Origin of the sequence: Streptomyces sp. NPDC058231, from assembly GCF_042882275.1 — a bacterium.
Lineage (GTDB): Bacteria > Actinomycetota > Actinomycetes > Streptomycetales > Streptomycetaceae > Streptomyces.
Genome location: NZ_JBHVWN010000052.1, coordinates 1 through 57493, shown reverse-complemented (window position 1 = coordinate 57493; position 57493 = coordinate 1). Strand labels below are relative to the sequence as shown.

Sequence of the window (57493 nt, the reverse complement as noted above, 5' to 3'; positions counted from 1 at the left end):
GGCACCACCACCACACCCGCACGCGACCCCACACCCACCGACCCGACCCACTCCGCCAACCCCGCCACCGTCGGGAACTCGAACACCGCCCGCACACCGAGGTCAACGCCGAGTTCCGTGCGCACGGCGTTGACCAGCCGCATCGCCAGCAGGGAGTGGCCACCCAGGTCGAAGAAGCTGTCGTCGATACCGACTTCCGGCAGCTCCAGGAGCCCCGCGAACAGTCCGCACAGAGTCCGTTCCGCAGCCGTCCGCGGTGCCCTCGAGCCCGCCGTGGTGCCGTAGTCGGGCACCGGCAGCGCGTTGCGGTCCAGCTTGCCGTTGGCTGTCATGGGCAGCGCGTCCAGGGAGACGAACGCCGAGGGCACCATGTACTCCGGCAACTGGTCGGACAGGTGGGCCCGCAGCTGCGCGGCCTCGACCTCCACGTCGGCGACCACATAGGCCACCAGCCGCCGGTCTCCCGGCCGGTCGGCGCGCGCCACGACCGCCACATGGCGGACTCCGGGCGCGGTGACCAGGGCGGCCTCGATCTCGCCGAGCTCGATCCGGAAGCCCCGTACCTTCACCTGGTCGTCGGCGCGGCCGGCGAACATCAGCCGCCCGTCCGCCGTCCAGCGCACCACATCGCCCGTCCGGTACATCCGCTCACCCACCGCAAACGGACTCGCGACAAACCGCGAAGCCGTCAGACCACCACGCCCCGCATACCCCCGCGCCAGCCCCGGACCCGCGACATACAACTCCCCGGCCACCCCGGGTACCACCGGCCGCAACGCATCGTCCAGCACATACACCCGGGTCGCTGCGACCGGTCCGCCGATACTCACCGGCTCGCCCGGCCGCAGGAAGGCGCCCGTGGCACACACCGTCGTCTCGGTCGGCCCGTAGGAGTTGACGAGGGTGTGCCGGGCGGTCCAGGTCTCGACCAGTGCGTCCGGGCACGCCTCGCTCGCGGTGATGATCACGGCGCCGGCGGGCAGGGTGTCCACCGGCAGTGCGCTGAGCAGCGACGGGGTCACCGTGACGTGGGTGACTCCCTCGGTGAGGGGGGAGCCGGGGCGGGCGGCGAGCAGACGCTCCGCATCGGCGACGACCAGTGTGCCGCCGGTGAGGAGGGCCATCGCGATCTCCCAGACCGAGCCGTCGAACCCGATCGAGGCCTGCTGGAGTACGCGGTGTCCCGGGCCCGTCACGTAGTCGTGGTGCCGGCGCACCATCCGGGTGATGCCGGTGTGGGCGACGGAGACGCCCTTGGGACGGCCGGTCGAGCCGGAGGTGTAGATCACGTAGCAGGTGTTCTCGGTGCGCAGGGGCGCTGTCCGCTCGGCGTCCGTGACGGGTTCGGACGAGAGACCGTCCAGATCCAGCGCGCCGAGCACGGTGGGGCGGTGGCTGAGGCCCTCCGTCCGTGCGGGGTCGTCCACCAGTACCGCCACGGGCTGGGTGTCGTCGAGCATGAACTCCCGGCGGGCCAAGGGATAGCCGGGGTCGACCGGCACGTAGGCGCCGCCCGCCTTCGCGATCGCCAGCTGGGACACCACCAGGTCGATACCGCGGTCCATGCAGACCGCGACCGGGACCTCCGGGCCGACTCCGAGGGCGATCAGGGATCGTGCCAGCCTGTTGGCCCGCTGGTCCAGTTCGCGGTAGGTCAGTTCGTCGTGGCCGTGCACCAGGGCGGGAGTGTCGGGCGCCGATGCGACCCGGCGATCGAAGATCTCGGACCAGGTCAGCGGCGGCACTTCGGCGGTGTCGTTCCACTCGTGGAGAACGCGGCCGCGTTCGGCGGCCGACATCAGCTCAAGGGCGCTGAGCCGGGTCTGCGGCACGGCGGCGACCTGGTCCAGCAGGCGTGCCAGGCGGTCGGCGAGCGCCCGGGCGGTCTCCTGGTCGAAGAGGTCGTCGGCGTAGGTGAGCCTGAGGTCGATGGTCCCGCCGCGTTCCTTGAAGACCACCAGAAGGTCGAATTCCGACGCCGCGACGGGGGCCGGCAGCAGCTCGGTGTGGAGCCCCTCCAGCCGGACCGGCGTGAACTCCTCCTCCACGCCGAACGCAACCTGGTAGAGCGGGTTACGGGCGAGCGAGCGGGCCGGTTGCAGGTCCTCGATCAGCAGATCGAAGGGGAGGGACTGGTGTTCCATCGCGCTCAGGTCGATGTCGCGGACCCGGTCCAGCAGCTCGGCGAACGTGGGATCGCCGCTGGAATCGGTCCGCAGGACCAGGGCGTTGACGAAGAAGCCCACGAGGTCGGTGAGGGATTCGTCGTCGCGGCCCGACACCACCGTGCCGAGGGGGATGTCGTGGCCGGCGCCGTGGCAGGTCAGCAGCGCGGCGATCGCGGCCTGCGCCACCATGAACATGGTGGCGTTGTGCCGGACAGCCAGCTGTTGGAGCCCCTGGACGGTCTCCGCGGAAAGGGGGCAGGTGACGCCGGAGCCGCGGTACGAGGCACGTGCGGGCCGGGGGCGGTCGGTGGGCAGCACCAGTTCCTCGGGCAGCCCGGCCAGGGCGCCCCGCCAGTACTCAAGCTGGGCGGTGATCGCGCTGCCGGGTTCGTCGGCCGCGTCCAGCACACCGCGTTGCCACAGCGCGTAGTCCGCGTACTGCACGGGCAGGGGTGCGAATTCGGGGGCCCGGCCACGTACCCGGGCCGTGTACGCGGCGGAGAGGTCCGCCGTCAGGGGGGCCATGGACCAGCCGTCCGTGGCGATGTGATGGACGACCAGTACGAGCACGTACTCCTCGTCGCCGACCTGGATGAGCTCCGCGTGCAGGGGCAGGTCCCGCGCCAGGTCGAAGGGGTGGGCGCAGGCGGTCGCTATCGCCGCGTCCAGCTCCTCGGTGGTACGGGGGCCGGCCACGAGCTCCACCCGTATCCGGCCGTCGGCGAGGATCCGCTGCACCGGCTCACCGTCCACCTCGGCGAACCGGGTGCGCAGCGGCTCATGGCGTACGACGACGTCGTCGAGTGCATCGGTGAGCGCACCGGGGTCGAGCGGGCCGCTGATGCGCGTCACCACCGGGACGTTGTAGGTGGCACCGGGACCGTGCAGTCGGTGCAGGAACCACAGGCGCCGCTGGGCGGCGGACAGCGGAAGCGCGGCGGGGCGGGGCAGCACCGCCACCACGCCGTCGGCCGCCCGTACGCCTTCGCCGGCCGCGGCCTGGATCCTGGCCGTCAGCAGGGTGGGGGTGGGTGCCTCGAATACGTCGCGCGGGTGGAGTTCGGCGCCGAGCTCGGTGCGTACGCGGTTCACCAGCCGGGTGGCGAGCAGTGAATGCCCGCCGAAGTCCAGGAAATTGTCGTCGCCCTCGATCCCGTCGACTCCCAGGATCTCCCCGAACAGCTCGCACAGCACGGCTTCGATTTTCTGCGGCTCGGTGGAATCGATTCCGGGCATAGCGGTACACCTACCAGTCTTCTTCGGGGGTGATCGGAATTCGGGTCAGAGCGACGGAGCTGCTGCACGATTCACGCGGGAAATGGCTCGGGCGATCATGGGCCCGATCCTGGACATCGACTCCGGCTTGACGATGTTCAGATGGTCGAATTCCACCTGACTGCAGGTGGTGGTGCCGACGAGAAACGGCTGCCAGGCCCGGGAGAGCGGCTGGGCCTGCGGGTCGGGTGCGGCCGCGTCGAAGAGCAGCGCCGTACAGCCGGAGGGCTCGGGCACGTGGCGGGACTGGGCGCGCAGATTCTCCCGGGCGATGCGCAGCAGCCGCTCGACCGTCGGCCCGGGCAGGGTCGCCAGCGGGCTCCGGGCCGCGGCCAGTGCCCGGCCGAGCACCTCGTGTCCGGGGAACCCGGTGCCCTGCCAGGGCGGCAGTTCGAGGCCGTCCAGTGCGACCTGGGTGACCTCGAGCGGGCTCGGCTCACCACCACGGCCGTCGACGGCTCCGGGCGAGGCGTCCAGCATGACCAGCAGGGCGACCTGCTCCCCGGTGCGCTCCAGCAGCAGCGCCAGCTGCTGTCCGACGGTGCCGCCGAACGACCAGCCGACCAGCAGGTAGGGCCCGGTGGGCTGGATCTCCCGGATCTGCCGGGCATATCTCTCGGCCAGCTCACTCACGTCGAGCGGGTGCACGGCCGTGTCCTCGGTGAGCCGGGGGTCCTGGAGGGCGTAGACCGGGTGGCCGTCCGGGACATGGCGCAGCAGAGCGGAGTACCCCCAGCCCAGCCCGTTGGCAGGAGGGAGCAGGAAGACGGGGGTCCGGTCGCCCTGGGCGCGGTAGCGCAGCACCGCACCCACGCCGTCGCTCCGGGAGCCCTCCCGCAGCCGGCGGTCCAGCTGGGCCACGGTGGGCGCCTCGAACAGGGTCCGCAGCTGAAGGTCCACCCCCATGACCGACCGGATCCGGCTGGCGAGGCGGGTGGCCAGCAGCGAATGGCCGCCGAGGTCGAAGAAGCTGTCGTCGACGCCGACCCCCGGCAGGGCCAGTACTTCGGCGAACAGTCCGCAGAGGACTTCTTCGCGTGGGCTGCTCGGCGCACGCCGGGCGGCATCGGGGACTTGTGGTGCGGGGAGGGCGGCCCGGTCGAGTTTCCCGTTCACCGTGAGCGGGAGGGCATCGAGCAGCACCAGGGCGGAGGGCACCATGTAGTCGGGGAGCCGGGCGGCCAGGTGGTCGCGCAGGTCGGCCTGGCCGACGGGCGCCCCCGGGTGGACGACGGCGTATCCGACCAGAGTCTGCCCCGCTCCGGGCGTCTCCCGGGCCAGCACCACCGCCTGGCGTACGGAAGGGTGGGCGGTCAGCGCCGACTCGATCTCGCCGGGCTCGATCCGGAAGCCCCGGAGCTTCACCTGGTGGTCGGTCCGGCCCAGGTAGCGCAGCGTCCCGTCCGAGGACCAGCGCGCCAGATCCCCTGTCCGGTACATCCGCTCACCGGGGCCGCCGAAGGGGTCAGGAAGGAATCTCGTCGCGCTGAGGCCCGGCCGCTGCCAGTAGCCGCGGGCCACCCCGGCCCCGGCGATGTAGAGCTCCCCCACCGCGCCGGCCGGTACCGGACGCAGCCCGTCGTCCAGCAGGTACACCCTGGTGTTGGCCACCGGCCTTCCGATCGCGGGGACCGGTTCGGCCGGGGAGAGCACCGCACACGTCGAGTAGACCGTGGTCTCGGTGGGCCCGTAGAGGTTGACCACCTCGCTGCCCAGCGCGGTCATCGCCTCGGCCAGTGGCCCGGGCAGGGCTTCGCCGCCGGCCAGGAGACGGCGTCCGCGCACCGCATCCGGGCTGGTGCCGATCAGCATCTCCCACAGGCTCGGAGTGCCCTGCATCACGGTGATGTCCTCGCGTACCAGCAGCCCTGCCAGCTCGCCCGGCTCGCGAACCGTTTCCCTCGGCACCAGCACCAGTGTGGCTCCGGCGAGCAGCGGCGGGTACAGCTCCAGCACAGAGGCGTCGAACGCCACCGTGGTGACCGCTGCGAAGCGGTCCTGCGGACCGAGCCGCAGCCGGTCCCGCATGGCGAGCTGGAAGTTCAGCAGATTGTCCTGGGAGATCAGCACGCCCTTGGGCCGCCCGGTGGAGCCGGAGGTGTAGATGAGGTAGGCGGAACTGTCGCCGGGTACCGGCACCTCGTCGAGGTTGCCGTCGGGCCGGCCGGCGAGTTCGGTGCGCAGTCCGGGATCGTCCAGCCGGAGCCTCGGGCAGGAGCCGGGCTCCGGTTCGGGCACCAGCCGGTCGGTGGCGCCGTCGACCAGCAGCAGCACCGGGCGGGCGTCGGCAAGCGTGAACGCCAGCCGCTCGGCCGGGTAGTTCGGGTCCAGCGGCAGGTAGGCGGCCCCGGTCTTGAGAACCGCGAGAATCGCGACCATGAGTTCGGGGCCGCGCCCGAGCGCCAGGGCGACGAAGCGCTCCGGACCGGCGCCGCGCTCGCGCAGGCAGTGCGCCAGCCGGTTGGCGCGCGCGTTCAGTTCGGCGTAGCTGAGCTCGTGGTCGCCGCCGGTGACCGCGGGGTGCTCGGGGCTGCGCTCGGCCTGCTCCTCGATGAGCCGGGCCACGGTGGTGCGCGGGAGTTCCCGAGCGGTGTCGTTCGACTCGGCCAGCAGCAGCCGCCGTTCCCGCGGCTCCAGCAGGTCGATGCTGTCGATTCCGCGTTCCGGGTCCGCCGCCACCTGCTCCAGGACCCGCAGCAGCCGCTCGGCGAGCTGGCGGGCGGTGCCGGGGTCGAAGAGGTCGGAACGGTACTCCAGCAGCAGCTCGATTCCGGCGGGGGCGCCCTGTCGGTCCAGTGATTCACCGAAATGGAAGGACAGGTCGAATTTGGCGATATCGGCCGACTTGAGTGTGACTGGCTCTCCCAGCTCCGCCTGGTCGGCGTCGGGCCCCTGGCCGGCTCCGGTGAACGCGAAGTAGACCTCGAAGAAGGGGTTCCGGGCCGGCGAGCGGGTGGGCCGGAGGGCCTCCACCATCAGGTCGAACGGGAACTCCTGATGGTCGTAGGCGGCCATGTCCAGCTGCCAGACGCGGCGGAGCAATTCGGCGAAACCCGGGTTCCCCGAGGTGTCGTTGCGCAGCACCAGGGTGTTGACGAAGCAGCCGACCAGCTTGTCCAGGGCTTCGTCGTCACGGCCGCTCACGGCGGTACCGAGCGGTATGTCGGCGCCGCAGCCCATGCGGGTGAGCAGGGTGGCCAGCGCCGCCTGGAACACCATGAAGAGCGTGACGCGGTTGCTCTGGGCGAGGGTGCGCAGCTCGGCGCAGAGGGGCGCCGGAATGTCCAGCCGGACCGTGGCCCCCCGGGAGGACGCGTGCGGTGGGCGGGGCCGGTCGGTGGGCAGGGTCAGCTCGTCCGGCAGGTCGAGCAGGCTGTCCCGCCAGAAGGCCAGTTGACGGGCGGCCTCGCTGTCGGCGTCGTCGATCTCGCCGAGCACGTCGCGCTGCCACAGGGTGTAGTCCGCGTACTGGACGGGCAGCGGCTCCCACTGCGGGGTCCGGCCGTCGCGCCGGGCGATGTATGCGGCGGACAGGTCGGCCCAGAGCGGGGCCATGGACCAGCCGTCACAGGCTATGTGGTGGAGGACCAGGACCAGAAGGTGTTCCCGCGGGCCGGTCCGGATGACCTGGGCCCGGATCGGGGGCTCCGCGGCGAGATCGAAGTGATGGTCGCAGGCTGATGCGAGCAGCGTGTCGAGCCCGGCGCGGTCGATGCCGTCGTGCACGCCGTACGGAACTGCGGGTCGTGCGCTCTCCTCGGGCAAGATGAACTGGGCGGCCTCGCCGTCCCGTTCCTGCACGGTTGTACGCAGCGCCTCATGACGTACGACGACGTCTCCGACGGCCCGGGAGAAGGCGTCGTAGTCGAATTCTCCACGGACCACACGGACCGTCGGAACATTGTAGGTGGAGCTCGGTCCTTCCAGGCAGAATTGGAACCACATCCGGCGCTGAGCAAACGAAAGCGGAATCAACGGGGTAATCCTCTCCCGGTCAGTCCGGAGCATCACTTCTGATCGCAGACTAGGAAAGCTCTTCAATCCGGGACAAGGTCCCGCCGTGAGGCTGGCACCAAGATGACATCACCCCGGCAGGGATTTCCCGTTCCGCATTTCTGGCTTTCCGTTCCCGACGGTGGCCGTGGTTCGCCCGGATACCGCCGTTTCCTGCCGCAGGCAGTCGTCACACGTGCATGTCCTCGGGCCAGACGGCCTTCCTGAGCGAACGTGCGCCCAGTCCGATCCCGACGGCCACGGCCTCGCACGCCGCCAGCACCAGGACCGCCGTCGCCGGGGACAGGTGCTGCAGGAGCTGCCCGCCGACGAGCACGCCCAGCGAGGAGCCCGCTCCGAACACCGTCATGCAGGCTGCGACGGCACGGCCGCGTTGCTCGTCGGGCACCTGACGGAATATCAGGATGTCCACCAGTACACGCACCGAGGGCCCGTTCAGCCCCATCAGGAAGAGCAGACCCGCCACCCACCAGGGCCCTCGTCCCAGCGCCAGGAGGGCGATGAGCACGGCCTCCACGGCGCCGACGGAGAGCAGCAGCACCCCTGGGGCCAGCATCCGGTGCAACGGCTTGACGAGGAGGGCTCCGGCCAGTCCGCCGACCCCCATCCCGATGGTGGCCAGCCCGAGCGTGCCGGAACCCACGCCCTGGTCACGCAGTTGCACCACCACCACGAGGATGATCGGCGCCCCCACGGTGTTCATGGCCGCACCGAAGAGCATGCCCGAGCGCAGCAACGGTCTCCTCCACAACACGTGCAGCCCGACCAGCATCCGCCGCAGGAGCGGGAGTTCGTCCTGCTGGGGCCGCCGAGCTCCGCCTGCCGCCTCGGCACCGGCCGTCCGTGCGGGCGGGCGGACGAAGAAGGTGCAGCCGGCCGCGACGGCGAAGCCTCCGGCAGCGACCAGGAAGGGCAGGCCGCTGGCGACCGCGTACAGGAAGCCGCCCAGGGGCGGTCCGGCCATGGCGGCAGCCTCGCTGCGCACCTCCTCCTGGGTGAGCGCGGCGGTGAGCTGGCGTCCGGGTACCAGGGACCTGACGAGCAACATCCGGGTGGAGCCGCCGACCGGCTGGACCGCACCCAACACCACTGCTACCAAAAGAAGATGAATGAGCGTCAACTCATGGAGGAAGTAGGCGGCCGCCACACTGCTGGTGGCCAGTGAGCGGGCCGTCTCGACCAGCAGCAGCAGACGGCGCTGGTCGTAGCGGTCGGCGAGCGCGCCCGCCGGCATCCCGCAGACCAGCGAGGCGAAGATCTGTACGCCTCCGAAGGCACCGGCCCAGCCCGGGGAGCCGGTGATCGCCAGCACCACCAGGGGGTAGACCAGGCCGACGATCTCCCGGCCGAGGAAGGCAGGCACCGAACCCGCCCAGAGCAGCTGGAAGTTGACGTTCTTCCGCAGCGGCGGATCGGCCGGTGCCTGTGGCTTGTCCAACCGGCTCACGGCGCCACCGGAGTCGCTCATCGCTCACCTTCTCTGGGTGGGGGTGGGGAGCCACGATCGGCTCGGGCGAGGGTTGCCCGCAGCGCGCCGGGGCCGTCCGCGCCACCGGGTTCCGGCTTCGGCCGACGCCGGCGAGCCGGCATCGAGCGCCCTCCCGCGCCGGGGACTCGGCGCCGGGCTTCCATGGCCCTCGGTGCTCCGACGCGGCCGGGCACGGACCCGGTTCGCCGGGTGTCCGGCACACTGATGACGGGGTTACGGATGGTGGGGTCAAGGATCGGCGCACGGTCACGGACAGCGACGGTCAGCATGGCACAGCGGTACCGGGCAGAGCCGCGGGTCCGAGAAGGTTGACAGCTTGTGGACAGGACCGGCAACCGGGTCACCGCCCGGCCCACTTGGGCCGGCGGCGGTCCGCGAAGGCCCGGGGGCCCTCGACGGCGTCCTCGCTGCCCATCCGCCGCTCCTCCCAGACGTAGCGGGTCGCGAACGCCTGCTCCAGCGGCAGGTCGACGGAGCGCATGACGGATTCCTTGATCGCCCGCAACGACAGCGGTGCGCAGGACAACAGATCGTCGACCCACCGCTCGACACAGGCGTCCAGATCGGCCGCCGGGACCACCTCGTTGACCAGACCCAGTTCCAGTGCCCGGGCGGCGGTGATCCGGCGGCCGGTCAGCAGGTATCCGAGCGCCGTCTTCAACGGCAGCTGCCTGGCCAGCCGGAAGGCCCCGCCGGCGCCGGGAACCAGGCCGAGCCGCGCTTCCGGGAGCGCGAACACCGCGTCCTCGGCCGCGACGATCAGGTCGCAGGCCAGTGCCAGCTCGAACCCGCCGCCCAGCGCGTGACCGCGCACCCGGGCCAGCACCGGCTTGGAGAGCGTGAAGCGCTCGGTCAGCCGGGGCCACCCGGGGAGGCCGCGGCTGCCGAAGGTGGTGGGGTGCGCGCCCGCCGCGTCGAGGGCGGCACGCTCCTTGAGGTCCTGCCCCACGGAGAAGGCCCCGTCGCCCGCACCGGTGAGGACAGCCAGCCGGACGTCGTCGTCGGCTTCCACGTCATCCCATATCCCGGCCAGTTCCTCGTGCATGGCGAGGTCCATGGCATTGAGCACCTCCGGCCTGTTCAGGGTCACATGAGCCACATGTCCGGCCTTGCGGTAGTCGACGCGCTTCACCGGGCCCGTCCGGCTCGGGCGAAGCGGCCGACCTTGCCGATGACGTCCTCGCTGTACAGACGGAGCGACTGCTGCAGCGCGAATTCGGCCATGTAGGCACGGAAGGCGTCCGGTGGTTCCTCGGCGAGGTTGAGCATCCGCCGGTTGGTGAGCACCGCGGGACTGTCCAGTCGCTCCAGGGCCACCTCCACCGCCGCATCCAGTTCGGAGGGCTCCACCACCTCGTCCAGCAGCAGCCGGGCGTCCGGTTCCGTCGCCCGGATCTGCCGGCCCCACAGCACCACCTGGCGGGAGCGCCGGCCGCCGGTCAGCCGTCCGAGTCGGAAGTTCCCCGCGCCGGGGACGATGCCTTCCTGCGCGGCGGGCAGACTGACGTACGAGTCGGCCGCGGCCAGCACCCGGTCGAAGACCATCAGCAGCTGGGCGCCGCCGCCGATGGCGAAGGTGTCGACCGCCGCGACCCAGGGCTTCTCGATGGTGGGCGACTGCCAGGACACCTCATGGTCCACCATCACTCCGCGGACCAGTTTGTGGATGTATCCGAGCTCCCGGCGGAGCAGGAAGTCCACCAGAGAGATCTTCCCCGCGTGCAGGCTCTTCAGGTTGATCCCCGCGCTGAACACCCGGCGCCCCTGGTAGCGGGGATGGGTCATCACCCCGCCGCGGAGCACACCCACATGGGTCCGGGGGTCGAGCAGCGCCAGGTCGACGGCCGTCTCCATGTCCTCGACCTGCTGGTTGTCCTCCGCGTTGAGGCAGTCGTCCCGGCACATGGTCAGATGTGCGGCGCTGCCCCGCCGTTCCAGGTGGACCGAGCTCAGCTCGACCACCCCCGTGCGACGGAATTCCGGAAGCAGCCGCAACGCCCGCTCGGTGGGCTGCAGCATGCTCTCCATCAGATGGGTTCCGGCTCGCGGTGCCCTCAGCAGTCCGCCGAGCAGGATGCCCTGGTCGATCTCGAGGCCCTCCTTCGCCCGCTGCGGCCGGGCCTGCTCGGCCTTCATCTGCTCGTCCGTGGCGACGAGGCCGGGGAAGGTCTCGGCTGCCGCGGCGACCAGGTCGGGCAGCCGGAGCCGGAGCGCACGCCCTTCGGTCAGCCGGTCGTACACCGCCTCGGCATGGTCCCGCAGCAGCGCGTGGCGAGCCGTCCTGACCGCGTTCTTGGACGCCGCGGCCCTTTCCCGCTGTTCCGGGACGCGGGCGGTGGGTCCGGGCAGTGAGGCCAGCAACTGCTCCGTACGGGCGGCGGCCTCCGCAACCGCCCGCACGGCGGACTCGGGAACGTCCCTGGTCATGAGGCGGACCCGACCGGGACGCGGCGCAGCACGCGGTCGCAGGCGGCGAGGTGGCTGCCCAGCGCGTCCTCGAAGGAGGTGGTGGATGCGTCCAACATCAGTTGGCGCCGCATCGCGATGCCTCCGCCGGACGCCGCTCCGACCAGCTCGGCCGCCTCCGCCAGGCCGGTCTCCGGGTCGTCGACGACCTCGTCGACCAGTTGCAGCTCCAGCGCCTGCCGGGCCGGGACGGGCAGGCCGCGCAGCACTGTTCTGCGGGCGGCGCCCACGCCGATCTGGTTGGCCATCCGGTACAGCGCCATCCCCGGCCAGACGCCGCCGGCATCGCCGGGAAGGAGGAGCCGCACGGTGCCGGTGGCGATCCGGTAGTCGGTGGCCAGCAGCGCTTCCAGAGCCGTACCGCCGCAGTCGCCGTCGGCTACACCGATCGTGGCGACGTCCAGCCGCTCCAGGCGGCGCAGCGCCCGCTCCCACTTGTTGACCAGGGGGACGGCCAGATCGTGGATCCACAGCGCGTCGGGGGCCCCGCTCAGCCGGAGGACGGCGACGCCGCTCGCGTCACCGTCCTCGACCCTGGCACAGAGGGCGTTCGTCTCCGCCACGAGAGCGGCGGTCAGGGGCCGGGAGCCGTCGATCCGGAGCACCAGCTCCGGGTCCACTCGCTCCGGAATGCCGGATGAGGTGGTCATGGTGGGTTCTGCCTCTCTGTCCCGATACCTGGAGTGGGGTGCCGACGGATGCGCGGTCACCAGCGGACGAGGGCGGTCTCGATGGTCGAGCCCGGTCCCATGGTCATCAGCACGCAGTACTCCCCCGGGTCGGCCACGCCCTCGTCGAGCAGCCGCTCGTAGGAGAACAGGAAGGATCCGCTGGAGAGATTTCCGTAGTCCCGCAGTACCCCGGTGGTGTGCCGGACGTCGTGGCGGGTGAGGCCGAGGTTCACCATGACCGAGTCGATGACCTTCTTGCCGCCCGAGTGCACCAGCCAGTGGGCGATGTCGCTGCGCCGCAACCCGGTTCCGGCCAGCAGGCGGTCGATCACCGTCTCGGCGTTCGCGCCGACCACATAGGGGACCTGGGGGTCCAGGTAGAAGCTGAACCGGTCCTGCGCCGAGTCCCACTCGTAGCGCATCGCGTCGACGGCGTCGGTGATGATGTGGCTGGCGAACTTCAGGATGCGGGGGCCGGGCTCGCCGTCGTCACCCGCCATGACGGCGACAGCTGCCGCACCGTCGCCGAAGAGACTGTTGACCACCGAGGTGCGCATGGTCCCGTCGAAGACGTAGGCGGCGGAGCAGGACTCGTCGCAGACCATGACTGCCAGCCTGCCGGGATGCGCCCTGGCCCATCCGGCCACCGCGTTGAGCGCATTCAGGCCGGCGTTGCAGCCCATGCCCACCACGTCCAGGCGGCTGCAGCTGGGATCCATGCCCAGCTCCTTGATGAGGAGCGCGCTCAAGCCGGGAGTGAGGAACCCGGTGGAGGTGACGCAGCACAGATAGCCGATGTCGTCGAGGTCGGCGCCTGCCCGCTTCAGGCATTCCTGCACCGCACGGATGCCCATGTCGATGCCCTGGGCCTTGTGCTTGGCAAGGAGCTCGCCCTGGACCTCCATGATCCGGCCGCCGTCGGAGTCCTCCGGAGGGAGTGTCAGGTAACGCCGGTCGATCGCACTGTTGAGGAAGACCGAGCGGATCCTGGGATCTTCGATCCCGAAGATGTCCAGCAGTTCGCGCTGGGTGTACGACGTCGGGGGTACGGCCGTGCCGATCGCCATGATCCTGGCAACATCGGGGGCGTCGAGGCCGGACGGAGGGGCGGTCGCGAAAGTGGCCGGGTGCAGCAGGTTCTGCGGTGGGGTCATCGGAAGGTCCAACCCCACATTCTGGGCTTGCTCCGGTGGCGCGGAGTGAAGGTTTCCATGTCTGGGTACGGTCGCCTTTCCTGTGTCGTCGGGTCACGCCTCTGCCGACAGGGCGTCAGCGCACGGCCTGTTCCCGGATGAAGTCCCCGAGCCTGTCCAGTCCCTCGTCGATCTCGTCGGGGAGCAGATGGCTGAAGGAGAGCCGGATCTCCCGGCGGGGCTCGGTCTCGGCGTAGAAGTGGTGGATCGGCGTCCACAACACCTGGTGTTTCCGGGCGCTGAGTTCCAGCAGTTCGTCACCCGCCACGAACGGCAGGGTGAGCAGGCTGAAGAATCCGCCGGTGGGGCTGTTCCAGCTGACCTCGGGGCTGCTGCCGGCCGGAAAGCGCTCGGACAGTCCCTGCTGAAGTCGGCGCAGATTCCCTTGGTAGACCTGGATCTCCCGGAGGTTGGCGGCACGCAGGCTGCAGCCGTGCGTCAGCAGCTTGCCGCCGATCACGGCCTGGGCGATCGGTGAGGTGTTGACCGTCAGCATGCTCTTGAGCTTGGCCAGCTGATCGGCCAGCGACTGGACGCCCCCACCGGGCCCGATCACCCGCTGGTCGGCCACAACGAATCCGACCCGGGCACCCGGCACCCCGGTCTTGGCGAAAGTTCCCAGGTAGACGACGCGTTCGCCGCCGTCCATCGCCTTGAGGACGGGCGGGCCGGAGCCGTCGCCGAAGATGCCGTACGGATTGTCCTCCAGCACCAGGATGTCCAACTCCGCGGCCAACCGCAGCAGTTCTCTGCGCGCCCCCTCGGTGAGGCTCGCCCCGGTGGGGTTGGCGAAGTCGGGGACCACATAACAGGCTCGTGGACGCAGGCCGGCCGATCTGGCCCGGCGCACCACGGCGGCCAGGTCCGCCAGATCGATGCCGTCCACCGAGTCACGCACGGGGAGCACACGCATGTCGGCCAGTTGGGCCGCACCGTGCACACCGACGTAACTGGGCACCACTGCCAGCAGCACGTCGCGGTCGTCGCGGCGGAGTGCCCGCAGTGTCAGATAGAGGGCCTCCTGGCAGCCGACCGTGACCACCACGTCGTCGGGGTCGACGGTGAATCCCTCGTCCACCCGCAGATTCTCCGCGACCAGCTCCGGGATGATGCCCTTGGTCCGCCCGTACTGGAGGATCTGGCGGCGGACAGCGGTCTCGTCACCGCCGAGCCGCTCCGTCGCATACGCACGGTACGTCTCGATGTAACTGTGCACCAGATCGAGGTCGAAGAATCCCTCGAAAGGCCGGCCGGCCGCAAAAGAAATGGCGTCGGGAAAGCGTATGGCCACCTCGTTGAGGAAATTCATGGACTCGCTGACCGGGGAACTCAGCGAATCGTGCAGCGCCGCGAGTTCCAACCGCGGATCAGCAGGCCGGTGTGGATCGCTCATCGGATTCCATCGCTGCGATCAAGCTGGCCGGGCGCATGTCGGTCCAGTGCTCATCGACATACGTCAGAGCCTCGTCATGGCCGGCGTCCCGCAGACGCACCTCCCACCCGTCCGGAACATCGATGAAGACCGGCCAGAGCGAGTGCTGCTCCTCGGAATTGGCAAGAACGTGGAACCGGCCGTTCACGTCGTCGAAGGGATTAGCCATTCGAAAACCTCCCCGTACGGGATTCCGGGAATAGGGATATGAGTCCTGCGCGAGCGGGGAAGCTTTCGTTCGCACCGCCGCCCGATAATCTATTCAGCCGACCCGGGGGGGGACAAGACCCGCCCCGGCCAAAATATGGCAGGCACCTGCCAACAGGGTGCAGCCGGCCTGCCGCCCGCTCGGGGCGCACTCCAGGTCGTACCGTCCCCGACGACATGGAGGACCGCAGTCCTGAGCGAGCGCCGAAGGCTCCGCCCCGACGAGGCTCGCACCCGGCCGGGGCAATCGGGCAAGGGCACGTGGTGAGCAGCGGGAATTTTCCGTCCGGTACAGCCGATGAGCTGTCCGTAAAAGGCCGGTCATGCTGTCGGCAGGAAGACGGCATGACCGGATGAACCGTCGCTGTCCCTACTGCGGATTGGTGTAGAGACGCCCCTCGGACCACACATAACGCGTGCCACCCCAGCGTGCGGCGGAGGAGACGTCAGGGAAGAAGCCACTGCCGTTGAGGTTGGCGCTGGTATTGCACAGCACCGGGATTCCACTGATGCGGTCGTATTCCGTCAGGATCCGAGCCGCCGCCGAATCCGTGGACGCGTCGATGGTCTGCAGGCGCGCGGATCCGTCCAGGTGCACGATTGCGGGGATGCGTTCGGCCCAGCCGGGCCGCATCTGGTGGTCGAACAGCATGTAGCGGTCCGGAGTACCGGGATCGAAGATGTCCGCGGCCCGGTCGGTGAGACACAGCGGCGCTACGGGACGGTAGTCCGCGCGGTTCTTGATCTCGTTGAGCCGCTTCTTCATTCCGGGGTCCACGGCAGGCGCGAGGATGCTGCGGTTGCCCAGGGCCCGGGGGCCGAGCTCCGCACGCCCCGACAGCACCACGACAGGCTCACCCTCGGCGTGCAGCAGTTCGGCCAGTTCGCGTTCGTCGCACGGCCGGACGGTCCAGCCCTCCGGCAACGGGCCCTCGGCGACCATCGGGCCGCTGTAGACGTTCCACTCCAGTGCCAGGTGCTCGGTCTGCCGGTACATCTCACAGGTGGCGGTGCCGATCGCGGCCCCGGCGTCATTGGGGAACGGCGGGACCCAGACGTCCCGGAAGAGCCCGCTGTTGCGGATGATGCTGTTCCACTTGATGTTCAGAGCACAGCCGCCGCCGAGGCAGAGGTTGAGCCGCTGCCCCATGAAACGCTTCTTGACCACATCGGCGAGCCGGTCCAGCAGAAGCTTGCCCAGGTACTCCTGGAACGTGGCGATGATGTCCGCATTGGTCATTCCCGGGAAGAGCGTGTCGCGCTCGGCGACCACTCGCTCTCCCAGCTCCGCCGCGTTGAAGGTCGAAATGTCCGAGAGGCTCTCGAGAAGCATGTCGAAGGTGGCGAAGGCCGACGTCTCGGCAGTGCCGAGTGCTGCATAGGCCATCGCTTTCCCTGCTACCGACAGATGGTGGAGCTCCCGCGCCTCGGGCGCGACATCTTCGTGGCGGAAGGGGTCGAAGAAGGCGCAGAAGTCCGCGAAGATATTGCCGGTCGTCGGGAACAGCGGTGCCACTGCCTTGACGGTCCTGGTCCTGGCGCTGACCTGATAGAGGCGGGGTGAGATGCCGCCGTCCCAGACCAGTACCAGTGAGTCCTCGCCGCGCTGCGCGAACGGGCTGGTGCAATAGGAGCCGAGCGCGTGATTGCTCACGTGGTGGTAACTGACATAGCCCAGCTGCTTTGAGTTGAAGTGGTGCTCGGTGAACTCGTACCGCTGCAGCGGGTCGAGGGACTGGATGCCGTCCACATAGGGCGCCACCGGCATGACGAAGTGTTCTCCGTCTCTGGTGGTGGCCACGCTGGGCACGTCCGCGTTCTTCTCCGGCCACCAGCCGTCGACGACGAACCGATCGACGTCTTCCGGATCCACTCCCTGTGAACGCAGGATCTCAGCGACCTGGTTCAGATCTCGCAGTTGCGAGTAGCGCAGTCCGTTGTCGAGCTTTTCCACCTCGACGCTGAAGACAAGACGGTTCCCGTCTATGAGTGCGACACCGCCGTCGTGCGAGGCCTTCACGCCCACAATCAGCACTTCTGCTACCTCTCTCCGCCGCTGAAGTCCGCAACCGGTACAGGAGCAGACTGCGGGGGTCCGGTCCCACGGCACCAGACGCAGTGCGAATGATGGCAAGTTCCGGTCAGCACGGGGCCGGTCGTCCTCAACTGCCGCGAGCCGGCGCTGGATGAAGAGGACGGCCCACTGCTCGTGCGAGCTCTCTCGAGGTATCCCCGGAATTGCCCGCTGCCGGTTCCACCTTGCATGCCGGTAGTCACAGTTCGATGCGGTACCAGGTGCGTTCGTCGTGGAACTGCAGCCAGGCCTGATTGCCGCGGCAGACCTTGCGGCGAGCCCATGTGTCGGGCCGTGTTCCGTCCGCGAGGAGGAGCGGGGCTGAGGCCACGGTTTCGAGGGGGCCGTTCTGGCTCCGGGTGAGAGTTACGGTGTAGTGGCCGGGGAGCTTGCGGGGGCCGGTGTCGGCTGCGAGGAAGGCGACGTTGTCGCCGTCGACCAGGACGGCCGGGGCGAAGTGGATCGGTGTGCGCCGGGTCCAACGGATGCCGGCGGCATCGATCTCCACCAGAGGGAACCCGGTGTAGGGGTAGGCCAAGGTCTGGTCGGCGCCGACGTTGAGGGCGTAGCAGTCGACCCAACTGCCGGGACCCATGGGGTCGGACGTCGCGTACCAGGCGGGTTCGCCGGCGCCGGTCCAGCGGATGAGACCGGGCATCGACATGGTCATCCGTGGGGCGGGCTGGGGCGTGGTCCCGGAGCTACTGGTATGTCGGCGATTCGCGGGAGGTTGCGCACAGACGGCTGCCTCGTCGCCGTAGCCGATCCAGATGTTGCCGTTCGTGTCGGTGAGCAGGTGTTGGATGTCGTCGCCCGCATGGAACGTCGTCAGCCGCGTGCCGTCGTGACCCACGACGAGTGCGTTGTGGGGGATTTCTCCTTCGAGGGCTTCGAAGGTTGCTGCTGGTGGCCCAGAGGGCATGGGGCAGCGTGCGGCAGCCAGGACGAAGCCGCTGCCCAGCGAGTCGATCCCGGGAAAGTGAGCCGAGTTCCGCCAGGTCCACTTCGTGGACGTCTGTGCCATCCATGATCACTGCCAGCGCGTCGTAGCGGAGGCGCTGGTCCGGGGGCACACGACGGGTGCAGGTGGCCTCCGGCGGGACAAGCAGGGTGACGACGCGTCCGAGTGCGTCGACGGTCGATGCCGCGACCTGCCGGTCGCTGTAGCGGTGGGGCAGTTGGGCGTAGGGCTCAAGGCGACGGGGAGTCGCGGTCACGGAGTTGCCTCCTGAGGGTGTTCCGGCTGAGATGTCCGGACGGTGCGCAGGTAGTCGGCAGCCTCCTGAGTGAGGGTGTCGACGGGCCATCCGGCGAGGGTGGTCAACGCGGTGCGGCGTACTTCGGGCGTGCCGCTGGTGAGTGCGGACCGCAGCAGGGGCCATCCGTGTTCGGGATGGCGTCGCAGGAAATGTGCGAACAGCAGTAGGGCGTGGTCGCGTTCGGAGCGGGGGGTGGTGGCAAGACGTCGTTCGGCCAGGTCGATTATGTGTGCGGCGTGTCGGCGGTCGCTGTGGCGCAGTGCGTGGACCCAGGTCGGGTCGAGCAGGGACGGTCCGGTTTCCAGACGGGCCAAGAGTTGGGCCGTCGGGCTCAGGTGCAGGACTTCGGCGGGTCTCAGAGCAAGGTGGAAGTCAGGGCGCCGGGGGTCGGCGAGGTGGTCCAGGACAAGCGCAGACCATCGGGGTTCGTGGAGCAGGCCCTCGTAGCGTGCTGTCAGGTACTCGATGTCGGCTGGCGCCCAGGGCAGTTCCTGGGGCGGGTGGCGGAAGAACATTGCGATACTGATCAGGTCGAGCAGCATGGCGACGGTGGGTGTCCATGTCTGGACCAAGTCGGCGTAGCGGCGCAGCACGGGGACGGCGTCCGAGTAGTCGGCCAGGCCGGGTGCGGGACCTCCCTGGCCGTCGGCCATTGCGGCCAGGATGCCCCCGGCGCCATTCAGGAGCATGACGTCGATGTGCGGGTGGCTCAGTGCGCTGTGCAGGTCGCCGGTGGTCGCGGCGAGGTGGGCCAGGTACTCGTCCATGATGGTGTTGCGGAAGCCCTCGCACAGCAGCCACGACCTGATAGCCGGGTCGGTGGTGTCGCGCAGCGTCCGCACCGCCTGGATGCGTCCCCAGCCCACGACCCGTTGAGCAAGGGCGTGGACTGCCAGGTCTCCGTCGGGCTGGGAGCGCTGGAGTGCGACAGCTGCGTGGAGGGTGAGCTCATCCAGGGTGCCGAGCAGGAGCAGCAGTTCGCGGTCGCGGATGTCCCCGCCCAGGCCCAGGAGCACCAAGCCGATCTTGACCGGGGCTCGATGGGTACCGTGTTCCGACAACTGTCGGCCCAATCGGCGCAGGCCGTCGGACGGCAGACCGCGGCGGCGGACCTCGACGCCGAGCTCGTCGGCGATCTCGATCGGCGAGCAAGTGGCGAGGAGGTCGTGGAGGCCCCTGAGCCTCTCGTCGCTGATGCTGGACACCGGTGCCAGCATCAGGAGTTCGAGGCGGTCGGCGAGTTCGACGCCGGTGGGAGGAACAACACCGTCGCCGTCCGGGGTACGTCGCACCAGAGCGTCATCACCGCCGCCTACGAAGACGAGGCGAGCGCTGTCCGGGCGTGCATCGGGAAGAGGATCGCCGAACCCGGGCCACGGACCGGGACCGTAGCGACCACGGAGGGTCCGCGCGTGGTCGAAGAGGGTGGGACTCTCGCCGGCGACACCGCCGTTGCGCGCCCACCACGAGCCGGTCAACAACCTGAGGGCTGGCTGCCCTTTCGCTTAGTCATGACGTGGATAGTGCCCAATCCGGCTCGTCTTGGCAACCGGGCCCTTCGCCGGCGGACCTCGCTGTGCGAGGCATCGCGCTCATTCGGCTGCGGCTGTCGAACTCGTCAGGGGCCTTGACCCCGCACGACCTGGCTGCCCGAAGACGGCCGCCGTGGCGCCCCGGACACCGCCGAGTGGACAGCACGCCTCTTCCGGTCCGCCGTGCAGGTGGACGTGGGCTTGCACCGACATCCCGGTCGGCTTGTGAAAGACCACCTTCGTGGTCCGACCGGGGCTACTCTCCGGTCGTGAAGCGGGCCCGCCACAGGTCGCGGAGCAACGAGATCTCAGCCATGTGGTGGATGAATTCGAGGTTGGCTCCCGCCAGCACGGTGATGAACGGGTCGTCGGGGTCGGAGCCGTACGGGTACTGGGAGAAGCCGACCGTGTCGAGCTGCTCGTCGGTGACGGCGCCGACGCTGTCGCGCCAACGGTCGATCAGCGCCCAGAACCGCTTGAGCCCCAGGTCGGCGGAGGGGGTGAAGTCGACCAACAGCTTCGGCTCCTGCCGCCGTTCCCCGAAGGTCCACTCCCATTGGCCCGCAAAACAGGAGTGCAGGTGTCCCAGCCGCCACGCGATGGTGGTGACCGGCACGTGGTCCGGCTCCGGCGCACCGTTGTGGGCGAGGATCTCCTCGACCCGCGCCACGCTCACACTCCAGTCATCGGCGATCTTGGCGATCGTCATGCCGCCGGCGGCCTGCCGGGCGACCTCCGCGTACTCGCTCGCCGGGATGTCCGGTGCACCCTTGTCGATCACCCACTCGCCCGGCCCGTACGCCCTGGGCGTCACCGCCTCGCCCCGGCGCCGGATCGACCAGCAATCGGCCACCGGCTCCCACAGATACTCCGCGTCACCGAGACCCGTCAACCGTACCTTGGCCATCTCCCGGGCCTGGTCGAACTGGTCGAGCAGCAAGCCCGGACGGTCGGTCCGCGCACCCTCGGTCCCCATGTCCCGATCCCTCCGTCATCGCGCCTCGCACCTCACCGCGCTCCGACGGAAGTTAACGGCTCTCCCCATCGGGTGCGACCGATTTACCCGGCCACGAAACACCGCGCAATGCCGGAACGGAATGCGGGGCCGGTCGATGATCAGTGGGTCCGTGCTCTCGACTTCCCTGCGGCGTGGCGTGGAACGCCGGACGGCTGAACCGTTCGGGACGTGGTGTCGCCGATGGCGTTGCCCGCAGACAGCCATGTGCACAGCGAGTGGTCTTCGCATCTCAGCGGCCTGGAGCTGGGAGAACCTCACCGGCACGCCGCGGCCGTTGCCCACGAAACCTCGGCCGTCGCCCGCAGCTTCCGAGAGGCGGCGGACAGGGCGCAGGCCATCGGTGAGTCCTGCCTCTCGGCGGGGCCGGCCTCCTCCGCAGACGTCCGGGGTTCGCCTGCGGGGCTGGTCCGAGCCGAGCGCTTCCCCGTACTGTCGACTCGCACAGCAATCACTGATCACGCCCGGCCGCCAGGAGCACATTGGTGAGCAATCCCCAGCCCCTTCCACCCGAAACGCCCGCTCCTCGGCGCTCCGGTCGCGGAGACACCCCTCCGACGCGATGAAGCCTTCGCCTCAACGACCCGGTTCGCAGAGCGTCTTGTCCCAAGGCACACTCCGAATCGGGAACCGGGACACACGGTCCGGGCGTGGAGCGGGGCTCCACGACGCGCTGCCCGATCCAACGACCGCCCGACTCGCCACCGAGGTGTCACATGGCCGATGACCATCCCGTCTCCCCCGCCCAGAAGAGACTGTGGACCCTCGACCGCCTCCATCCGGGGAGCCCTGTCTACGTGGTGCCCCTGATCTACCGGGTGGACGGCGACTTGAACGTCCCGGTCCTGGAACGGTCGCTGAGCGAGGTCGTCCGCAGACACAACGTACTCCGTACTGTCTTCCGGGTACGGTCGCGCGCCCCCAGGCAGGTCGTCCTGCCGCCTGAGCCGGTACGGATCCCGGTCGTGGACGTCGCCGGTCACCTGGATCCGCAGGCCGAGGCGGAGCGGCTGGCGGTCGCCGAGGCGCGCCGGCCGTTCGACCTGAACGCCCATCCGATGATCCGGCCGCTGCTCGTGCGGCTGGCACCCGACAGACACCAGCTGTTCCTCACTCTCCATCACATCGCGTGTGACGGCTGGTCGCTCCACATTCTGGAGAGCGAACTGTCGACCTGCTACCGGTCCTGGCTCGCGGGCAAGGAACCCGAACTGCCCCCGATGGCGGAGCAGTACACGGATTTCACCGAATGGCAGGCGGCCCGGCTCGAAAGCCCCACTCTGCACAGGGCATCGGAGTACTGGCGTAAGCGGCTGGCCGACGCTCCCGCATCCGCGACCATCCCGGCCGACCACCCGCGACCGGCCGTCCAGAGTTTCGACGGCAGCCATGTCCGGTTCGACATCGAGCCCTCCGTCGCCGAGCGGGTCGGTCTGCTGGCCAGAGCTTGCGGTGCGACTCCCTTCGCCGTACTGCTGGCGGCGTTCGCCACCCTGATCCGCGCGCGGAGCGGCGCCGCGGAGGCCGTCATCGGCACCCCGGTGACGTACCGTCAGCGCGAGAGTCACCATCGAATGATCGGCATGTTCGTGAACACGGTCGTCCAGCGGCTGGCCGTACCGGAGACAGCGACCTTCCGGGAGCTGGTGCACCGGGCGCGCGACGAGAGCAGGAGCGCGATGACCCATCAGGCCCTGCCGTTCGAGATGCTCGTCGAAGAGCTGAACCCCGTGCGGGACCCGGCCTTCAACCCGGTGTTCCAGCTGATGCTCAGCTACCAGGAGGGGGAGCTTGCCGGACTCGCGCTGCCGGGATGCAAGGTCGGCATGGTGCACGGCGACACCTCCACGGCCAAGGTCGACCTGTCCCTGAGTGTCACGCGGGCCGGCGGGCGCTACCGTGGCCGGCTGGAGTACAGCAGCGATCTCTTCGATCCGGCGACCGCCCACTGCATCGAAGAGCAGTTCCGAACGCTTCTCGCCTCCGCCACCAGCGACCCGCTGCGCAGCATCGGCAGTCTCCTGCCACCGGACTGACCGGTGGACCCGGTTTGCGGGCGCGAGGCCGTATCGATCGTCTACCGTCTGGATGGCAGGCTCGCGACGGCGCGGGCCTCCACGTCGCATGGCAGCAACCGACCACCGACCCCTGCCGGAAAGTACACCGCCCAACTCCCCGCCCCCATCTCCCTGAGCCGGTCGAACACCTCGAACACACCGGTCACTCACCCGTTGTGGAAGGGAGATGTGCTGTCGCTCGACGTCGTCCGTCTCGCCATACCTGCCTGGAGGGCACGTGCTCAGTGATTTCGGCTACGAAGTAGGCCGCTGGGACATCTCCCGATTCAAGGAGCGCGACCCGCAGGATACGTTCACGGCACTGGGCCTGGAATGGAGCCTGCTTCCCGACGTCTGGCCAGGAAGCGCTGTCGCCACCGGGCTGTTCACTTCGTGGCTGCCGTTCGAGGAGGCCGACACCTTCCTCGAGGTCGGCTGCGGGTCCGGGGTGACGGCGATCACCGCGGCCATGCATGGCTGCTCTCGGGTATGCGCCCTGGACATCAGCCCAGCGGCGGTGGAGAACTCCCGATTGAACGCGGTCCGTCATGGCGTCAGCGAACGGATCACCGTGCTGAACAGCGACCTCTTCTCCGAGCTCGACCCGTCCGACACATTCGATCTGATCTATTGGAATTCTCCCTTCGTGGAGGCTCCGACCAGCCACCGGTACGAGAGCCAGCTCGACTACGCCGTCTTCGACTCCGACTATGCGATGCACCGGAAGTTCTTCGCCGATGCGAGCAGGCACATGACGGAGGGGGCGCGCGTGTTCCTGGGCTTCAGCGACACGATGGGCAACAGCGCCCGCATGGGAGAGTTGGCCGAACGCGCAGGATTCACAGGTTCCGCGTACCGGCGAGAGGTACTCAACCTTCCCATCGACGTACCCGGCGTACCGGTGCCTGGCGGCACGATGGATGTGGACTACGTGCTGTACGAGTTCCAGCGAGCATGACTCGGGGTCCGAGGAACATCCATGTCAGATCGTGCGCCAAGCCCTCGCTTCCCCTGGTGGGCGGCTGACGGAACGTCGGACGGAAGACCGGTCTGAAGTCTTCCCCCGCGATGTGTTCTCGGACACCGGGCCTGCCCGCCTCGCGTACGGGCAGGCCCGTGCTCTGCTCGATGCGCACACTGCCGCCGCAGGACCGGGCACCGCTTGGGACCTGTGCGAGCACCGTCACTCCTCGCCGACCCACCTCGGCGAGGCCGGGGCGAGCCTGCTCATGCTGAGGGCTGAATCCCGGCACAGGATGCCGGAGAATGCGCGAAAGTACTTCAAGCCGCCCCCGGAGGCAATCGCCGACGTGACCAGCCTGCTGCCCCGGACGATGGGCGGCGCTGACTGAAGTGCAGTCAGGTCACGGCCGGTGCCCCTGCCTCCGCCAGGTTCGACGAGGGGCGTCACCCCTCCTGGCGGGCGAGGCTGGAAAGTCCCCACAACTCCGCGATCCGTCCGTGGCGCACGCGGAAGATCTCCATCATGGTGGGCGCGGTGTCGGGCACGCCGCCCGAAATGCCGCACAGCACCGAGCGAACGGCGACCTTGTCGCGGTCCACGAGCATGTCCTCGACGGTGACCCGGGCCTCGGGACAGGCGGCAAAGAGTCCGGACGAGGCGCGGGAGACGGCAGCAACACCTGTCGTCCCCAGCGGATGACTTACGAAGTCCACCGCAAAGGTTGCCTCAAGAGCCGTGAGATCGCGGGCGTTGAATGCCTCGTACATGTCCTGGCCAGGAGTTCTGGCTTCATCTGTCATCAGGTCTTCTCCTGTCCCCGGAAGGGGGCGTGATGGCCGGTGCCCCTACGGACGCGTGTCATCGCCGCCGATCGAGTCGACATCGGTACCCAGGCGCCGCGCCCGAGCGGCGTCGCGGGCGGGCGCGGCTTCGCGATGCGGCCCGGACCGGAAATGCGCCGAATGGCGTCCGATATGCGGTACGTGTTTTCGGCTATGCGGTGACGGTTTTCGGTTCGACCCTCGACCGTGCCGTCCCACTTGCGCCGACAGGGCGGGGCGAGGGCCGCCACCATGCCGCCCGACCGGACGACGACGAAGCGGTCCGCTCCCTCTCCGGGCAGGGCCGTCCCGCGGTCCGTGCCGGTCGGCGCGCGATGTCGGATGCTGCGCCTGGCAACGCGCACGGGTGTCCCCGTGCCGGACGCATCCGGGCGATACGACGACACGGCGAGGTGCCGTAGCTGCCACCGCGCGTCCGTCGGCGATTGCGGGGCGGCCTGAGCGCGGTCCACACGTTCGCCTGTTGCCGTACCTTTCCGGACGAGGGCACGGCATCGAACTCCAAGTGCTCTGATACGCAACGTACTTGTAGAGTTCTTCGAATCGTCGGCGTGGCCGCCCGACGGGAAGATCCGTCAGTCAGCGCGGCACCAGAGTCGTGGCCAGCTGGAGTGCGCCCAGCAGTTCGGCACGGGTACCGAGCACGGCCGGGACGATGTCGAGGCAGGCAGCGATGGCCGGCTGGGCGTGCCGGTGAACCGCCGTGGTGATCCCTTCGATGAACGCGTCGCCGGAGGCGCCGAGTTCACCTCCGATGATCAACGCGGTCGGGTTGAGGAGATTGCAGAGTACGGCGAGCATGCCGCCGAGTGTCCGGCCCGCCTCGTCGAAGATGCGCTGGGTGATGTGGTCGTCCGCCTGCCCGAGGCGGAGCAGACCGGGTTCCACATTGGGATGGGTGTGGGCTATCTGCGCTTCGAGGGACGTGACGGAGACCACCGTCTCCAGGCAGCCACGATTGCCGCAGCGGCACATCTCGGTGTGTCCGGGCAGCGGGGTGTGCCCGATCTCCCCCGCGAGCCCCAGGGAGCCCCGGTAGGGCTGGCCGCCGACGACCAGTCCCGCGCCGATGCCGTGCGATGCCTTGATGTAGAGGAAATCGGTGTGACGTCGGCCGGCGCCGAGGTGCCGCTCGCCGTAGGCGCCGAGGACCGCGTCGTTCTCCGCGCGCACCGGGACGTCGAGCCGCCGCTCCAGCTCCTGCCGGGGGGCAAGACCCACCCAGCTGGACAGGATGGTGGGCGAGCGCACCAGACCGGTGTCGATGTCGAGCGGTCCGGGGACTCCGGCCACTACCGCGGCGAGGTCGTCGACCCCCTGGGAGCTGCGGAGTTCGTCGAGCAGCTGCACGGCCAGGTCGATCGCCTCGGTGGCCCGGAGATCGACGTCGAGTTCCATGTGCCGCTCGGCGAGGGGGTGGCCGAGGGAGTCGGCGAGGGCGACATTGATGTGGTTGTGGCCGAAGTCGATACCTGCCACGGGCGCCTCCCGCGTGACGGCGCGGAGCACGGCCGCGGGCCGGCCACTGCCGGAGCCAGGACCCTTGGTCTCGGCCTCGGCCTCGGTGACGCGCCCCTCGGCCAGAAGCCGGGTCACGGCGTGATTGACCGTACTGCGCGGAAGGCCGGTGAGTTTCACGAGCTGGGCGCGGGTCACGCTGCCGCCGGACCGGATGAGACGGAAGACGTCTTCGCGCGTCCGGTCCCGTGGTGAGGCGCTCGCTGACGCTGTCATAGGCGGATCTTAGGGCATCGCGCCTCCCATTCAAGCAATTATCGAACAATTAAATGATCCATGATTGGCCGAAAATTCTTGCAAGTGATGAGCTTTCTGCCATTGACGCACCTAAAACATGATCCATAAGGTCAAGCCGTTCGCCACCGAGGCGAACCCCCCACCTGGACACCGCCGTTCACAGAGGACTGACGCCTTGATGCATCTCTCCACCCATTCCCAGCCGAAGCCGCGACGGGGCCGCGCCACGGCCATAGCCGCCGCCACAGCCGTCGTCGCCGCTCTCGTACTCGCCGGAGCGCCCGCGGTGTCCGCGGCCACGACCGACCCGAACCCGGGCACCCTGGAGCTGCAGAACGCCGCGCTCTCCCGCGAGGCCGCCACGCAGGGCATGGTGCTCCTGGAGAACCACAACCGGGCGCTGCCGATCTCCAAGTCGGGCAACGTCGCGGTCTTCGGTGTCGGGGCCTACAAGACCGTCAAGGGCGGCACGGGCTCGGGCAACGTCAACAACCGGTACACGGTCTCCGCACGTCAGGGTCTGGAGAACGCGGGATACCGGGTCACGACCAGCGACGCGTACTGGTCGGCGATGACGCAGGCCTACGACGCCAAGTACAGCAACAGCTCCAGCAGCACCTACGGACAGAGCGTCGACTACGCCTCCGTCGAACAGCCCCTGTCGGCCGAGTCCGCCAAGCCCTCGGCCGACACGGACACCGCGGTCTTCGTCCTGGCCCGCAACTCCGGTGAGGGGGCGGACCGTTCGTCCGGGCCCGGCGACTACCTGCTCACCGCGACCGAGCGTGCCAACATCAAGCTTCTCGGCCAGACCTACAAGCGCGTCGTCATCGCGCTGAACACCGGCGGGATCGTGGACACCTCCTTCTTCAAGGAGATCAACGCCGAGACGAAGGGCCCCGACGGCGGCACCGCGCTCGACGCGATGCTGCTGATGAGCCAGGCCGGCCAGGAGAGCGGCAACGCCCTGGTCGAGGTGTTGAACGGCACCGTGGTCCCGTCGGGCAAGCTCACCGACACCTGGGCGTCCGCGTACTCCTACTACCCGGCCGCCGCGACGTTCGCCAAGAACGACGGCGACCCTCTGACCGAGCAGTACAGCGAGGGCATCTACGTCGGCTACCGCTACTTCGACTCCCTCTACAAGAAGATCGACGCCGCCGACCCCGCGAGCGTGGTCAACTACCCGTTCGGTTACGGGCTGTCGTACTCGTCCTTCGACATCAAGGCGCAGAGCGTACGGGCCGACGCCCGTACCGTGAAGGTCACGGCGAAGGTGACCAACACCGGGCTCTCCTACAGCGGCAAGGAGGTCGTGCAGGTCTACGTCTCCGCGCCGCAGACCGGGCTGGACAAGGCGTACCAGCAGCTCACCGGCTACGTGAAGACCGACACCCTGGCCCCGGGCCAGTCGCAGACGGTGACGGTCAACTTCGACACCTCCTCGCTCGCCGCCTACGACGAGTCCCGCGCCGCCTACGTGCTGGACGCGGGCGACTACGTGGTGCGGGTCGGCAACTCCTCCCGGAACACGCACGTCGCGGCGCGCCTGAACCTGTCGAGGACCGTGGTCACCGAGCAGGACCACAACGAGCTGACCGACCAGAAGCCGGCCACCGAACTCACCAGCTCCAAGGCGGACTTCTACAGCTACCCGGACGAGCAGAGAGAGATCGCGGGCGCCCGGCGCATCAGCCTCGACCCCCGCTCGTTCCGCACCGAGCAGAGCGCCTCGGAGTTCGAGCAGAACGTCAAGGTGGACTCCAGCTCGCCGTACTACGCCCTCGACGGCGACAAGATCTCGTCGACCACGGTGTACATCGACCCGAAGCAGAAGAACTGGGAAGGCACCGGCGCGGCCTACCGGCCGAAGACCGGTGAGAACGTCAAGCACGTCAGCACCGACGCGTCGACCACCCTGTACGACGTCGCCAAGGGCAAGGCGACCATCGAGCAGTTCGTGGCCGGGCTGGACGTCACTCAGCTCGCCAACATCGTCGAGGGTGCGAGCGCCGCCGGCAGCACGCTCACGGCGAAGGGCGCCGCCGGCTACACGACGTCGGCGTACGAGAAGCTGGGCATCCCCGGCATGACGCTGTCGGACGGCCCCGCCGGTCTGCGCCTCACCCAGCAGATCGCCACCGACCCGCCCTCTTACCAGTACGGCACCGCCTGGCCGATCGGCACGCTGCTCGCCCAGAGCTGGGACCGCAGCCTGGTCTCCCAGGTCGGCACGGCAGTCGGCAAGGAGATGCAGAAGTACGGCGTCCAGCTCTGGCTCGCGCCGGGCATGAACGTCCACCGCGACCCGCTCAACGGCCGCAACTTCGAGTACTACTCCGAGGACCCGCTGATCTCGGGCCTGACGGCAGCGGCGACCACCGAAGGGGTCCAGAGCATCCCGGGCGTCGGCGTGACGATCAAGCACTTCGCCGCCAACAACCAGGAGACCAACCGCACCACCACCAACACGGTGGCCGGCGAGCGGGCCCTGCGCGAGGTCGAGCTGAAGGGCTTCGAGATCGCCGTGAAGGCGGCTCAGCCGATGTCCGTGATGAGCTCGTACAACAAGCTCGACGGCACCTGGACCGCCAGCAATTACGACCTGCTCACCGACCTCCTGCGGGGCGAGTGGGGTTACAAGGGCACGGTCATGTCGGACTGGGGCGGCAGCCACTCCGCGCTGACCTCGATGTACGCCGGCAACGACCTCATCGAGCCCGGCGGCAACCCCTCCGAGGTGATCAACTCCATCAAGCAGGTGGCGCCGTCCATCGACGTCTCGGGCCTGCCCGCCTACAACAAGAAGACCCGCTCCACGGGGGCCGTCAGCTACACCTGGCAACTGGGTGGCCTCACCCTCTCCGGCACCGGCGGTACGGCCGTGACGACGACCGTCGACCAGAAGACGGACCTGTCCCAGGTGCCGCAGTCCGGTGAGACCGTCACCGACGCGATGAACAACCAGGTGTTCACGCCGAACGCCAAGTTCGGCTCCGTGGACGACGCGTACCGGGCCGTGACCGCGCTGCTCGACCCGAGCAGCACGGCTCTCACCGCCGCCCAGAAGGCAGCGATCAGCATCACCGGCGTGCAGCACGCCACGGCGTCGGACGACACCACCCCGGTCGTCTCGTACACCGTCAAGGTCACGGGCGACTACCCCGCCCAGGGTTACAACCTGCGCCTGGGCGACCTGCAGCGCAGCGCGATCCGCGTCCTGACCACCGCGGCGCAGAGCTCGTCGTTCGAGGAACTCGCGGGCCTGCAGGGCGTGCACGGCATCAAGGTGGAGCCGTACACCGCCCAGTTCAAGGACCTGGAGCCCGCTGTCACGACCGACAAGAGCACCGTGACGAAGCCGTCGGACGACAAGCACTCCGGCAACCAGCACGGTCGGCACCCGGGTCACTGACCCTGCCGGAACGACGGCGCGGACCAGCTCGGCACCGCCGCGGCCGGCACCACCATCGAACGGCGGGGCCGTCGTCTGAACCCATCAGGCGACGGCCCCGCCGTCGTGGGCCGGTGTGCCGGAGGAGCGTGGACGGACCGTCACCGTGGTGAGGACCTCAGCCGGTTCCGCCCAGGCAGGAGGCGACCGGTGCCCTTTCGTCGCGCGTACGGTCGTGGCGGGACCGGGAGCCTTCGCCGCAGCGGCGGTTGCCGTTCCCTGGCCCGGATTCCGCTCCGACGGCCGTTCCGGCGCTCCGGCCCGGTGGGACCACGCGAAACCGACACGGCGCAGCCCTTCCGTCGGGGACCCGGATAGCTGATCATCTTCTTCCATGCGTATGCCAACCATTCAGCGAAGATTCCGCCATCGAGCCCTGCTCTGCGCCGTCGCCGCGGGCCTGGCCCTGACCGCCACCTCAGGAGTTCCGGCCGGGGCCGACTCCCCCGCGCCCGGCCTGTCGGAGGCCCTCGACAACGTTCTCAGCGACACCCGGCTGGAGGGCGCCCAGGTCGGCGTCGTCGTCAGCGACGCCCGGACCGGGCAGACGCTCTATCAACGCAACGGCGACAGCCGCCTGGTACCGGCGTCCAGCACCAAGCTGCTGACGTCGACCGCGGCCATGGGTCTGCTCGGCCCCGACTACCGGTTCAGCACTGATGTACTCGCGGACGGCTCCCGCCACGGGGCCGTGCTCCGCGGCGACCTGTACCTTCGCGGAACCGGCGACCCCACCATGCTGGCCGAGGACTACGACCGGCTGGCAGCCGCGGTCGCCGCGGCCGGGATCCGCCGGGTCACCGGCCGGCTGGTCGCCGACGACACCAGGTTCGACAGCAACCGGCTCGGCGCGTCCTGGGCGGCCGACGACGAGTCCGCCTACTACTCGTCGCAGATCTCTCCGCTGACGGTGGCCCCGGACACCGACTACGACGCCGGTACCGTCTCCGTCACGGTGACCCCGGGCTCCGCGCCCGGCGATGCGGCCACGGTGAAGGTCACCCCGCCCAACCACTACGTCCACATCGAGAACAGCGCCACGACCACTGCCTCCGGCGAGAGCCGCGCCATCTCCGTCGACCGCCCGCACGGCAGCAACACCATCGTGGTGAGCGGCAAGACCCCCGTCGACGGCACGGCCACCACTTCGTGGATCAGCGTCTGGGAACCCACCGGCTACGCGACGTCCGTCTTCGCGGACGCGCTGGCCGCCCACGGGGTGAAGGTGACCGGAAAGCCGGTGCTGGGCAAGGCCGTTCCGAAGGACGCCACGACGGTCACCTCGCATCCGTCGATGCCGCTGAAGGATCTGCTGACGCCGTTTCTGAAGCTGTCCAACAACAACCATTCCGAGGTGCTGATCAAGACCATCGGTTACGAGGTCAAGGGCAGCGGAACCTGGTCGGCCGGCCTGTCGGCGAGCGCCGACTACCTGCGTACCCTCGGGCTGGATCCCACCGCGATGCGTCAGGTGGACGGCTCCGGCCTGTCGAGGATGGACGTCGTGTCCACCGGGCAGTTCACCGATCTGCTGGTCGCCGCGCGCCAACAGCCCTGGTTCCAGGAGTGGTACGACGCGCTGCCGATCGCCTGTGCGTCCGACCGGATGACCGGCGGAACGCTGCGCTCGCGGATGTGCGGGACCGCGGCCGCGAACAACCTGCACGGCAAGACCGGCTCGCTGACCGGTGTGTCGGGGCTCTCCGGCTACGTGACCGACGCCGACGGCCGGGAGCTCGCGTTCAGCTTCGTCAGCAACAACTACGTCGCGAGCTCGGTCAAGACCATCGAGGACGCGGTCGGAGCGGCCCTCGCCGCCTACAGCGTCAAGGACGCCGAGCAGCAGCGCAGCGCGGCCCGGTCCGAACGGGCCACGACCGATGCGCCCGCTGCGAAGGATGAGCAGTCCGGGCGCGCCGACCTCGAGTGCTCCTGGATGAAGCCTGCGAGCTGCTGAACGAGGATCGGGGAGCCTCTGGACAGTGCACGAAGTGGCAGGGCACTGATCAGTCGGAGGTCGACCGGACAGGTGAGGGGCGGGGACCGACCCCGCCCCTCACCTGTCGTCGATGCCGGTTCGGCCGTGCTCCGGTCGTGGCTCACCCCGGGGGTGCCGCCCGTCCACGGGCACCGGCTCCTCGCTGCCCGCTCCGATCCGGCTGCCGTCGGCTGTCCCGGCAAGGCCCGGAGCAGCGGCATCGGCATCGTCGTCGCGTGTCGCGTGTCCGGTTCCGGAACCGGAACCGATGACGCTCGCGCGGCCGTCACCCGAATGCGCCTCGCCGGGCGGTGGACCCGGCTCGGGCGCCTGGTCCGGGCGGACGTTCCACGGGTGGCGGACGCAGTCAGGCGTTGGGGCGCTTACCGTGGTTGGCCTTCTTCTTCTTGCGGGCGCGTCGCTTGTTACCTCGCTTGGCCATAATCCATATCTCCCTGATAGCGGGCATTTCGGGCGGTCGTCAGTCTAGGCCCGGCCGAACGCCACTGCACCAGAAGCGTGGCGCGTGCGCCGGAATCCCACTCGTTCAGGGCACCCACTTGTACCGGCCTCCACCGACCCACCTCACGACCTCGGGATCGTCGAAGTCGATCTCGGAGATGCCTGCCCGGTGCGCCATCCTGATCACATCCGCGATGTCGCAGGCAGGCCCGACCAGCTCTCCGTTGATCTCCACCATGCGGTACGGCGGGTCGTCCGGCACGACGCCGAGGACGACGACGGGGGTGGGGTGGTACACCTCTCCAGCATCGTTGCTCATGGTTACAGCCTGCGGCAGGCCCGCGCCGCGCACATGTCGAGCGGACCCGCCGGCCCCGGTGAAAGCCCTCCTCCCGTCCACCACCCCAGGGACCGCTGTCAGGCCCGGAGGTGGGCCCGGACCGCATGGTGGGCCGCAGCCACGGCGCGGCGGGAGTCGTCGGTGTGATCGGCCGCGTCGAAGCCGTGGTGGCCGGCGGAGACATCGAGGATCTCGATCCGGACGCCGGCCCCCTCTGCGGCGGACAGGAAGTCCGCCACGGTGGCCGCGAACTCGGCGCGCTCCAGGCCGGCCCGGCTGAGCACGATCGGCAGCTCCCCGGCCGACCGGACGGCGGTGACAGGACGGAACCGCGCGTCCACACCGCGCCATCCGAGGGGCGGTGCGAGGACCGGGTAGCTCGCGGCGACACAGCGCAGCCACGACGGCGGTGCGGCGAGCCAGTCGGCGGCGAGCAGCCCGCCGGCGGAGAAGAACCACAGGGCGATGCGGTCCCCGTCCACCCGCGGGTCGGCCCGGACGAGGTCGATGGCCGCGGCGATGTTCTCGGCAGCCCGCGGGTAGTCGGTGAGGGCATGCAGGCCGTGGTCGACGGTCACGCCGACGACGCCCCGGCTCGCCGCGTACCGGGCGTGGCCGGTGTAGAGCGGCCAGTCCCGTGGGGTGGGCCGCGTGTCGGCGGGGACGGGGCCGCCGTGCACGAACACGACCGCGGGTTGCGGGCCGTCGGCGTCCGGCAGGAAGAGGTCGACCGCACCCGTTCGCTCGCGCGGCCGCTCAGGGACGTCCAGCACGAAGGGCTTCAGGTGGGAAGGCTGTTCGTCGGGGTCCACGGTGATCCGGTGCCCCTCCCCCGCGGCCGCCCGCATCAGGACGTCGGCCAGTTCGGTGGGGGCGGAAAGCATGGGCCAGTGTCCGGTGGCGAGTTCGAAGAAGGTGACTGCGGGATCGGCGAGCATCCGGAACTGCGGGAGCCCGGTCCGCACCAAGGTCTCGGCCATGGCGATGGTCATCCCGCCCGCGGAATCCGCCCCGGAGTCCCCGGGCGCGGTGCAGAGGACACCGGTCCTCGGCAGTCCGGCGAGTTCCCCCGTGAGCCTCAGCGGCTGTACGAGGGTTCCGGACGGCTGCGGCGCGGCGTCGCGGGACAGCCGCGCCAGCGCCTCGGCAGGGAGGCCGGCCGTGCTGCCCCAGCGCTGCCACTCGTCGGGCCGGGGCACCGGGATGCGCCCGCCGTGCTCGGCGGGCCCGTCCGGACGCAGCAGCCGCTCACGGACCTCCTGGTCGGGGACGAGGGCGAGGGCCGTGTCACCGTCCTGCGGCAGGCCGGCGTCGAGGTGCACGATCCGGCCGATCCGCTTCGGTCGGCGGTCGGCGGCGGCCAGCACCGGATGGATGGCGTAGTCGTGGCCGACCACCACCAGCTCCGGCGCGTCGAGCTGGTCGACGAGCCGCACCACGTCCTCGATGTGCGTCTCCAGGTCGATTGCCGATGAGGCCGGATGGTGACGCTCCCCGAGACCCGTGAGGGTCAGCGGATGCACCTCCGCCCCCGACTCACCCAGTACCCGGGCGGTCTCCCGCCAGATCCAGCCGCCGGTGAAGGGGCCGGAGACCAGTACGAACGCCGTCATGATCGCCTCCTTGTGCGGATCGGTCCGCGCGGTCGGCCCTACGGGCCGGCCGCGCTCACGGGTACCGTAGGAACTCCCCCTGAGGGAGGTTCAAGTCTTGGTACCTGACGATGTGTTGAGTATCGGTGAGCTCGCCGAGCGGGCGGGTGTCACGGTCAAGACCGTCCGCTTCTACTCCGACCGGGGCCTCCTGCCCGAGGCCCTCCGCAGCTCCGGCGGTCACCGGCGGTACGGGCCCGAGGCGTTGGAGAGGCTGCGGCTGATCCGCTCGCTGCGCACCCTCGACCTCCCGGTGCCGGAGGTGGGCCGGGTGCTCGCCCACGACGGAGGGATGACGGACGCGCTGGAGGACGCCATCGACGGCCAGTTGCGCAGACTCGGCTCTCAACTGACCGCACTGCGCTGGCGGGAGGCCACCCTGCAGCTCCTCCGGGACTGTCCCGCCGAGGAGCGGGCCGAACGTCTGCGGCTGGTCGGCACGGTGTCGGCCCCGCCCAGCACGGCGCCCATGGCCCGCTTCTGGCGGGGCGCGCTGCCCGTCCGGCTGTCGCCCCGGCTGGTCTCCTCGATCCTCGAGCACGCGGTTCCGCAGCCGCCTTCGGATCCCACGCCCGCGCAGGTGCTGACCTTCGCCCGGCTGCACGCCATCGCCACCGCGCCCTGCCCGAGCGGCGATCCACGCCGGCCGGCGGGCATCCGTACCGACGTGGACTGCCTCGCCGACGTGCTCTACGACGGCCTCTTCGACGCGTACACCTTGGCCGTCACCGGCCTGAGGGCGAACCGGCCGCCGGGTCGGGGGCAGGCGCTCGACTGCTTCGTCGCGGCCCACGCCGACGCACGTGGTCTGCGGGACAGCCTGGAGTTCCGCCGCAGACTCAGCGGCCTGCTCGCCCGGGCGGCCGACCCGATGGTCGATCGGTACTGGGAGCTGACCGGTGAGCTGTCCGACTCGTCGGACCCGACCCTCGGGGCCGCCCACGAGTGGCTGCGTTCCGCGCTGGAGGCCGATGTCACCGCAGCAGCCGGTTGAGCGGGGCGCCACGGACTCGGCGGGCCGAGGAGGAACCGTCGTCGGCGCGGCCGCCCCGCGGCGACCGGCATCCGCAGCACGTGAGAGCGAACGGAAGGTCCGGCACTGCCCGGACCGCTCCGAAGCCGTGATCGGTGGCCGGAAGGGAGACCGAGGGGAGCCGCTGCTGCGCCGTGTCAGCCGGCGTGGCCGGGCAGCACCTGGATGGTGCCGCCGACCGCCCGCTCGCCGGTCGCGTCCGAGGGATTGTTGACGAGGACGCCGTCGACCGCCATGGCGGTGGAGCCGCCGCCGTCCAGGTTGAGGGCCTCCACGGCGCCGAGGGAACGCATGAAGGAGGCGGCCTCGTACAGCGTGAAGCCCTCGCTCCCGCCGGTCTGACGGCCGTCGACCGTGGCCAGGATCAGCCGGCCCCTGGCGTCGACTCCGGCCATGGTGCGCGGCTGGCGGACATTCGCCCAGGCGTATCCGAAGGAAAGGTCCTGCGGGTCGACGACGCCCTCGGCCGCCGCATCGATGCTGATGCGGCCACGGCTCACGAGAGTCGGAGCGGCGCTGACGATGCTGTCGTTGCGGCCGAGTTCGACGTGCCTGCCCGCCGTGTCACGGATGTCCTCCCGCACGCCGATCCGCTGTCCCGTGCGGGCGTTCGCGGTCAGCCAGTCCGCTGCGGCGCCGATGCCCTGCAGCACCGAGCCGTGGGCCGGAACGGTGCCTCCGCGGGAGCCTGCCGACACCACCCGGCCGTCGGCGTCCACCACGACCTGCGCGCCGGCGCCGATCGGCAGCGCCGCGCCGAACTCAGGGGTGAACAGCACCAGATCGTCCACTGCGTGGCAGGTGACGTCCTGCCACGGCAGCTCGCTCGGGGTCCCTCCCGGGCGCCCGCAGTCCCGGACGGAGCCGGGCACCCTGTTGATGCCCTGTGCCCGGTAGCTCTTGCTGCCGGCGTGCACGGTGACGGTCGTCGTCAGGTCCGCCACCCGGACGTGCCGGCCCCCGTCACCGATGATCAGCGCCGCCCGCGCGCCGGCGGCCATCGATTCCAACTCGCCGTGGTCCGCGCTGAGGCCCGACTGCGTTCCCTGGACGCCGTCGGCGTCGGAGGTCACGAAGAACCCGGCGTTGACGCCCACCAGGGAACCCATCTCGGCGGCGACCGACGAGGTGGTGACACGCTGTGCGACGTTGCCGTCGTGTGTGCCCTCGACGGTTCCGGCGAATCTGCGCGGGTCGATGACGGCGACGTGCACGTTCTCCCGGTCCGCCGGCTGTTCGGCGTCGTAGCCCGTCCAGTCGACCGCGGTGTGGAAGCCGGCCGCGGTGACCGCCTGCGCCACGGTCCTCGCGTCCGCCTGTGTGGCGTACCGGCCGATCCTCACCCGCAGGCCCATGACGCCCTGCGGGGTGTCGGTGTAGTCCGGCCAGCGCACGGTCTCCGCCCGCGGTTCGAAGCCGTCGGCGCGCAACTGTCGGGCGGTGGCGTCCGCCCAGGGCTTCGGCCCCACCGCGGCCCAGGCCGCGGAGCCGCTCAGCCGACCGGTGGCCGGGGCCTGGACGGTCACCGTCCAGACCGGCTCGGCGTGGGCGTTGTCCATGGTCGCGCTGCGCACCTGTACGCCCGGAGCGACGTTCCGCGTCGTCCAGCTGGTCGCGTCAGGGGCAGATGCGGACACCGGGACGGCAGCCGCGGGGCCGGGCGTTGCGGCCTGCGCCGTCGCCCGGGCTCCGCCCGAAGTGACGACGGCCAGCACCGCCGCGGCGCTCAGCGCGGCGCGTACTCGCGTGGCGGTCCGGGCGTTCCTGCGATCCATGGCGCATCCTCACAATTCCTACGGCGGCGTGGCCGTGCGAGCCGTGCCCTGCCGACCACCCTTTCCGGCCCATCAGATCTTCGGGATGGAACGGACTCGGTGCGCACCGGTGGCCTTCCGGGAAAGAGTCGGCGAACGGCTGCGTGCTCCGTCTGCCCCCGGCCTCGTTCCTTCACCACGAGCGCCGAGGGGCCGGCCCACCCGCAGCCCGTGCCACCGGCCCGATGTTTCACCGGCGGCCATGACGGCGGGTGACCGGCCCGCTGCCGGGCCCGGTTCCCGGCGGGCCCTCAGGGGGTGTTGTTCGCCAGGGCCAGCAGCCGCGAGCTGTCACCGCTGAAGCGGTCGCGGTCCACCGCGCCCGAGATGCCGCCCACCTGGCCGGAATCGGTGTACTGCCAGAAGGTCCAGTACGGGAAGCCCGCCGGGATGGACGGGCTGGAGGCACTGGTCCAGTTGGCCACGAACAAGGGGCTCCGGGCGGACATGCCGCCCCAGCCGCCGGTGCAGGAGCTCCACCAGCTCGGGCTGGTGTAGATGACGACGTCCCGGCCCGTCTTCGCCTTGTAGGTGTTGTAGAAGTCGAGGATCCACGTCTGCATGGCCGAGGCCGACTTGTCGTAGCAGCCGCCCTCGAGGTCCAGCATTCCCGGCAGCGTCAGGTTGTCCCTCGACCAGGCTCCGCCGTTGGCGGCGAAGTAGGTCGCCTGCGCCGCACCGGTGGAGAGGTTCGGACGAGCGAAGTGGTACGCGCCCCGAATCACGTTGGCGTTGTAGGCGTGCAGGTAGTTGGCGCTGAAGTTGGGGTCCTTGTACGTGGTGGACTCGGTGGCCTTGATGTAGGCGAACTGGATGCCCGCGGACTTCACCGATGCCCAGTTGATCGTCCCCTGGTAGTGGGAGACGTCGATGCCCACGGACTGCGCGGCCAGAGGAGTCACGCCGGCCTCGGCGTCCGGCCGGACCTGCCGCGTGTCCGGCTTGAAGGCTGCGCCGTCCTGGGTGTAGCCGACGCCCAGGTAGCCGTCACCGAGGGGGATGGCGCTGCTCGACGCCGCAGGCTGCGCGGAGGCCGGGACCGCCGACATCACCGGGGCGAGCGCCACGCTCGCGCCGAGCGCTGCGGCCGCCACGAGTCTGCGACGGGCGGATCGGGGATTGCGGATGGGGGATGACAAGGTGTGCCTCCTGGCGCGTTGTGGGGGTGTGGAGACGGGGCGGGAGGTGCTCTCCGGCTCGCGGGTCTACCCGCGTAGCCGAAGGGCGGTCGTGCACTTCTGTCCTGGTTCCGGGGCGGTGGGCCGGTCGAGGTCGGGGCGTCCTCCGGGCCGCACCAGTGGTCAGGGGGTGGCGCTGCCGGCATCACTCGCGGAGCGGGCCTCGAAGTGCAGAACCTCTCCTGCATGTCGGCGGGCGTTGGCGCACAGGAGCGCGGATCGGTTCCCGTGGCGCCGGGTGCGACACAACGGCTTCATTGACGTGGACGCGTCATGAGTGACACATGAACTGCCCCTCGGTGTAAAGGGGGCACGGATGTCCCTCTGTGGTCCAGTCCAGTGGAGAAACCGTGGAGCTGCGACGACGGTGCCCGTCGCCGAGAACTTTCATCGGAGTGAAACCTCTTCGGCGGCCGTTCACGGGCCCGTGCGGAAGCCGGAACCTGCCGCCGCCGACGGACAACGGCCGGTCGTCGACGGCGCCACCCGCGGCCATGGGCCGCACCGCGTACAGGCCACGCCCCGCGCGCAGGACCGTCCGGCTGAAGCCGGTTCCGTACGGGTGGTGGCGGATGCCTTCCCGAGAACTTCCCCGGGCGATACGGAGGAAAAGGGGGGGGCGAGCCGCAGGCCCGCCCCCTCAGAGCTGTCAGGCGGACGGGTTCACGACCACCTCGGCCGAGTTGTTCTTGCTGTGCGGGTCGAAGGCGAAAGACGTACCGGATTCGGGCCGTGCAACGACGCGACCCGTCGCGTCGGGGACGACCCGGTCGATGCGCAGCTTGAACGGGAAGCGCACCTTCAGGTCCTGCTTGGCCCACGTCGGCAGGGTGCAGGCGTAGTGGCCGACGGCCGGGTCGTCGCCGGACGTCCAGGCGTTGCGGCAGGTCGAGGGCACGGACGTGGCGGTGGTGCCCTCCGGGAGGTGGAAGTCGAACACGGCGACCGGGTCGCCGGAGCTGACGTTGCCGACCCAGGCCGGGCCGCGGTTGACGAAGCGGAAGGCGGCGGTGACGGTGTCGCCGGCCGCGCCGCTCACCTGGGTGCCGCGCACGGCGAAGTCGGCCGTGTTGTCGGCGTCGATGTGCCAGGAGCGGCCGTTGTCCGAGCTGTCGAGGTCGGTGGCGTCACCGGCGGGCTGGACCTCGTAGTCGAACCGCTCGTACAGCGCGTGGTCCGTGACGGCGACCCGCAGCGGCTCCGGCAGCTCCACGGTCGCGCCGGGCGCGACGTCGGTGTCGAAGGAGCAGGTCACATACGTCATGGGCGTGTACTCGCCGCCGCCGTCCGGCCCGGTGTAGGTGCATTGGGGGTACCGGGTGACGACGTCGAGACCGTATGTCGCCCACAAGTTCACGTGGAAGCCGTGAGCGGTCTCGTTGCCGGTGTTGGTGACGGAGAACGGCACGGTGAGGCTGCTGCCGGGCGCGACACCGGCGACGTCCTGAGGTGCGCTGATGCCGAGGTCCGGGCCGGAGCCGACCGTGACAAAGGTTTCCGCGGAGCTCTCGGGGGCCTCGAGCGTGCCGTCGGGTCCGCCGGTGGCCTCGGCGGAGTACTCGATCGCACCCTGCGCTCCCACGGCAGCACCGGTGACGGCCCGCACCTTCAGCTGCACCTGCGCGCTGTACCGGGTCGGCACGTCCCCGGTGTCGCACACGGCGACGGTACCGGCGTCGTCCGGCGTGCAGTTGTCGGGCCAGGCCACCTCGGCCACCCCGGACAGCCCGGAGACGTCGACCGTCAACCGCCCGTCCGACACAGCGAAGTTGTCGTTGTCGTGGTACAGGCCGAGCGCCAACGACCGGTACTGCGCCACGTCCCCGTCGGGGGCGACGGTGACCGACTGCTCGTACGGCGCCTGGATCCACAGCTGATCGCTCTGCGCCTGGTCGTCGGCGAGGGCGACCCCGCTCCCGAGACCGGTGGCGGCCAACGCCGCCACGGCTCCGACACAGGCCCCACGGCGCAGCACACGCCGGACGGAGACAGAACTCATGAAAAAATCCCCTAATTGACACAGGTGAGACCCGGCGGAGTGATCGGCGCCGGGCGCGAGTTGGACGACGTGCCGAGGCGGAAGGTTGTAGAAGAAGACGCGTGGTGGGCAGTTCTTTGCACCTTCTTGATCTACGCCAGGGAGGGAACGAGCACCTGGCTGCCGGTGTCCTCGCCGAGCCCCGTGATCACGGACCTGCATGCACGGCTGCTGTCCGGAGTGGTCACGCCGGTGCGGCACCCCATGGGAGCGCGCGGGCTATCGGCCGGTGTCTGCGTAGAAGGGGGCGCAGTAGGGGATGCTGTCAATGACCACGCACGCCTCGAAGAGGGCGATCGGATTGCTCGGGATGTCGGTGGTTTCGCTGCAGGTGCCGTTGCCCTTGGAGTTCGACAGGGTCTGAAGGTTTCCGGCCCTGCGGTAGTAGCGGACGGCTACCCCGTAGCCGTCCGCATGGACGTCGCAGACCCTGACGGCGCCGTTCGCGCCGTAGGACACGGCCCGCTGCTGCGTGCCGGGATCCTGCCGGCGCTGCGCGAGCGGCCCGCGGGTGCCCCACGGCTGGCGGCGGTACGCGTCACGACCCCTGGCGGCCGGCACACGAGCGAGCACGCCGCCCGGCTGACGGCCGTGCCCGCTGCGAGCACCGAGGACGTCCTGCTGGTGGTCGACCAGTTCGAGGAGGTCTTCACCCTGTGCCCTGAGCGGGAGCGGTTCCTGGACCTGCTGCTGACGGCGCTGGACGAGGACAGCCGGCTGCGGGTGGTGATCGCGGTCCGCGCGGACTTCCTGGACCGCTGTGCCCAGCATCCGGGTCTGGCGGCGGCGTTGCGGGATGCCACCGTGGTGGTGGGCGCGATGAGCGCGGCCGAGCTGCGCGAGGCCGTGGTCAAACCGGCCGCCGACGCGGGTCTGATCGTGGAACGGTCGTTGACCGCACGGATCGTCGAGGAGGCCGTTCAGGAACCGGGCGGCCTGCCGCTGATGTCGCACGCTCTGCTGGCGACCTGGCGGCGGCGCCGGGGCAGGGTCCTCACGGAGGAGATGTACGAAGCCGCGGGAGGCATTCACGGTGCCGTCGCCACGACCGCGGAGGACCTCTTCCGTCGGCTGACCCCGTCCCAGGCCGTCACGGCCCGACGGATCCTGTTGCGGCTGATCACCCCCGGTGAGGGCACGGAGGACACCCGTCGCCCCATTGACCGCGCCGAGCTCGACGCCGTCTCGTCCGAGACCGCCGCCGTCCTCGAACAACTGGTCCGCGCCCGGCTGCTGACCCTGGACGGATGCAGCGTCGATCTCGCCCACGAAGCCCTGATCTCGGCCTGGCCGCGCTACCGGGCCTGGATCGACCAGGAGAGGGAACGCCTGCGCCTGCACCGCCGCCTGACCGATGCCGCACGCACCTGGATGGAACACGACCACGACCCCGACACCCTCTACCGCGGCAGCCGCCTGACCGCCGCAGCCGATGCCTTCGCCGGCGAGGCCCGTCAGGCACTCAGCAGCCCGGAGGCGGCCTTCCTCGACGCCGGCACCGCTGCCCGCGACCACGAGAGCCGCCAGGCCGCCCGCACCGCACGACTCGTGCGCAATCTGACCATCGCCCTGTACGTCCTGGTCGTCGTCGCGCTCACCGCCAGCCTGCTCGCCTGGAACGAGGGCCGTGCCAGTCACCGCGCCCGCCGGCGGGCCGCTGCAGGGGCGGTGCTCAGCGCGGACGGCGCCACGGTGACCGCCGCCCGCAGCGACGGGTCCGTGACCGTACTCGACACCGCGACCGGCCGCACGCGCGAAACCCTCCGGCCCCGCTACAGCCCGGCCGAGGAACGCCCCGGCGAGCCGGCTCCGACCCGGCACGGGACAAGACGGCGTGGCCAGGGTCCCACTTCCTTGCCTGGTCCTATCCGGGCGGAACGCGGCCGGACGCCCCGAGGTCGTTCTGCCCTCTGCGCAGCAGGCTGTCGAGCGCCCGCTGCCAGTCCTGGGTTCCCGTCCACCGGCTGGTGGACCAGCACAGCGCGAACCACCGGGCCACAGCCAGGTGTGAGCGCGCTCGGCAACCAGGGTGCAGCTGAGCCGGTGGAAGCATTGCCGATGGCGGTTGCTCCCGTGGGGCTTACCGTCACCGGCAATCCACCCGGCTGGCAACTCCTGGCCGAGATGGCCGCTGACGCGGCCGGCCGCACTCCGCCTGCGCCGGGCGGAGCGTTGAACGGCCGTGCGGATTCCCAGGTCGGCGGGGACTTGGCGGATGGACTCAGGATGTGCCTGCGCGTACGGCGGTCGCGACCAGAGTGGTGTAGTTCATCGTGAAGCGTCCACCCAGGGAGTCGATGGCGCCCCCGACCGCGTCCAGTATCTCGGCCAGCTGATCTGGACGGAGTTGGGTGAGGCCGCCGGTGGTGGTTAGCAGGTCCAGCCATTGGTCGCGTGTGTAGGACTGCTGCCAGTCGAATCGCCACTGTGCGGGTTCGTTGAACTGTTCGGTCTCGCGGATCCTGTCGGCGACCTTCGCGTATGCCGCCTGGTAGAGGTCGAGCGGACGTCGGGCCGGTTGGCCGTTGAGGGGGGAGTCGGGCGCCGCACGCCGGTGGGCAGCGGCGAACGGTTCGGCCACCTCGGCAGGCGGCTCGTACACGTGCCCGAAGATCGCCAGGCGCCCCCCTGGACGCAGCACATGTGCCGCCTTCACGGCGCCGGCGACCGGATCCACCCAGTGCCACGACTGGGCGGCGACGACCGCGTCGAACGTCCTGCCGACCGGCTGCCAGGCTTCGAAGGCCGCCACCTCGACCGGCAGGCCACGGGCTCGCGCGAAGTCGGCCATCCGCGCATCGGGCTCGACGCCGAGCACGGCGCAGCCGGCGGCCTGGAACTGGCGGGCTGCGATGCCGGTACCGCAGCCGACGTCGAGCACGTCAGGCCCGGGGCTCCCGGCGACGATCCGCGTCACCAGTGCATCGGGGTAGCCGGGCCGGGCTTGGTCGTAGCGTTGCGCGTCCGCGCCGAACGACTCGGCCATCCGCCGGGCCTCATGCGGCTCCGCCGAGAACGGTTCTGGTTGCTCTCGCGGTAAAGTGGGCATGCGCCCACTTTAGTGGGCGCATGCCCACTGAACAACGGATGTCAGCGGGTTGATGCACGAGAGGATCTGTGAGTGCCGACTGGGGTGCACCTTCGCGACGCGCGGCAGCAGTTGTTCGACGCTGCCGAACGCGTGCTTCTGCGGGACGGGCCGAACGGACTGACCAGCCGGGCCGTCACCGACGAGGCGGGCTGCGCCAAAGGCGTCCTGCACCGGCACTTCAGCGACTTCGACGCCTTCCTCGCCGACCTCGTGCTCGACTGTGCCGCGCAGCTTGAGAGGCAGGCGAGTGCGCTGCGTGAGTCCGTCGGCACCGGCACGGTGGCCGACAACCTCACCGGCGCGCTGACCACCCTGTTCGGACCGATTCCAGTGGCAATCATCCCGCTCATCACCTTCCGGGACGAGCTGCGCGCACGACTGCGGGCGGCGAGGCCCGGAGGTGGCATCGCGATCCTGGCCCAGGCCACGACCGCGATCTCCGCCTATCTGGCCGCCGAGCGTGAACTGGGCCGCATCGCGGCCGACGCCGACATCGATTCGCTCACCCTCTCCCTGGTCGGCGGCGGGCACCTCCTGTTCGCAGACCGCGACCCCGGCCCGCCGGGCACGGCGGTCGTCAACAAGCTCGTGACAGCGGTCATCGCCGACGCCGTGCAACGACGACCGGCTTAGCGGCCCCTGGGTGTCGGCAAATGGTGCACAACGCGGGAGTGGCCGAGGCGATCCCGGCCGGCCGGGACACCCGGAGCATCCGCGGCGTGCTGGACGTCAACCTGTTCGGCGCTTACTGGATGGCCCGAGCAGCCGCCACGGTCACGACCCGGGGTGGCTCGATCATCAACGTCTCCAGCGTGCTGGGCCCTGGTCTCCACCCTCCTGCCCCAGGCCGCGTACGCCTCCTCCAAGGCGGGCCTGCTCGGCCTCAGCCGGGACCTGGCCGCCTCCTTGGTCTTCCTGGCGTCCGCGGCCTCCGCTTGCATCACCGGCAGCACGCTCACCGTCGACAGCGGCCTCACCGTCTCCTGGGACGGGGCCGGTGGGCCCTACTCCGAGGCGAGCAGGGTTCTGTCAGTCCTCTCCCATAGCGGTGTGCATGGCCCGCAGTCGCTGGAGGGTCGACCTGTGGTCGCTGAGGAGCCGTCTTTCGACGGCAGCCTCGACCGCGTTCCGGATACCCGGCAAATTCACCAGCGATGTGCAGCGCACGTCGGCGAAGGCCCCTGCGTCAGGGGTACTCAGGCAGTCAGGCCCTCGATGGCCACGGGAAGACGGCGCGGGCCGCGCAGCACCGCGTTGGCACGGTACGGCGGCGGGTCCTCGAGCAGGCCGGAGAACTTGACCCGGCGGAAGAGTTCGGGCACCGCCACGTGGAGCTCTATGCGGGCGAGAGGGGCGCCGAAGCAGTAGTGGATTCCGGTGTAGAAGCCCAGGTGCTCGTTGTCCTTGCGGTCGGGATCGAACCGGTCGGGGTCATCGAAGCGCCGGGGATCGCGGTTGGCCGCGGCCAGCATGAGCCAGACCGGCGAGCCTTTGGGGATCGTGGTGCCGGCGACGTCTATGTCGGCCAGGGCGGTGGTCCATGGGACGAACTGGACCGGAGGCTCGTACCGCAGAACTTCCTCGATGAGCGGGACGGCCAGGGCCGGGTTCTTCTGGAACCGATCGAGGACGTCGGGGTGGCGCAGCAGGGTGAGGGTCGTATTGGTGATCGCGTTGACGGTGGTCTCGTGGCCGGCGACCAGGAGCAGCACCGCGGTGGCCTCCAGGTCTGCCGGAGTCATGTCGGGGGCGAGCGCGCTGAGTATCCCGGGGCCGGGGTGGCGGCGTTTGGTCTCGATCAGATCGGACAGGTAGGCGCCCAGGTCTTGGCGCGCCCGCTGTGCCTTTTCCTGGCTGTCGGCGTCGCCGGAGTGAGGATCGAGTCCGGACGCCAGGGCGTCGGCCCAGCCGTGGAAGCGTGGTTCGTCCTCGCGTGGCACGCCGAGGACCTTGCAGATGGCGGTGACGGGAAGGGGGTAGGCGAAGTCCTCCACGATGTCGGCCTGGTCCTTGCCCTCGAAGGCGTCGAGCAGCTCGGTGACAACTTTGGCCAGCTCTCCGCGCAGGCCGTCGAGGAACCTGGGGCTGTGCGGCGGCCCGAACGGCCGGTTGATGGTGTCGCGCAGCCGGTCGTGGACGGGTGGGTCGGTGAAGATGAAGCTGGGCGGCAGGCCGGACTCCACCGGTTGCCCGACGCGGGCGTAGCCGGGTGGACGGTTGCTCGTGTCGTTGCTCAGCCGCGGGTCGTTGGCCAGACTCCGCACCTCGTAGTAGGTGCTGACCAGGTAAGTGCCATCGTCCTCCCGCCTGACCGGTTGCTTGCGCAGTTCCGTGTAGAGCGGATAGGGATCGGCCCGATTGGCGTAGTCGGTGATCTGCGCGGAGATGGTGCCGGACGTCATGGTCACTCCTGAGGGCTTCGGGCGCAGGGCCGGTGATCAGGCATGCGACGGAACGAACGTGACACGCTGCTCGCTCGGTGAGTGGCCAGTCAGCGTGACGGTGGGCCCATGGGTGGGCAGATGGGGGTCGGGGAAGGCCGGGTCGATCGGCCGCAACGTCTCGGTCAGGCGGTCGACCGTGCGGTACTCCGGCGGGAAGGGGGCGCCGGACGCGATCTGCTGCTCGTAGAACCCCAGCCACTTGGCTCCGTCGAAGGACGCTGCGGCGATGACGCGGCCGCGGTAGCCGTACACCGCGACGAACCGCTCCTCGGCGAGTGCCCCCTGGGCGACGACCAGTTGGTCGCCCAGTGAAGGCACGCCCACGGACTTGATGTTGACGCCGAACTGGGTGGACCAGAACATCGGGAGCCACAGGTGCGGGCGGCGCTCGGGCCCGGCACAGATCATGTTGTGGGCGGCGATCTCAGCCTGTTCGACCGCGTTGCCCCAGTGCTCAAGCGCCAGGAACTGGTAGTCGAACAGCGGGTGGGGGCTGCGGGCGACGTCACCGGCGGCGTAGATGTCGTCGGTGACGATGCCGTTGACGTCGAACACCCGGCACCCGGCGTCGCACGCGATGCCCCGGGGGCCCGCGGCCACCCCCGAGCCGGCGAGCCATTCCGTGTTCCGCATGGCACCGAGCGAGACGACCGCAGCCTCCACGTCGATCGCCGCACCGTCGGACAGATGGGCGCGCTTGAGGCGTCCCACATCGTCGCCCTCGAGGGCGGTGACGCTGATGCCGCAGCGCAGGTCGACTCCATGCTTGCGCTGCAGCCGGTCCGCGACCGCGCCGATCACTCCGCCGAGTGCGCCCACCAGCGGTGCCGGGCCGCGTTCGGCGACTGTGACCTCGAGGCCCAGCTCTCGGCAGGCGGAGGCGACCTCGGAGCCCGTGAAACCGGCGCCGATCACCAGCACCCGGGACACGCCGCCGGTCAGCTTCCGCCGCAGGCGGGCGGAGTCGTCGCGGGTACGGAGCACGAACACCCCGTCCAGTGCGGCCTCTTCCGGGTGGATCCAAGGCCGCGCTCTGGTCCCGGTGGTGATCAGCAGGCGGTCGTAGGGAACAGTGTCACCGTTCGTCAGGCGCACTTGTTTCGCGTCGCGGTCCAGGCCGTCGGCGGGGACGCCGAGGCGCCATTCGGCGCCGATGTCCCGCCGCCGCGGAAGCGCGGTGTCCTCGGGCCGTGTCCGTCCGAGCAGTGCCTGCTTGGACAGCGGCGGCCGGTCGTACGGTTCGTACGGTTCGTCGCCGATCATGGTCAGTGATCCGGTGAAGCCCTTCTCGCGCAAGGTCTCCGCCGCGCGCAGTCCGGCCAGCGAGGCGCCGACGACGACGATGCGGCCCTGGCGCCGCAGGACCTCGACGTCCGTCTCAGCCGACATGGGGCTCCGCCCCCTTCGTCGGCTCATCGGAGTAGTCGACAAGGATGGCCTGGACCGGGCAGGCGGCAGCAGCCTTCTCCACCCGGTCACGTTCCGCCTCGTCGAAGCGAGGTGAGAACAGCAGCGCCTCTTTCCCGTGTAGGGCAAAGACGTCCGGGGCGAGGAAGACGCACTGCGCGAACCCCTGGCACCGGTTGAGATCGACGACAAGCCTCATTGGAATCCGCTCCCTGCACGGGCCGCGGTGGTCGAGCCCCGCAGCCGTCTGTGCTCGGTCCATATGGTCGGTAGGCATGCCTCGTCTTCAGCTTCAGCCCTCCACCCAGGTCGCGCAAGGCGAGGGCGGTGCCGGGAGACCATGCCTCGCGCGAGGGGAAGGGAAGCTCCTCGGGGCACTCTGCTGTGAAACCCCAGTTCATCGGCTACTGAGATAAAGCGCAGGTCAGACGGAAGCGCCCTCACGGGCCGTGTCCGGGCCGTCCCCCCGTCGGTTCGTCGTCCGCGAAGACACGATCCACGGTGGCCCGGGTCCTGGAACCGCTCGACGGCATCGGGCACGTGTACGTCCGCAGCGTGAAGCCGGGGTCGTGGTGGCCCAAGTACTCACGGTTCCGGTCAAGTGCAAGCCCCATCGAGCCGGTGAAGATCAGTGACGCGGTGACGGGCGGACCGTCGAGGTACCTGAACGCACGCTTCACTGACACATCCGGGCAGGTCAGTGGCAGCCGCTTGCTCCTGGAGATCGGGAAGGCGGCCACCTTGGCAGCCGCCAAGTGGTACGTCGACATCTCACCGCTCTTCGATCCGGCACGGCGGAGCCCGTCAGGGCAGACATCCCCAGCCCCACGCAAGATCACTTCCTGGATCATGCGGCCGCGCGAGGCACTGAGCGAGAGTCAGCAGTCACCAGGGCCTGCGACCTCGACGCCGTCTTTGGAACTCCGGTCAGAACCAGTTTCAGCGAGCGCCGGGCTCATAGCTGACCGCCTGCCGCGTTGCTAAGAGGGATGAGCTTCCATATTTCACTAGTTTTAGTCCATGTTGCATACGAGATTTACCGAAATGTTCGGCATCACCTACCCGGTAATGGCAGCCCCCATGGCCTTGCACAGCGGCGGGACACTCGCCGCCGCGGTTTCCGCCGCGGGCGGGCTCGGCTCCTTCGGGGGTACGCATCCCTGGAAAGGGCCTGACTGGATCCGTGCGGAGATCGCGACCATCCGCGCCACGACGGACCGCCCCTTCGGAGTCGGCTTCATCACGCCGTTCCTCCCCTTCACCGAGCCGCAATTCGACGCCGCACTGGAGGAGAGACCTGAGATCATCGCGCTGTCGTTCGCTGACCCCCAGCCGTGGCTTGCTCACGCCAAGGACGCGGGAGCCCGGGTGATGTGCCAGGTCCAGAACTACGATGACGCAAAGGCGGCTGTCACTGCGGGTGCCGATGTCCTCGTGGCGCAGGGTACCGAGGCCGGTGGCCATACCGGGACGATGGGCCTACTGCCGTTCCTGGCCGGGATCGTGAGGCGCTATCCCGATGTTCCGGTGCTGGCCGCAGGGGGCATTGCCGACGGCCGAACACTCGCGGCGGTCCTCACCGCCGGCGCGGACGGCGCCTGGCTGGGCACGGCGTTTCTCGCCACGCCCGAGGCGGTCGAGGTACACGATGTCCACAAACGCCTGATCGTCGAGAGCGATGGCGGCGACACCGTCTGGACGCGAACCTACGACATTGTGTCGGGGCTGCCGTGGCCGGCGACCATCGGCGAACGCGTCCGCCGCAATCGGTTCACCGATGAGTGGTCAGAGCGTGAGGCGACACTGCGGGACCGCAAAGGGGAATTCGCACCCCCGAAAGACGCTGGCCCCTTCGAGGCCCCGCCCGACCCCGACACGAGCCCGATCCTCTACGGTCAGTCGGCGTTCTTCGTTGATGCCGTCCGCCCCGCTGCGGACGTGGTCCGGACGATCAGTGACGAGGCCGAGGCAATCCTGGACTCGCGGCCTCGATCGCTGCTGAGCTGACTGAAAGTATGACGGCGAGGCTGCTCCGACGGGACGGTCCGCCGGGCGCCCCCTCCCCCGGTGGCATCCGGTCGCAGATCGGACTGCCTATGGCTGGGGAGATCCGTCCACACATGAAACGGAGGCGCGCCCCGTGCCGTTAGCGCCCGAGTGGCTTGCCCCGAGCCTGATCGCAGCCGGTGAAGCACCGCATCCCGGGCGTCGGAGGTGCCTCCGAAGAATCCGCCGTTCCCTCCGACCCCACCTCAGGGTGGGCTGCTCGGCTTGGTGCTGGGCTCTACCGGGTTGGGCGGGGACATCGGCTCCTGACCAGCCAGAACGGTCGGGGCCGGTTGCCTTCCTGATCACTGTGCCGAACCGTAGTCCCCGTGGTTCGCAGCCCCTACGGGCACGTGGCGGCACGGATGTGTCCTGGCATTCCGGCAGTGAGGCGCACGGTTCTCATCTGGAGTGTTGTCCGGGTCAGCCACCGATCGGCTGCGACGGCTTGTTCTCTTCGGCCCATCGCCGCTCGTCGGGTGATCCTGCGGGTGGCGGGAAGAACCCGTCGATCGTCCAGAAGTCCCGCGGCGTCTCGTCGATGTGGATCTCCCAGTGAAGCCCGCGGTGCCGCAGGAACGGTGTCAGCCGCTCGTTGATGGTGTCCATCCACTTCTTGCGTTGCTCCGGGTCGGGGGTCACGCGGGCGATATGGTCGATCGAGATTCGCACGAACTTGGTCGCGGGCTCAGCACCAACGAAGAAGTCCTGCGGCGCGAATGCATGGAATGCCACGGAGACGTAGAACTTGGGCAGCTTGATCAGTTCGGCGTACAACACGGTGACCTGCGCGGCGAACTGCTTCTTGTCCTCGGCGCTGTAGAGGTTCTCCGGGTGATGAACGTGCCAGATCGGCATGACTGCTCCTCTCTTTGATGGATTAATGTCCTTCTGTGACGGTTGCCCGCCTTGGCAGCATCGCACCTGCCGACAGGGCCCACTACACAGCGGTCCTCGCAGCCCCTCGTTCAGTCACGGACAGCCCGCCCAAGCGCGCCCTGAAGCTGGTCCGCTTCGACCAAGCCGCCCACCGCCTGGTCGCTGGTGAAGCCGCGGCCCACGTCGCGGCCGACGCCGGCTACGCCGACCAGTCCCACCTGCATCGTGACGTCATGGCGTTCACCGGGGCAACCCCCGCGACCGTGGCCGCCGAGCCGTTTCTCGCCGTTGACGACATCGCGTGGCCCCGCCGCGGAACCCCCGCCGAGCCTCACGTCTCCAGGGGTCTTCGGCCCGGCCGCCGGCCGGAGGCTGGACGGCTGCCGCTGTGAACGTCGCCGCGGTCACCCTTTCCGGGCACGGCACGGCGGCGCCCAGGGCCAGGGGCGCCGACCGTACTGGTCGAACCGCACTGTACCGACCGACTGGACAAGCGCCTCGCTACAGTCGATCCGCCTCGTACTGGGCAAGACGTCGGCGCAGCGCGAGGTTTTCGCCCTGGGCGACCTCCAGGGCCTTTCGAAGCAGGGCGACCTCCTGGTGGTGGGCTTGCTGATGCTGAGCAAGGCGGGCGTTCAACGCCCGTACTGCGGCTGACGTCGATGAGGGCTCGGTTCTCCCGTACCCACGCGGCCTTCCGCGGGGCTGCCGCGCAGGAGGCCCCGCCGGGGCCCACCGCTGTCCAGCAGCACCCAGGCACGGTGCGGTGACGAGGGCTGGTGACAGCTGGGAGTGGCTCAGATTGCCCGGCTCAGCGGTGAGCGTGGTGATACCCCGAGCCGCTCCGTGTTTGGCCGTCGCGTCAAGATGAGCGCATGACCGAGAGTGAAGCGCATCTGCTGGCGTTCTTGCGCGAGCTCGATGATCCGGACTGGCTGGAGCGGCCTCAGCGCTACAACCGCGGCGAGACCACAGCCCTGTTCGGCAGTCTGGCGACCCGCCTCGAAGGTGACTTCGCAGCTCGCTGCACGGCAGAGCAGGACACCCAGGACTCCAGCGAGTACGGACGCATCGCAGTGCCCGAGGAGGCGACCGTATGCGGAACGCGGATCGTCGTCTGCGTGAGCAAGTTCGGCTCACTGGCTCTGGTCTGCGCGGACAACCCAGGCGCCTTCTTCGGGACGGAAGACGCCCAGGCTGAGGGCGAGCTGGACCGCGCAGACCTTGCCAACTGCCCTGGCACGTTCAGCGGCCCAGCTGGTGGGATCGCTTCTTCGGCACCTTCTAACGGTCACACCGACAGCGTCAGGCCAGTGCCCGCCAGGCAGCCGTTGCTCGGGGTGGCTGACAAGCGCCGCCGGGAGCGGTTCTGCACCGACGGATGCACCCATGCCTGGCACCAATTGGCGGCAAGGGCCGATACGGAGACGACCACCGCGTGATCATCAGAGGTTGTGTGGACTTCTGAAGATGGTGCGACGGCCGCGGGCCACAGCGTGGACCCAACCTTCTGGCGGGCGATGTGCTACCAGGCCATGGCCCGCATCGCGGGCCGGTTCCGACGAGTGGAACCGAGAGCGACGGCGCGGGCGTTCGTGAGAGGAGCTCGCCGAGCGGTGGCGCGACTGGTAGGGCCGTCTGGGCCGTGCCAGAGCGTGCCAGACAGGGCAGGGATCAAGGGTCACGGTCACGACGCCACGCCCCCACGCAACCTGGCTTCCGCGACTGTCGCAGGTCCGAAGACATTTCACGCCGGACAGCTCGTGATTCCCAAGCTCAGGGCGCATCGTCGGCCTTGACGCCCTTGGTCCCTCCTGCTCGGGTGTTCCCATGGCCACAGACCCGAGTGAGTACGACAAGGCGATGCCGAGAGTGGCGGCGCATCTGGCGAAGCTCGAGCGGGCGGTCACCCGGACCCGTTCCTCTCACGCCGGGCAGCCGTACTCGGCGGTCCGGCAAGCTCTCGTCGAAGCACTGCGTGATGAAAATGCCCAACGTGTCGTACCGCAAGTCGTTGACGAGTACGCCCGGCGAATCGCTGAGGACCCGGACATGCTTCCTTGCTGACATCCACGGATGACATCAACGTCGGTGTACGGCAACGGCTTCAAGCAGCCCAACCCGACTTTGGCCCCCAGGGAGGTGGGGCCTACGCCCGGGATGCCATGGACGATCTCGGCGATCGCCCGGCATCTGGGCCGTGACCGCCAGACGATCCGTGGCTATCTGAACGGCGAGAAGACGCCCGGTCAGCGGCGCCAGGCACCGGATGCGTTCGCTCCGTTCCTGGACTACTGCCGCCAACGACTCGCGGGCGACCCGCACTTGTGGGCGACCACCCTGTTCGACGAGATCATCGCGCTGGACTATCAGGGCGGCTGCTCCACGTTCACGTGGGCCCTGCGCCGCTATGACGTGCGGCCGCACTGTGAACCGTGCCAGACGACCAAGGGTCGCGACGTCGCGATCATCGCTCAGCCGCCGGGCGAGGAGATCCAGTTCGACTGGCTTGAGCTTCCCATTCCCCCTGATGAGTGGGCTGTTGGGGAACACGCTCCTGCTCGTCGGCGCTCTGCCGCATTCCGGTCGGTTGGCGCGAAGCACGGCTGCGACCATGTCGTCCAGTCCGTGCTCGGTCACCCCGGGCGGCAGCAAGTCGACGGCCTGGTGAACATGGCCGAGAGCTTCGGCAGTGCCGTCGTCGACGAGCTTGGGCAGCCAGTGTGAGTGATCCGCCACTTGTTCTATCTGTGCGGTGTGGTGATCCGCCGTACCGCGTCGACGACGGCGTCGCGGTGCCGGGCCAATCGTCGCGTTGACCATGGGTCGCTTCCGCTGGTCGGGCTCATGCCTCCTGTGAGGCCGAACCAGGCTTCGGTCAGCGCCAGCACGAAAGCCACCAGGTCCTCCGGGCCGAGCTCCGGCTCGACTCGGCCCTGCTCCTGGGCCGCCGCCACGGCTGTGGTCTTGGCGGTGTAGGTGGCGGCCTCCTCGTCGGTGGCGCCGGGGCGCTCCAGCAGCTTCCAGGAGAGCAGCCGCATCAGGTCGGGGTGGGCGACCAGGTTGTCGAAGATCTGTCCCGCGACTCCGGGGAGGTCCTCGGCGTCGAAGGGCACTGTCTCCGCGCCCACGGCGAGCACCCGGTCGATCACGGCGTCGAACAGTTGCTCCTTGTTGCCGAAGTAGGCATAGATCCTTTGCTTGTTCGCGTTGGCCGCCTCGGCGATGCGGTCCACCCGGGCGCCGGCCAGGCCGTACGCGGCGAACTCGGCGGAGGCGGCGTCCAGAAGGCGTGCCTTGGTCGCGGCGGAATCTCGGGGCATACCGTCACTCTAGCAAGTAACCATCCAGTTGGTTTGACACCTCTGGAGGCGTGCTTCACTATGGAAACCATCCAGTTGGTTACCTTCTACTGGATGACCTCGACACAAGGAAGATCACGATGGAACTCCGCACGCTCGGCAGCCAGGGCCTCGCCGTCTCCGCCCAGGGGCTCGGCCTCATGGGGATGAGCGCGTTCTACGGCAGCACCGATGAGGCCGAATCGCTGGCCACCATCGACCGCGCCCTGGAACTGGGCGTGACCCTGTTCGACACTGCCGAGATCTACGGCCCCTTCATCAACGAGCAGCTCCTCGGCAAGGCGCTCACCGGCCGCCGCGATCAGGCCGTGATCGCCACCAAGACCGGAATCGAGATCGGCGACGACGGTGCGGTGACCGGCCTCAACGGGCGCCCCGAGTACATCCGCCGCGCTCTGGACCGCTCCCTTAGCCACCTGAACACCGACTACGTCGATCTTTACTACCTGCACAGGGTCGACCCGCAGGTGCCGATCGAGGACACCGTCGGCGCCATGGGCGAGCTGGTGGACGCCGGCAAGGTCCGCCACATCGGCCTGTCCGAGGTCGCGCCGCAGACCATCCGCCGCGCCCACCGCATCCACCCGCTGACCGCGGTCCAGACCGAGTATTCGCTCTTCGAGCGCGGTATCGAGCAGGACGGGGTCATGGACACCCTGAACGAGCTCGGGATCGGCCTGGTCGCCTACTCGCCGCTGGGGCGCGGCTTCCTCTCCGGCGCGATCACCAGCCCGGACGACTTCGCCGCCGACGACTACCGCCGCACCGACCCCCGCTTCCAGGGCGAGAACTTCAACTGCAACCTGGCCGTGGTCGACGAGGTCCGCCGGATGGCCGCCGCCAAGAAGGTCTCGCCGTCCCAGCTGGCCCTCGCCTGGGTCCTCCACCAGGGCGCGGTCGCCATCCCTGGCACCAAGCGCCGCCGCTACCTGGAAGAGAACAGCGTCGCTGCCGCCGTAACCATCACCGCGGACGAACTGGCCGCCATCGACGCGGTCGCCCCGCCCGGGATCGTCTCCGGCGACCGCTACACCCCCGAACAGATGCAGCTTCTCAACGGCTGAGTACCGGGCACGCCGGCAGGCGGCATGCCGGCGGCACGGCCTCCCGGAGGCCGAGCTGCAGCAATCCAACCAGTCCTGGACGCTTCCGTCGGTGGCGTCCTCAGTCTCCAGAAAGAGATGAGTACAGTGATCGATCATGTTTTCCTGACGGTGAGCGACATGGACCGCTCGGTCGACTTCTACAACCAGACGTTGAAGCCACTGGGCATGAGCCACGTGATCGACTTCGACGGCTCGACCGGTCCGGAGGGCCACCCCGACCTCAAGGGGTTCGGTACCGACACGGCTTTTGTGTTCTGGTTGCGCGACGGGGTCAGTGAGGGACGTGCCGCGCACGTCGGCTTCACCGCGCCGTCGAAGGAGGCGGTCGACGCGGCGTATGCGGCGGCCATGGCGGCGGGCGCGACCGACAACGGCGCACCCGCGGACCGTCCCTACTACGCTCCTGGGTACTACGCGGCCAGCGTCTTCGATCCTGATGGGTACAGCCTTGAGTTCACGTACAAGGCGTGGCAGCACTCCAAGGACTGACCTGGGTTTTTCGCAAGGTCGCGTTGACGGGCGGTGGTCCGGCTTGCTCCGATTCAAGGCGGCAGCTCCAGCACCGACACGAGAAAGCAGGCGACTCGCCCGTGATGGCCTCGGCGCCCATAGACGGCGCCCGAACGCCGTTTCAGTTCAGAGGCAGTCGCTGGCCGATGCTCAGTCGTCCTCGACGGCGTCCAGGTCCCGGAACAGGCCCTGCGGCCGGCGATCAGGCGTCCCTCCAGAGTGGCATCCGGCCGCGGTCGCCTGCGGGTGGGGAACAAAGTGAGCAACTCTGCGGAGTACCCCGAGCAGGGGTGGCGAGATTCAAGGAGCCTCATCAAGGCGGCGGTCGGCCGTATCGCGCGCCCTTGCGTGGCGCCGCGCGTGCCAGATCCGTGCCAGATCGAGCGGTCAGTCACGGTCAATCGGGGTGCGAGGCGGTGCAGAAACCCACTGACAGGCTGGGCGCTGTTGTACGGCTGCTGGCCAGCCAAGACCGTCCTGTGATCGGCGCCGCCCTTACAACGCAGTGGTCGCGGACTCCTGGGCAGGTCATGATCTGCCTATGGACGAGTACATCTGGCCAACGCGCCGACCCAACGTGCCGGGGCAGTCGCCAGAGGAAGTTTGGACAGCGACCCTTGCAGCCCTCCCTCTGGGAGCCTCCGTCGCAGGAGAAGTGATCGGACGCCAGCCCTTCGGTGTCTTCATCCGGGTCGACGGAATTCCGGGCGCCATAGCGCTGGCCGAGATCATTGCCATGCCCGAGGGGATGGGACTGCCTATTCTCGGGGCCCGCATCCGCGGTGAGGTAATCGGGCACGCTGAGCACAACCACCAGGTGAGAGTTCGGCTGCACGAGTCGGGAGCGTCGCTTGGGTGATCACGTCTGGGCCGTGAGTGGGAGCGATTGCTGCCCGGCGGCCGAAGTGCACCTGACATCCAAAGCTGACATCAACGGCGTTGGACAGTGGCAGCGTTGGGCGGTCTCCGGTGGCGGTCCTCTCTGCGAGACGGCCGGAGTTCAAGGCGCCCCGGCTGAACTTACAAAGCAGATGTCGGCGGTTCGAAACCGTCCGCGCCCACCAGTAAGAACGCCCCCGCAGCGAGCCGCTGCGGGGGCGTTGACGGTAGTAAGTGACGGCCGTTCCTCAGGCGCATCGCCTAGCGGTGGGCCGCGTGAGTAGAAACTTTCTCTACGGGTTCAAGGCTCCTCGCTCCGCTCGTCGCGCGCTCCCCGGCTCACCGCCGGGGCCCTGCGCTCCTGTCTCCGCCCCGCTCTGGGCCCCCGGCTACGCCGGTCGCGCAACTAGAGCGAGAGAGCCTGACCGAGGAAGAACGGCAGGCACAAGCAGTGCCTCCGGCGGGGGCGCTCAGACTCCGGGATGGGTCGGGGCGCCGTTCGCGAGTGCCGGCCACATCGTGGCGAGCGTCGTGGGCTCCCATCCCGACCACCTTCAACCCAGGCAGAACCGAGCAGCCGCGGCCCAGGGCGTCAAGGTCGTTCGTACAGTGGCGCGTTCCACCTTGACGCCCTGAACCACGCCCGCTCCACAGTGTGTGGGCCGAAGGCGGACGGGATGGGAGCTGGGGAGAGTGGTGGGTTGGGGAACGGGGAAGGCGCGGGTTGATGCAGATCAGGGAGCAGGTCCGCAGACTGCCCGGCTCGCCGAAGACTAACGGGCCATGCTCGCTCGCCCCAAAGCCGCTGCACCGACCTCGTCCCCTCGGCTACGGTGCTCGCTGATCCGCCCTGACCACAAGGAGTTGCCGTGCACATGCTCGTGAGTCTGGCTGGTCAACGAATGTCCCCTCAGGGCGAGGGCGTCTTCCTGCTGATCTGGGGGGTGGGGGCGGCTCTGATCGGATGGTTCATGGTGCTCGGCGGTGCCGCAGCCATGGCGGCATGGGGGGATCAGATGCAGCAGGACGTCCACGTCGCCTACCGACGCGGCGCTCCGCCAAGTGCCGCAGACTCCAAGAGGAGACGCACCCTCGGGAAGATCATAGGGTGGGCATTCGTGTTCATTGGACCCGCGTGCGCCGTCGCTGGGGTCGTACTTCTCGCCCGGCAGTAAGCCGCGTCCAAGAGGGCGCGTGCCCGCTACGTGCCCGATCGAGGAGCGACCAGCGGGGAACGACGGGGAGCAACGGCAAGCTCCCCGAGTACGCACAGGGCAATGCTTTGCCAGGTCACCGACCACACGCGTACGGGGTCTTCCAAACTAGGGCTTTAGATACCGGGGCGCCGCCACTCGTTCCCCGAGCCGCTTCGGCCCCTGCCGGAAACGCTTGTGTGCACCGATACTC

Annotated in this window: 43 protein-coding genes and 1 pseudogene; 15 read left to right on the top strand and 29 right to left on the bottom strand. The window is 69.4% G+C overall.

Annotated features, from left to right (window positions below; all coding sequences use genetic code 11):
- The 13 genes from ACFVXE_RS28175 to ACFVXE_RS28115 form a co-directional block, all read right to left on the bottom strand.
- Positions 1–3404: amino acid adenylation domain-containing protein (locus tag ACFVXE_RS28175; RefSeq protein ID WP_389675278.1), on the bottom strand; the 3404-nt coding region annotated here is incomplete at its 3' end.
- A gap of 45 nt (positions 3405–3449) precedes the next feature.
- Complete coding sequence (locus tag ACFVXE_RS28170; protein WP_389675276.1) at positions 3450–7451, bottom strand: amino acid adenylation domain-containing protein; 4002 nt, start codon at positions 7449–7451, stop codon at positions 3450–3452.
- A gap of 175 nt (positions 7452–7626) precedes the next feature.
- Positions 7627–8925: an MFS transporter gene (locus ACFVXE_RS28165; RefSeq protein ID WP_389675275.1), complete on the bottom strand. Its 1299-nt coding sequence runs from the start codon at positions 8923–8925 to the stop codon at positions 7627–7629.
- 361 nt (positions 8926–9286) lie between these two features.
- The gene (dpgD, locus tag ACFVXE_RS28160; RefSeq protein ID WP_389675273.1) at positions 9287–10078 is read right to left on the bottom strand and encodes an enoyl-CoA-hydratase DpgD; all 792 of its coding nucleotides are present in this window, start codon (positions 10076–10078) and stop codon (positions 9287–9289) included.
- Positions 10075–11373: a (3,5-dihydroxyphenyl)acetyl-CoA 1,2-dioxygenase DpgC gene (gene dpgC, locus ACFVXE_RS28155; protein WP_389675271.1), complete on the bottom strand. Its 1299-nt coding sequence runs from the start codon at positions 11371–11373 to the stop codon at positions 10075–10077. The genes dpgD and dpgC overlap by 4 nt, the downstream gene beginning before the upstream one ends.
- Complete coding sequence (gene dpgB, locus ACFVXE_RS28150) at positions 11370–12062, bottom strand: enoyl-CoA-hydratase DpgB (RefSeq protein ID WP_389675269.1); 693 nt, start codon at positions 12060–12062, stop codon at positions 11370–11372. Before dpgB ends, dpgC begins: the two co-directional genes overlap by 4 nt.
- 56 nt (positions 12063–12118) lie before the next feature.
- Complete coding sequence (gene dpgA / locus ACFVXE_RS28145) at positions 12119–13237, bottom strand: 3,5-dihydroxyphenylacetyl-CoA synthase DpgA (protein WP_389675267.1); 1119 nt, start codon at positions 13235–13237, stop codon at positions 12119–12121.
- 115 nt (positions 13238–13352) lie between these two features.
- Positions 13353–14669, bottom strand: coding sequence for a PLP-dependent aminotransferase family protein (locus ACFVXE_RS28140; protein ID WP_389675266.1), 1317 nt, complete (start codon positions 14667–14669; stop codon positions 13353–13355).
- Positions 14644–14877: an MbtH family protein gene (locus ACFVXE_RS28135; protein ID WP_389675263.1), complete on the bottom strand. Its 234-nt coding sequence runs from the start codon at positions 14875–14877 to the stop codon at positions 14644–14646. Before ACFVXE_RS28135 ends, ACFVXE_RS28140 begins: the two co-directional genes overlap by 26 nt.
- Positions 14878–15285: 408 nt before the next feature.
- Positions 15286–16950, bottom strand: a complete 1665-nt coding sequence (locus ACFVXE_RS28130) for a carbamoyltransferase N-terminal domain-containing protein (RefSeq protein WP_389675262.1) — start codon at positions 16948–16950, stop codon at positions 15286–15288.
- Between the two features lie 238 nt (positions 16951–17188).
- A complete protein-coding gene (locus ACFVXE_RS28125) occupies positions 17189–18013 on the bottom strand; it encodes a hypothetical protein (protein WP_389675260.1) in 825 nt (274 codons plus the stop codon).
- Between the two features lie 189 nt (positions 18014–18202).
- The gene (locus ACFVXE_RS28120; protein ID WP_389675259.1) at positions 18203–19540 is read right to left on the bottom strand and encodes a hypothetical protein; all 1338 of its coding nucleotides are present in this window, start codon (positions 19538–19540) and stop codon (positions 18203–18205) included.
- A 496-nt stretch (positions 19541–20036) separates the two neighbouring features.
- Entirely contained in the window at positions 20037–20756 is a 720-nt protein-coding gene (locus ACFVXE_RS28115) for a DinB family protein (RefSeq protein ID WP_389675257.1), read from the bottom strand.
- A 755-nt stretch (positions 20757–21511) separates the two neighbouring features.
- Here ACFVXE_RS28115 and ACFVXE_RS28110 point away from each other — a divergent pair.
- Both ACFVXE_RS28110 and ACFVXE_RS28105 read left to right on the top strand, forming a co-directional pair.
- Positions 21512–22831 carry a condensation domain-containing protein gene (locus ACFVXE_RS28110; RefSeq protein ID WP_389675256.1) on the top strand — a complete coding sequence of 440 codons (1320 nt, stop codon included), beginning with the start codon at positions 21512–21514 and terminating at the stop codon, positions 22829–22831.
- A 259-nt stretch (positions 22832–23090) separates the two neighbouring features.
- Positions 23091–23810, top strand: a complete 720-nt coding sequence (locus ACFVXE_RS28105; RefSeq protein ID WP_389675255.1) for a methyltransferase — start codon at positions 23091–23093, stop codon at positions 23808–23810.
- Positions 23811–24259: 449 nt separating this feature from the next.
- On the opposite strand, the gene ACFVXE_RS28100 is transcribed toward ACFVXE_RS28105, so the two are convergent.
- The gene (locus ACFVXE_RS28100; RefSeq protein ID WP_389675253.1) at positions 24260–24616 is read right to left on the bottom strand and encodes an ester cyclase; all 357 of its coding nucleotides are present in this window, start codon (positions 24614–24616) and stop codon (positions 24260–24262) included.
- A gap of 621 nt (positions 24617–25237) precedes the next feature.
- The gene (locus ACFVXE_RS28095) at positions 25238–26392 is read right to left on the bottom strand and encodes an ROK family protein (protein ID WP_389675251.1); all 1155 of its coding nucleotides are present in this window, start codon (positions 26390–26392) and stop codon (positions 25238–25240) included.
- A gap of 199 nt (positions 26393–26591) precedes the next feature.
- Between ACFVXE_RS28095 and ACFVXE_RS28090 the strand changes: the two genes are divergently transcribed.
- Together ACFVXE_RS28090 and dacB are read left to right on the top strand one after the other, a co-directional pair.
- Complete coding sequence (locus tag ACFVXE_RS28090; RefSeq protein WP_389675249.1) at positions 26592–29828, top strand: glycoside hydrolase family 3 N-terminal domain-containing protein; 3237 nt, start codon at positions 26592–26594, stop codon at positions 29826–29828.
- Positions 29829–30207: 379 nt separating this feature from the next.
- Positions 30208–31824, top strand: a complete 1617-nt coding sequence (gene dacB, locus ACFVXE_RS28085) for a D-alanyl-D-alanine carboxypeptidase/D-alanyl-D-alanine-endopeptidase (RefSeq protein WP_389675281.1) — start codon at positions 30208–30210, stop codon at positions 31822–31824.
- A gap of 388 nt (positions 31825–32212) precedes the next feature.
- Here the strand turns inward: dacB and ACFVXE_RS28080 are convergent, their stop codons facing one another.
- From ACFVXE_RS28080 to ACFVXE_RS28070, 3 genes are all read right to left on the bottom strand, one after another.
- Positions 32213–32287: a 50S ribosomal protein bL37 gene (locus ACFVXE_RS28080; protein WP_100661309.1), complete on the bottom strand. Its 75-nt coding sequence runs from the start codon at positions 32285–32287 to the stop codon at positions 32213–32215.
- Positions 32288–32392: 105 nt separating this feature from the next.
- On the bottom strand, positions 32393–32626 hold the full coding sequence (locus ACFVXE_RS28075) for a hypothetical protein (RefSeq protein ID WP_389675247.1): 234 nt from the start codon (positions 32624–32626) through the stop codon (positions 32393–32395).
- Positions 32627–32724: 98 nt separating this feature from the next.
- Positions 32725–34260 (bottom strand): alpha/beta fold hydrolase, encoded by a 1536-nt coding sequence (locus tag ACFVXE_RS28070; protein WP_389675246.1) that lies wholly within the window; start codon positions 34258–34260, stop codon positions 32725–32727.
- A 97-nt stretch (positions 34261–34357) separates the two neighbouring features.
- Here ACFVXE_RS28070 and ACFVXE_RS28065 point away from each other — a divergent pair, with 97 nt between their 5' ends.
- Positions 34358–35293, top strand: a complete 936-nt coding sequence (locus tag ACFVXE_RS28065; RefSeq protein WP_389675245.1) for a MerR family transcriptional regulator — start codon at positions 34358–34360, stop codon at positions 35291–35293.
- Between the two features lie 176 nt (positions 35294–35469).
- Here the strand turns inward: ACFVXE_RS28065 and ACFVXE_RS28060 are convergent, their stop codons facing one another.
- The 4 genes from ACFVXE_RS28060 to ACFVXE_RS28045 form a co-directional block, all read right to left on the bottom strand.
- Positions 35470–37107, bottom strand: a complete 1638-nt coding sequence (locus ACFVXE_RS28060; RefSeq protein ID WP_389675243.1) for a phosphodiester glycosidase family protein — start codon at positions 37105–37107, stop codon at positions 35470–35472.
- 290 nt (positions 37108–37397) lie between these two features.
- Positions 37398–38285, bottom strand: a complete 888-nt coding sequence (locus ACFVXE_RS28055) for a GH25 family lysozyme (RefSeq protein WP_389675241.1) — start codon at positions 38283–38285, stop codon at positions 37398–37400.
- Positions 38286–38973: 688 nt separating this feature from the next.
- On the bottom strand, positions 38974–40323 hold the full coding sequence (locus ACFVXE_RS28050; RefSeq protein WP_389675240.1) for a hypothetical protein: 1350 nt from the start codon (positions 40321–40323) through the stop codon (positions 38974–38976).
- Between the two features lie 258 nt (positions 40324–40581).
- Entirely contained in the window at positions 40582–40935 is a 354-nt protein-coding gene (locus tag ACFVXE_RS28045; protein ID WP_389675283.1) for a hypothetical protein, read from the bottom strand.
- Here ACFVXE_RS28045 and ACFVXE_RS28040 point away from each other — a divergent pair.
- Positions 40828–42639 carry a hypothetical protein gene (locus tag ACFVXE_RS28040; RefSeq protein ID WP_389675280.1) on the top strand — a complete coding sequence of 604 codons (1812 nt, stop codon included), beginning with the start codon at positions 40828–40830 and terminating at the stop codon, positions 42637–42639. The two genes, ACFVXE_RS28045 and ACFVXE_RS28040, sit on opposite strands and share 108 nt — an antisense overlap.
- Here the strand turns inward: ACFVXE_RS28040 and ACFVXE_RS28035 are convergent.
- Complete coding sequence (locus ACFVXE_RS28035; protein WP_389675238.1) at positions 42584–43411, bottom strand: class I SAM-dependent methyltransferase; 828 nt, start codon at positions 43409–43411, stop codon at positions 42584–42586. The genes ACFVXE_RS28040 and ACFVXE_RS28035 overlap by 56 nt on opposite strands.
- Before the next feature lie 72 nt (positions 43412–43483).
- Between ACFVXE_RS28035 and ACFVXE_RS28030 the strand changes: the two genes are divergently transcribed.
- Both ACFVXE_RS28030 and ACFVXE_RS28025 read left to right on the top strand, forming a co-directional pair.
- Positions 43484–44086, top strand: a complete 603-nt coding sequence (locus ACFVXE_RS28030; protein WP_389675236.1) for a TetR/AcrR family transcriptional regulator — start codon at positions 43484–43486, stop codon at positions 44084–44086.
- A 20-nt stretch (positions 44087–44106) separates the two neighbouring features.
- Entirely contained in the window at positions 44107–44499 is a 393-nt protein-coding gene (locus ACFVXE_RS28025; RefSeq protein ID WP_389675234.1) for an SDR family NAD(P)-dependent oxidoreductase, read from the top strand.
- A gap of 150 nt (positions 44500–44649) precedes the next feature.
- Here ACFVXE_RS28025 and ACFVXE_RS28020 read toward each other — a convergent pair whose 3' ends face one another.
- The 4 genes from ACFVXE_RS28020 to ACFVXE_RS28005 form a co-directional block, all read right to left on the bottom strand.
- On the bottom strand, positions 44650–45855 hold the full coding sequence (locus ACFVXE_RS28020) for a cytochrome P450 (protein ID WP_389675232.1): 1206 nt from the start codon (positions 45853–45855) through the stop codon (positions 44650–44652).
- Between the two features lie 36 nt (positions 45856–45891).
- Positions 45892–47286, bottom strand: a complete 1395-nt coding sequence (locus ACFVXE_RS28015; RefSeq protein WP_389675230.1) for an NAD(P)/FAD-dependent oxidoreductase — start codon at positions 47284–47286, stop codon at positions 45892–45894.
- Positions 47276–47503: a ferredoxin gene (locus tag ACFVXE_RS28010; RefSeq protein ID WP_389675228.1), complete on the bottom strand. Its 228-nt coding sequence runs from the start codon at positions 47501–47503 to the stop codon at positions 47276–47278. Before ACFVXE_RS28010 ends, ACFVXE_RS28015 begins: the two co-directional genes overlap by 11 nt.
- A gap of 241 nt (positions 47504–47744) precedes the next feature.
- On the bottom strand, positions 47745–48074 hold the full coding sequence (locus ACFVXE_RS28005; RefSeq protein ID WP_389675226.1) for a hypothetical protein: 330 nt from the start codon (positions 48072–48074) through the stop codon (positions 47745–47747).
- Between the two features lie 250 nt (positions 48075–48324).
- On the opposite strand from ACFVXE_RS28005, the gene ACFVXE_RS28000 reads away from it, so the two are divergent.
- Positions 48325–49311 carry an NAD(P)H-dependent flavin oxidoreductase gene (locus tag ACFVXE_RS28000; protein WP_389675224.1) on the top strand — a complete coding sequence of 329 codons (987 nt, stop codon included), beginning with the start codon at positions 48325–48327 and terminating at the stop codon, positions 49309–49311.
- Positions 49312–49773: 462 nt separating this feature from the next.
- On the opposite strand, the gene ACFVXE_RS27995 is transcribed toward ACFVXE_RS28000, so the two are convergent.
- A complete protein-coding gene (locus ACFVXE_RS27995) occupies positions 49774–50208 on the bottom strand; it encodes a tautomerase family protein (protein ID WP_389675222.1) in 435 nt (144 codons plus the stop codon).
- Positions 50209–50315: 107 nt separating this feature from the next.
- On the opposite strand from ACFVXE_RS27995, the pseudogene ACFVXE_RS27990 reads away from it, so the two are divergent.
- The 3 genes and pseudogenes from ACFVXE_RS27990 to ACFVXE_RS27980 all read left to right on the top strand — a co-directional run.
- Positions 50316–50621: pseudogene (locus ACFVXE_RS27990) on the top strand (helix-turn-helix domain-containing protein); the annotation flags it as partial.
- 483 nt (positions 50622–51104) lie between these two features.
- On the top strand, positions 51105–51671 hold the full coding sequence (locus ACFVXE_RS27985; protein ID WP_389675220.1) for a DUF5958 family protein: 567 nt from the start codon (positions 51105–51107) through the stop codon (positions 51669–51671).
- 634 nt (positions 51672–52305) lie between these two features.
- Positions 52306–52956, top strand: a complete 651-nt coding sequence (locus ACFVXE_RS27980; RefSeq protein WP_389675218.1) for a transcriptional regulator — start codon at positions 52306–52308, stop codon at positions 52954–52956.
- Between the two features lie 17 nt (positions 52957–52973).
- Here ACFVXE_RS27980 and ACFVXE_RS27975 read toward each other — a convergent pair whose 3' ends face one another.
- The gene (locus ACFVXE_RS27975; RefSeq protein WP_389675216.1) at positions 52974–53552 is read right to left on the bottom strand and encodes a TetR/AcrR family transcriptional regulator; all 579 of its coding nucleotides are present in this window, start codon (positions 53550–53552) and stop codon (positions 52974–52976) included.
- 119 nt (positions 53553–53671) lie between these two features.
- Between ACFVXE_RS27975 and ACFVXE_RS27970 the strand changes: the two genes are divergently transcribed.
- The 3 genes from ACFVXE_RS27970 (at position 53672) to ACFVXE_RS27960 (ending at position 56066) form a co-directional block, all read left to right on the top strand.
- A complete protein-coding gene (locus ACFVXE_RS27970) occupies positions 53672–54655 on the top strand; it encodes an aldo/keto reductase (RefSeq protein ID WP_389675214.1) in 984 nt (327 codons plus the stop codon).
- A gap of 126 nt (positions 54656–54781) precedes the next feature.
- Positions 54782–55186: a VOC family protein gene (locus ACFVXE_RS27965; protein ID WP_389675212.1), complete on the top strand. Its 405-nt coding sequence runs from the start codon at positions 54782–54784 to the stop codon at positions 55184–55186.
- 562 nt (positions 55187–55748) lie between these two features.
- The gene (locus tag ACFVXE_RS27960; protein WP_389675210.1) at positions 55749–56066 is read left to right on the top strand and encodes a hypothetical protein; all 318 of its coding nucleotides are present in this window, start codon (positions 55749–55751) and stop codon (positions 56064–56066) included.
- The last annotated feature ends 1427 nt before the right edge of the window (positions 56067–57493 follow it).

Bases quoted from the DNA above. Each gene is read 5' to 3' on its own strand.
- ACFVXE_RS28090 (WP_389675249.1), top strand. From the start codon at position 26,592: ATGCATCTCTCCACCCATTCCCAGCCGAAGCCGCGACGGGGCCGCGCC.
- dpgC (WP_389675271.1), bottom strand. From the start codon at position 11,373: ATGACCAGGGACGTTCCCGAGTCCGCCGTGCGGGCGGTTGCGGAGGCC.
- dpgA (WP_389675267.1), bottom strand. From the start codon at position 13,237: ATGACCCCACCGCAGAACCTGCTGCACCCGGCCACTTTCGCGACCGCC.
- ACFVXE_RS27960 (WP_389675210.1), top strand. From the start codon at position 55,749: ATGGACGAGTACATCTGGCCAACGCGCCGACCCAACGTGCCGGGGCAG.
- ACFVXE_RS28135 (WP_389675263.1), bottom strand. From the start codon at position 14,877: ATGGCTAATCCCTTCGACGACGTGAACGGCCGGTTCCACGTTCTTGCC.
- ACFVXE_RS28050 (WP_389675240.1), bottom strand. From the start codon at position 40,323: ATGAGTTCTGTCTCCGTCCGGCGTGTGCTGCGCCGTGGGGCCTGTGTC.
- ACFVXE_RS27995 (WP_389675222.1), bottom strand. From the start codon at position 50,208: ATGCCGATCTGGCACGTTCATCACCCGGAGAACCTCTACAGCGCCGAG.
- ACFVXE_RS27970 (WP_389675214.1), top strand. From the start codon at position 53,672: ATGGAACTCCGCACGCTCGGCAGCCAGGGCCTCGCCGTCTCCGCCCAG.
- ACFVXE_RS28060 (WP_389675243.1), bottom strand. From the start codon at position 37,107: ATGGATCGCAGGAACGCCCGGACCGCCACGCGAGTACGCGCCGCGCTG.
- ACFVXE_RS28170 (WP_389675276.1), bottom strand. From the start codon at position 7,451: ATGCTCCGGACTGACCGGGAGAGGATTACCCCGTTGATTCCGCTTTCG.
- ACFVXE_RS27980 (WP_389675218.1), top strand. From the start codon at position 52,306: ATGACATCAACGTCGGTGTACGGCAACGGCTTCAAGCAGCCCAACCCG.
- ACFVXE_RS27985 (WP_389675220.1), top strand. From the start codon at position 51,105: ATGACCGAGAGTGAAGCGCATCTGCTGGCGTTCTTGCGCGAGCTCGAT.
- ACFVXE_RS28115 (WP_389675257.1), bottom strand. From the start codon at position 20,756: ATGGGGACCGAGGGTGCGCGGACCGACCGTCCGGGCTTGCTGCTCGAC.
- ACFVXE_RS28100 (WP_389675253.1), bottom strand. From the start codon at position 24,616: ATGACAGATGAAGCCAGAACTCCTGGCCAGGACATGTACGAGGCATTC.
- ACFVXE_RS28075 (WP_389675247.1), bottom strand. From the start codon at position 32,626: ATGAGCAACGATGCTGGAGAGGTGTACCACCCCACCCCCGTCGTCGTC.
- dpgB (WP_389675269.1), bottom strand. From the start codon at position 12,062: ATGACCACCTCATCCGGCATTCCGGAGCGAGTGGACCCGGAGCTGGTG.
- ACFVXE_RS28110 (WP_389675256.1), top strand. From the start codon at position 21,512: ATGGCCGATGACCATCCCGTCTCCCCCGCCCAGAAGAGACTGTGGACC.
- ACFVXE_RS28165 (WP_389675275.1), bottom strand. From the start codon at position 8,925: ATGAGCGACTCCGGTGGCGCCGTGAGCCGGTTGGACAAGCCACAGGCA.
- ACFVXE_RS28035 (WP_389675238.1), bottom strand. From the start codon at position 43,411: ATGCCCACTTTACCGCGAGAGCAACCAGAACCGTTCTCGGCGGAGCCG.
- dacB (WP_389675281.1), top strand. From the start codon at position 30,208: ATGCCAACCATTCAGCGAAGATTCCGCCATCGAGCCCTGCTCTGCGCC.
- ACFVXE_RS28000 (WP_389675224.1), top strand. From the start codon at position 48,325: ATGTTGCATACGAGATTTACCGAAATGTTCGGCATCACCTACCCGGTA.
- ACFVXE_RS28125 (WP_389675260.1), bottom strand. From the start codon at position 18,013: ATGGCACAGACGTCCACGAAGTGGACCTGGCGGAACTCGGCTCACTTT.
- ACFVXE_RS28005 (WP_389675226.1), bottom strand. From the start codon at position 48,074: ATGTCGACGTACCACTTGGCGGCTGCCAAGGTGGCCGCCTTCCCGATC.
- ACFVXE_RS27975 (WP_389675216.1), bottom strand. From the start codon at position 53,552: ATGCCCCGAGATTCCGCCGCGACCAAGGCACGCCTTCTGGACGCCGCC.
- ACFVXE_RS28025 (WP_389675234.1), top strand. From the start codon at position 44,107: ATGGTGCACAACGCGGGAGTGGCCGAGGCGATCCCGGCCGGCCGGGAC.
- ACFVXE_RS28020 (WP_389675232.1), bottom strand. From the start codon at position 45,855: ATGACGTCCGGCACCATCTCCGCGCAGATCACCGACTACGCCAATCGG.
- ACFVXE_RS28095 (WP_389675251.1), bottom strand. From the start codon at position 26,392: ATGACAGCGTCAGCGAGCGCCTCACCACGGGACCGGACGCGCGAAGAC.
- ACFVXE_RS28070 (WP_389675246.1), bottom strand. From the start codon at position 34,260: ATGACGGCGTTCGTACTGGTCTCCGGCCCCTTCACCGGCGGCTGGATC.
- ACFVXE_RS28010 (WP_389675228.1), bottom strand. From the start codon at position 47,503: ATGAGGCTTGTCGTCGATCTCAACCGGTGCCAGGGGTTCGCGCAGTGC.
- ACFVXE_RS28015 (WP_389675230.1), bottom strand. From the start codon at position 47,286: ATGTCGGCTGAGACGGACGTCGAGGTCCTGCGGCGCCAGGGCCGCATC.
- ACFVXE_RS28140 (WP_389675266.1), bottom strand. From the start codon at position 14,669: ATGAGCGATCCACACCGGCCTGCTGATCCGCGGTTGGAACTCGCGGCG.